Here is a 57,671-nt window from a genome sequence, read left to right on the forward strand (position 1 = left end):
CATAGCGCGTCACGAAATAGACGAGCACCGCACAGGCGGCGCCCAGAATGGTCGAACCGAACAGCATGGGCTTCAGGAGCGGCGTCCAAATCTCGTCGAAATGCATCGTTTCGAGTGCACGGCCAAGATGCACCGGCGGTGCCGCATCCATGCTACCATTCATGATGAAGCGACCGAGTTCGAAGGTACTTCCCCAGATAAGGGGCAAAGTAAGCGGATTGGCCAGCGTAGTGCCGATGGCGGCAGCCGCAATATTGCCCGCCAGAAAATAGGCCAGCACAATTGCAATGATCAAATGAAAGCCGAAGAATGGCGTAAACGCCGAAAAGACGCCGACAGCCAGACCCGCCGCCACCGCATGCGGGGAGGCAGTGATACGCAGAATCCTCTTACCCCCGTATTTGAATGAACGGGAAAAAGAACGGCGCGGCCAGATCATAAGTCTCAGGCGCTCGCCTCGGGTCAGCGGATTTCGGCGTTGGAACAACATGGGCTCTTAATACTGCTCTCCTTGAGCGGAAACAATTGCTATTATTAGATCATCCTGTCGATCATGCCTCTGGCGGCGCAAGCTCGGGTCTCGGCTGATAATGACGAGGCGATACGCCCAGCATACGGCGAAACATTGTCGTAAAGGCTGAAACGCTGTCATATCCGAGATCGAGCGCCACACTGGTTACGGCTTCTCCCTCGGAAAGCCGGGGAACGGCAGCGAAAAGGCAGGCCTGCTGCCGCCAGACCGACAGGCTCACGCCCGTCTCGCGTTGGAAATGCCGGGTAAAGGAGCGCCTGCTCATGGCAAGCTTGTCCGCCCAGTCATCGATGGTAACGCGCGACGACGGATTTTTTACAAAGTCGCGGCAAAGCTTCTGTAGGCGCGGATCGTTCGGGATAGGCAGCCCGAGCGATCTTTGCGGCAGCGTATGCAGATCCCGCAGGATCAGCTCGATAACCAGCGCATCGCGGCTGCCTGCCTCCGGTATGCTGTCGACCGTCGTCGCGTCAATGATGAGGCACCGCATCAGGTCGGTCAGGCCCACCACATGCAGATGGTCGGGTACGCCGGATACAGCATCGGTGCTGATATAGATCGAGCGCATATAGACGTCACCCACGATCTCGACTGAATGCTCGATGCCGGCAGGTATCCACATGGCGTGATCGCCAGGGATCATCCAGCGCCCGGCATTGGTCGTGACCAGAACCACGCCCTGCGAAGCACACAACAGCTGCGCACGCGAATGGCTGTGGAGAGGCACGAAATAACCATCGGGATATTTCGTTGGAAGCGCCACCACCGGTCCGGTCATGGTCTCCAGCATGGCAACGCGGTCTTCGTGGAAGCGTTGAAGCTCCTCGCTGTCGGGCAAGAAAAGACGGGGTGGCGATGGCGGTTTCATCTCAGACTTGTTCTCAAACGGCTCAGCTTGGCCCACTCAAACAAGTAATGGACCAAATCACGAAAGCGGGCGATGCGCAATATGCTTATGAGGAGAGAACTGGAGAGTACGCCGGGCGAAATCTCCATTTCAAAACATCCACACGCTATCTTTTCTTCCCCATAAACGGGAAGATTGAGGCAGCATACCGGGCTTTATTTTCGGAGTCGCATTATGAGCATGAGCGCTGCGCAGCAGCCGTCCAACAGCGGTGCGGACAATACGGTCCTCACCATTATATTGGCCACAAGCATGGGCCACTTCCTGAACGACATGATGCAGTCGCTCCTTCCGGCCATCTATCCGATGCTGAAGGAGAATTACAGCCTGTCATTCTGGCAGATCGGTCTTCTCACCTTCACCTTCCAGATGACGGCATCCATCTTGCAGCCGCTCGTCGGCATCTATACCGACCGCAAGCCGATGCCCTATTCGCTGTCGTTCGGCATGGGCTGCACACTTGTAGGCCTCGTGTTGCTGGCGACGGCGCATCATTATTCGGTGCTGCTGATGGGCGCTGCCTGCGTCGGCTTCGGCTCGTCCGTCTTCCATCCGGAAGCGTCACGCGTTGCGCGACTGGCATCGGGCGGCAAGCATGGTTTCGCACAATCGCTGTTTCAGGTCGGCGGCAACTTCGGCTCGTCCATCGGACCGCTGCTTGCAGCTTTTGTCGTGCTGCCCTTCGGCCAGATCAGCGTTTCGTGGTTTTCGGTCGCGGCTTTGGCGGGCATGTTACTGCTCTGGTATGTCGGCAATTGGTACAATCGCTACCGACTGGCCAATGCCCGCAGGGCGCAACCTGACAAGACGCTGCCGCTGCCGCGTAACCGGGTGATCGCCACCGTGGCCGTGCTCGCGCTGCTGATCTTCACCAAGTACATCTATATGGCGAGCCTCACGAGCTACTATACCTTCTACACGATTCACCATTTTGGCGTGTCGGTGCAGACCTCGCAGATCCTGCTGTTCCTCTTCCTCGGCGCTGTTGCTGCGGGAACGATCTTCGGCGGCCCGATTGGTGATCGTATCGGAACGCGCAAGGTGATCTGGGTATCCATCCTCGGTGTCCTGCCATTCACGCTGGCTTTGCCCTACGCAAATCTCGAGATGACGGCTGTGCTGACGGTGATCATCGGCTTTATCCTGGCCTCGGCCTTCCCTGCCATCGTTGTTTTTGCACAGGAATTGCTTCCGGGACGTGTCGGCATGGTGTCCGGCCTGTTCTTCGGCTTTGCCTTCGGCATGGCTGGCATTGCAGCCGCAGTTCTCGGCATCGTCGCCGACCGCAAGGGTATCGAGTTCGTCTACATGATCTGCTCGTATCTGCCATTGCTCGGCCTATTGACCGTCTTCCTGCCAAAGCTGGAAAAGAACCGCAAAGCAAAGGCCTGATCCTGAAAAGGCCCCCGAAGAGGGGGAGCGCCGCACGTCCCCCAACGGCGGCGCTCCCATGCCACTGACCTTGTGACGGCCCGGTGCAGCGGCATCCTGGAGCGGTTCTAATGGAACCGCTCTATCGAATGCAGGATCAAATGGCGAAGCTGAAGCCCTGCACAGTTTCCCTGCGAAATTCATCAAACGCCGCTGCCACGAGGCGTATCAGCGGCTTGCCGTCTTTGGTGGCACGGATGAGACTACCCTTCACCTCAACCACGCCATCAGCCACTAGCGGGCGCAGCAAGGCGAGTTCGTCGGAAAACTCCATGCCCGGCGCCACATCGTTGAGATCGACCTGAAAATTGCACATCAGCGCGGTGATGATTGCCGAACGCAACCGGTCGCTTTCGCGCATCATATAGCCGCGCATGGTGGCGAGTTCGCCCGCATCGACCGTTTTGCGATACTGCCCGATATCGGGAATGTTCTGCGCATAGCCACCGGGAAATTGCGAAATGGAGGACGGTCCAAACCCAATCAGCGTCTGGCTTCTGTCCGTCGTATAGCCCTGAAAATTGCGGTGCAGCAGACCTCTTCGGGCGGCAACGGCCAGAGCATCTAACGGCAGGGCATAATGATCGATACCCACCGGCTCGTAACCGAGAGCGGAAAAACAGTCCGCCACCACACGCGACTGCGCAAAACGGTCCTCGGCGTCGGGTAGCTGGCTCGGATCGATCAGGCGCTGATTGGCCCGCCGCTGCGGCAGATGCGCATAACCATAGCAGGCAACACGATCCGGACGGAGCAAGGCAACCGTTTCGCAGGTGCGACGCAGGCTTTCCACCGTCTGTAGCGGCAGACCATAGATGAGGTCGAAATTGACCTTTTCGATCCCCTCACCGCGCAAAAGCCATGTGGCTTCCGACACGGTTTCCATCATTTGCACCCGGCCAATGGCCGTCTGCACACGAATATCGATATCTTGAACGCCCAAGCTAGCGCGGTTGACGCCCATGAAAGCCAGCGTCCTGACAAGGTCCGGCGTGACCGACCGCGGATCAAGCTCAATCGCATGTTCCATTGTGTGCGAGAACTCGAACACCGAACGCAGAGCCGTAATGATTTCCAGAAACTGGGAGGAACTTAGGATCGATGGCGTTCCACCGCCCCAGTGCAAATGGGTGACGCGCGGACGAGCGGTCAGCACCTGCCCCACCGTCTCTATTTCGTTCAAAAGGGAATGATAAAAACTCTCGACGACATCGTCGCGTATCGCCACCTTGGCGTGACAGCCGCAATAATAGCAGAGCTGTTTGCAATAAGGCACATGGATGTAAAGCGAGATACCCTCGCCAGGACCAATCTGGCGAAGCCAGCGCTGCGTGGTTTCGGGTTGGAAGAGAGTGAAATCGGCAGCCGTCGGAAAGGACGTATAGCGCGGAACGGCAAGTGCTGCATAACGCTTTATCGCTTCTTCATGCATGGCGCACCCACCTCGCGCGGCACGCGGACTGGCGAGGCTCGGCCAGTGCGAATGGCGGAGCCAATGCTGGAACCGGAGTTGCAGCCTGCAGGACCGGACGGCATGATGCGGCAAGGTATACCGCATGAATGACAGCCAATGTTGCAGTGACCAGCCACAAGAGCACCCGTCTTTCTCCCCATTTGCCGCGCGGCCGTCCCTTTTGTAGCCGCATCAATCTTTATGGTAGAAATTACAGGGCACGACGGCATACCGCATTGATTTGAATCAACGGGTGACGATGAATGAGCAGAGGATTGGGAGTGAGACTAAAGTGCGTCCACATCCATGCCCGCAACAGCTGCGAGCGAACGGCGCGACAGAATTTCGACCGTATTGGCGTCAAGAAGCTGGATCAGGCCCTGGCTTTTGAGCTTGGTGAAGCTGCGGCTCACCGTTTCAATGGTGAGGCCCAGATAATCCGCAATATCCGTGCGGTTCATCGACAGATGCACCGGATTGGAGCGTTCACCGCGCTTTTCGGCGCGCGCGGATAGAACCAGCAGGAAGCTTGCAAGCTTTTCCACCGGCGCGAGACGCCCCAGAACGAGTTGGTTGTCACGCGCGGTGCGCAGCGCGGCCCGTGTCATCTGGTGCAGTCTTTCCTTGAGCTTTGGAAAACGCTCCATCAGATTTTCCATCTCCTTCGCGGAGAAAGCGCAAAGGATCGAAGGCACGACTGCTTCCGCCGACTGCGAATAGACATCATCATCGGCAAGTCCGAGATAATCTCCGGGAAACAGAAAGCCAGCGATCTGTCGGCGTCCATCCGGCAGGGAGGTGTAGATGCGCAACATGCCGGAGGTCAGACTATAGACCCGGGCCTTCGCCTCGCCTTCCTCCACGAGCATCTCGTTCGCATCCAGCTTTCTGGACGTCATGATCGTTTCCAGCGCACCAAGATCGCCATCGTCGAGCGCAGCGCAAACCGCCATGCGGCGCACATCGCAGTCTACGCAGATACCGCAAGGCGCGCGAAAAGGCGATTTCGGATCGAAAACTACAGACGTTACAGCCACGATGGATTTTCCTGTCGGAGGGAACTGATCGGACTCTTCTATTAACCATCTAGATTACGTAAACGAAAGGCCCCTCGTAAAGGGAAATTTCACCGCAGGGCTGTAATCGCTCTGCGGTATCAACTTTTACACTATACCCGGCCAGAAAGTCTTTTAATATACAACGTTTGTAAAGAACGCTCCGGCCAGAAATAACGGTTAAATGTTGCGACTGCCCGGCTTGATGGCCGGGATCGCAGCCAGTTCCGGCGGCAGATTGTCAGCGGGGTAAGCTGGCACTTCATATTCCGCGAGCGCGATCAGCTTCGTACCCACATCGGCCTTGCCGGCGGAGCGGTCGACGATGCAAGCCGCAGCCACGACTTCGATGCCGAGCTCCTTCATGCATTCGATGGTTTCACGGATCGACAAGCCGGTTGTCACGATGTCTTCCACGATCACGACCCGGGCGCCCTTGGGCACATCGAAACGGCGCAGGCGGAAAACGCCGTTCTCGCGCTCGACCCAAACCGAGGGCACGCCCAGATGGCGCGACGTTTCATAAGACGGGATCAGACCCCCGATGGCCGGACCGACCACATAGTCGATGGGGCCGAGATTGGCTGCTTTGATCTTTTCAGCCAGCGCTTTGCACAGCTTTTCCGTTTTATCGGCATGCATGAACACGCGCGCCTTCTGGAGGAAAATGGGGCTGCGAAGGCCTGAAGTGAGAATGAAATGGCCTTCGAGGATCGCTCCCGCTTCGCGGAAGACGGCAAGCACGCCTTGGGTGTTCATTTTGGTCCTATCCGTTCACGCGCGTTGCGCCGCTGACGCTCGCGCTTTCTTTCAGTTGGGAAATGATGCGGTTGAGGTGCTTCAGATCCCACACTTCAACGTCGATGATCATTTCGGTAAAGTCCGGCGCTGTGCGCACCATGGAGAGATTATGAATATTAGCGTCGTTGGCCGCGACAATCTGGGCAATCTCGGCCAATGACCCCGGCGAATTGATTGCCGAAACGCTGACGCGGGCCGGAAAACGCTCATGCATCGTCTCGTCGATATCCCAGCGCACATCGATCCAGCGCTCCGGCTGGTCGTCATAGGCGGTCAGCGCGGGTGACTGGATCGGATAAATGGTGATACCGGCGCCCGGCTGGAGAATCCCGACAATGCGGTCACCCGGGACCGCGCCTTCCGGCGCAAAACGAACCGGCAGATCGGAATTGGTGCCACGGATCGGCAGAGCACGCTTGCCGGGCTTCGGTGCAGTTTCCTGGTCCTTGCCCTTATCAGCCTCGGAGCCTTCGCTGCCCTCGGGAACCTTGAAGATCATCCCGGCGGCATTTTGAATGTTGAACCAGCCCTTTTCTCCGGTCTTGGCAGGGTTGTTCTGCGTTGTGACGCGCGTATCCTGATAGTCTGGATAAACGGCCTTCACCACATCGGTGGATGGCAGTTCGCCGCGTCCGACGGCGGCCAGCACGTCTTCTACATCCTTGCGCGCCAGACGCGGCAGGCCGGGCTTCAGAATATCCTTGCTGAATGGCTTTCCAGCGCGCTCGAAGGCGCGTTCGAGAATACGCATGCCCAAGCCGGAATATTGCTTGCGCACGGCGGAACGTGTCGCGCGCCGGATCGCAGCGCGCGCCTTGCCGGTTGCAACCAGAGATTCCCAGGCAGCAGGCGGCACCTGCGCTTTGGAGCGGATGATATCCACTTCATCACCGTTCTTCAGCTCGGTCATCAGCGGCATGATGCGCCCGTTGACCTTCGCACCGACGCAGCTGTCGCCGATATCGGTGTGAACCGCATAAGCAAAATCAATCGGCGTCGCACCGCGCGGCAGTGCGATCAGGCGGCCTTTCGGCGTGAAACAGAAAACCTGATCCTGAAACAGCTCCAGCTTGGTATGTTCCAGAAACTCTTCCGGATTATCGCCTTCGGAAAGCTGCTCGATGGTCTGGCGCAACCAGGCATAAGCGTTGGTTTCGGTCGAGATCGCATGCGGATTGTTGGCGCTACCGCGATCCTTGTAGATCGAATGCGCCGCTACACCGAACTCGGCGATTTCATCCATCGCACGGGTGCGGATTTGCAGTTCGATACGCTGGCGCGACGGACCGATAATGGTGGTGTGCAGCGAGCGATAATCATTCTGCTTCGGTGTAGAGATATAATCCTTGAACCGCCCGGGTACCATCGACCACGTCGTATGGATCAACCCCAACGCCCGATAGCAGTCCTGCACGGTATCGACCATGACGCGGAAGCCGAAAATGTCAGACAACTGCTCAAAGGACAGACCCTTGGTTTCCATCTTGCGGAAAACCGACCAGGCTTTCTTCTGGCGGCTTTTCACGCTGGCCTTGATGCCGTTTTTCTCGAAAATCTCGGACAGATCCTTTTCGATCTTCTGCAGAAGACCGCGGTTCTTTTCCAGAAGTTCGGCGAGACGGTCCGTGACCGCCCGCCATGCATCGGGATTGATGTAGCGGAAAGCCAGCTCTTCCAGCTCTTCGCGCATATCCTGCATACCCATGCGGCCAGCAAGCGGCGCATAGATATCCATCGTCTCTTCGGCGATGCGCAGGCGCTTGTCCTCGCGCATGACGCCAAGCGTGCGCATATTGTGCAGACGGTCGGCAAGCTTCACCAGAAGCACGCGCACATCTTCGGAAATAGCCAGAAGCAGCTTGCGCAGGTTTTCCGCCTGCACAGCCTTCTTGGAAACCAGATCGAGCTTCTTGAGCTTGGTCAGACCTTCAACGAGCTTGCCGATTTCCGGCCCGAACAGCTGGTCGATTTCCTGACGGGTCGCGGTCGTATCTTCAATCGTATCGTGCAGAAGCGCGATAGCAATCGTCGCCTCATCGAGATGCATGTCGGTGAGGATAGCCGCGACTTCGAGAGGATGGGAGAAATAAGGATCGCCGGAAGCACGTTTCTGGCTGCCATGTTTCTGCATGGCATAGACATATGCCTTGTTGAGAAGCGCCTCGTTTACATCCGGCTTGTATCGCTGCACACGCTCCACAAGCTCATACTGGCGCATCATCTACGACAACTCCTCAAACCAACGCCGGGCGATCAGCGGCTATACCGCAAGACAATCACACTTCATTCGAACCAACTTCGCAAATTATCGAATGTTTTACGAGCTTTAGCACCGATTTTCTGCCAACAGGATTAATTTCAGACAGAAATTCACATCCCGCAAGCCGCGGCGGCGATCATTTTATGTTCGCGCGCGTAAAAATACGCGCCGCAGCCTGATGAGCCGCAGCGCGTGTATAAAATGAAAGAGCCTGAAAGCGGATTAGAAGTCGTCGTTCTTTTCCGGGGCGACCAGACCTTCAATACCAGCCAGAAGCTCTTCTTCCGACATGCGATCGAAAGATACGACATCTTCCTCAGCCGCTTCGGCAATGCCTTCAACCAGCTCGTCAGACGACGACGTGATCTGGGCGGGAGCCGCAGCTTCCGGTTCGTCCACTTCCACATGCTTTTGCAGCGAGTGGATCAGATCTTCCTTCAGATCATCCGGCGAAAGCGTTTCATCGGCGATTTCGCGCAATGCAACGACCGGGTTCTTATCATTGTCGCGGTCGACAGTGATCGAGGCGCCCTGGGAAATCTGGCGGGCGCGATGACCGGCGAGCAGAACAAGCTCGAATCGGTTCTCGACTTTGTCTACGCAGTCCTCAACGGTGACGCGGGCCATACGCGGTCCCTTTCATTTTCGAACTTTAACGGATTTTTTCTGCACATAACGCCTGTTGGGCGAAATTACAAGCCAAAGCGGGATTAGGGGCGTTAAATAGCCTTAATCCGTTCATATACCCTCGATTTTTAACGATATACCGCATAATATCTCATCGCATTTCGAAATGGAACAATATTAAGCAGACCAAAATTCGCCCCCATTTCGGAATTGCTACATTAGTTAAATTAGCTCACCAAAATAACAACCTATGGTTGCTTGTTTTTCTATAATATGTCCTTAGAAACGCTATAAACGCTATTGGTAGAAATATTTCGCCAGCCGACGTTTGTGAAACAAATCTGAATACGCGGTCGACGGTCCACACTCCCGTTAGGCTGTAGAGTGGATATATTGCACGATGTTCGATTCTCGTGAAAAAATTGCGCTTTTTATTGATGGCGCCAATTTATACGCAGCATCCAAGACCCTGGGCTTTGACATCGATTACCGCAAGCTTCTGAAGGCGTTTCAGAAGCGCGGCTATCTGCTGCGCGCATATTACTATACTGCGCTTGTCGAAGATCAGGAATATTCGTCGATCCGTCCACTGATCGATTGGCTGGATTATAACGGTTACAAGGTGGTCACCAAGGCCGCCAAGGAATTCACCGATTCGACCGGTCGCCGCAAGGTCAAGGGCAATATGGACATCGAACTTACCGTCGATGCCATGCAGTTGACCGACACGGTTGACCATTTCGTGATTTTCTCCGGCGACGGCGATTTCCGTTCGCTCGCAGAAGCATTGCAGCGCAAGGGCCGCAAGGTTTCCGTCGTTTCTACCCTGACCACTCAGCCCGCGATGATCTCCGATGAACTGCGCCGTCAGGCTGATCATTTTATCGATCTCGTTTCGCTGAAGGCGGAAATCGGTCGTGATCCTTCGGAACGCGCCCCGCGCCGTCAGGACGACGATCTCGAAGATAATTATTGATATCGTTCAGGGTTTGATCCATGCACCAGCATGAATTTTGAGCCCTCCCGACGAGAGATCCACCCTTCTATTTGAATAAAAAAGAGCGCCTGACGGCGCTCTTTTTCTTTGGAATACGATCAGCCCCGGTCGCGGAGCAAGCGGGCCTTTTCGCGGCCCCAGTCGCGCTTCTTTTCCGTCTCACGCTTGTCGTGATTCTTTTTACCGCGCGCCACGGCCAGTTCCAGCTTCGCGCGTCCGCGATCATTAAAGTATAGTTTCAGCGGAACGACTGTCATGCCATCGCGCGAGACAGAGTTGAACAGCCGCGAGGCTTCGCGACGGCTGACCAGAAGCTTGCGCAAACGGCGTGGCTCGTGATTGAAGCGATTGCCCTGCGTATATTCCGGAATATAGGAATTAATCAGCCAGAACTCGCCATTCTCGAAGCTGGCATAGCTTTCGGCGATATTCGACTGATTGGCGCGCAGAGATTTCACCTCGGTGCCGGTCAAAACGAGACCGGCCTCGAGCGTGTCCAAAATCTCGAAATTGAAGCGCGCCTTGCGGTTTTCCGCGATAATCTTGCGTGCAGGGGAATTCTTCGGCTTGTTCATAACTGCACTATATAATGCGTTGCATTTAAAATGAAAACGCTCCCGCGACGGCGGGAGCGTAAAAATCACCAGCTTGCCATTTCTTCAACTGACAGCACGGCCATCGCCGGATCAGTTGATGAGGCCTGCATGCTTCATGGCCAGATCGATCTTCTCTGCGGTCGACTCCTCGACCTGCATCATCGGCGAGCGCAGGCTGTTTTCGACACGTCCAAGACGCGACAGCGCATATTTCGGGCCAGACGGGTTCGGCTCGATGAACAACGCCTTGTGCAGCGGCATCAAACGATCCTGCAATTCCAGCGCCTTGGCGAAATCGCCAGCCTGGCAGGCATCCTGAAACTCGGCGCAAAGGCGCGGCGCAATGTTCGACGTCACCGAAATGCACCCCACCCCGCCATGGGCGTTGAAGCCGAGCGCGGTCGCATCCTCGCCCGAAAGCTGGATGAAATCCTTGCCGCAGGTGCCACGCTGTTCGGAAACGCGCTCGATCTTGCCGGTCGCATCCTTCACACCGATGATGTTCTTATGATCGCGCACCAGAGCGCCCATCGTTTCCGGCGTCATGTCGATGACCGAACGACCCGGAATATTGTAGATGATGAGTGGGATCGAGATCGAACGCGCAACCTGCGAGAAATGTTCGTAAAGGCCACGTTGGGTCGGTTTATTGTAATAAGGGGTCACAACCAGCACGGCATCGGCACCAGCCTTTTCCGCATGCTGGGCGAGTTCAATCGCCTCAACGGTGTTGTTCGAACCAGCCCCGGCGATGACCGGCACGCGACCGGCGGCGACTTCAATGCAGACCTCGATGACGCGCTTGTGCTCATCGTGGGAAAGCGTCGGCGTTTCGCCAGTGGTGCCCACGGGCACGAGGCCTTTGGTGCCTTCTTTTATCTGCCAGTCAACGAATGCACGAAAAGCTTTTTCATCGAACGCTCCTTCACGATCGAATGGCGTGACAAGCGCGGTAATTGAGCCCTTCAGCATCAGTAACTCCTGAAAAAGATAGACAGAACCTCAAACCGCAGGGGCGCTCGACCTCATATGCGGTTTGCGGAGGCGTTGAACAATAGTCTCGCCGCAGGAATGGAGCAAGCACATTGCAAGCGGAAAACAGGGGTAATACGGCAGTTTTGCGACGAAATTTCCGGCTTTATTCTAATGTCTTCACCGCTCGCCCCGACAGACGCCAAACCCGGTATTTCGGGTGGCCGTTTCGCCGCCTTTTGCACTATCTTATAAAGCTTTTATTAATCATAGTTTCATTCCTTGGGGCCTATCCTTGACGACAAAATATGCGGGCGAAATGAAAGGCTAACAAAAGCCGGATTTTGCTAACATATTTTGCAGCAACCAAGTCCCGGCTGGCCGGATTTTTGTTTCAGAGTGCGGATGTTTAAAGAAGTCGTAGCGATCAGTATCAGACGAAAGGCCCTGCTTGCAGGCTGCCTTATTGCGGTTGCGGTGCAGCCGACGGCTTCGCTTGCGCAATCGTCACTGCCGACCGAAGTGCCGACGCCGCTCGCGCGTCCCTTTGCGCCCGCCGCAGCGCAGTCTCCTGCATCGCCGATGAATCTGGTGACCCCGACGCCGCGTCCCACACCGCCCGATCCGGTTATCACTTCGTCATTCAGGCGCGTGGAAAACCCAGCGGCCATTGGCGGAACGCTGAAGAGCGGGCTGGACGCGCTTTATTCGAAAGATGTGGCAAGTGCGGTTGCCTTTCGCAACGGCATGCCACGCGGATCGCTCGACCGTCAGATTCTGACCTGGGCGATTGCGACCTCGGGCATTGACGGCGTTACAAGCGGTGAAATCGCCGCCGCGACCGCCGAACTGTCCGGCTGGCCCGGCATTGCCACGCTTCAGCGCAATTCGGAACGCGCTCTGTTCAAGGAAAATCCGCCGGCCGGAACCGTCATGGCGGCATTTGGCAGCCGTCGCCCGGTGACCACCGAAGGCATGATCGTGCTCGCCCGCGCCTATGTAAGCATCGGCAATCCCGCAAAAGCGCGCGAACTCCTGTCTCCCTGGTGGGCAACACAGCGTCTTTCGCCCGATGACGAGCAGAAAGTGCTTAGGGAATTCAATGGCGTCCTGACACGGGAAGACCATCAGCGTCGGTTTCTTCGCGCGATCTATAATGACCGCACACAGTCGGCCAAGCTTCTTGCCGGGCCCGCGCAGGCCCAGTCGCTTTATAATGCCTTCACAGCCGTCGCCCAGAAGTCGCCCAATGCAGCCGCAACGATTGCCGCCGTCGATCGCTCCTGGCAGGCGAATGCGGCCTATCAGTTCTTGAAGATTCGCTATCTTCGTCGCGCGGAACGCTATGATGATGCCACCGATCTGATGTTGAAAGCGCCACGTCAGGCCGCCATGCTGGTCGATCCAGACGCATGGTGGACCGAGCGGCGTATCCTTTCGCGGGAACTGCTTGATCTTGGAAAACCGCAGCTCGCTTATAAGCTTGTCGCAGCCCATGCTGCAGAATCACCAACGGCTGCTGCCGATGCAGAATTTCATGCCGGTTGGTATGCTTTGCGCGCGCTCAAACAGCCCAAGACTGCCGCACCGCATTTCGCCAAAATTGCCGAAATCTCCGCCCGACCCATTTCCGCATCGCGCGCCTATTACTGGCTTGGGCGCGCAGCCGACGCGGGAAGTGGCGGCAATGCACGCGATTATTATCGCCGCTCCGCCCATTTCGGCACGACATTCTATGGCCAGCTCTCCGCCGCCAAACTGGATGAGAAAGCTCCTGAACTGATTTATCCGCGACCAACAGATGCGGATCGCGCTCGCTTTGCCAGCCGCAACGCGGTGCAGGCGATCAAGCGTCTGGAACAGATCGGCTATGCAGCCAAGGCGACATCCATCTATACGCAGCTTTCGCAAGAACTTGATAGCGTCGGTGAACTGGCTTTGCTGGCAGTCATGGCGGAGCGCAATGAGAATCACTATCTGGCGCTGCGGGTCGGTAAAACCGCCGCGATGCGCGGGCTTGATGTCGGTGCGCTGTCACATCCCCTCGGCGCAATCCCGGCCAGCGCCAATATCAGCGGCTCAGGCAAAGCGCTTGCCTATGCCATTGCGCGCCAGGAAAGCGAGTTCAATGTCAGTGCGGTTTCCAAGGCCGGCGCACGCGGACTGTTGCAGCTTATGCCTGCGACCGCCAAGAGCGTGGCCACGCGCAATGGCATGGCTTTCTCCGCGCCGCGCCTCACCAGCGACGCAGGCTATAACGCCACGCTCGGCGCGCATTTCCTTGGCGAACAGCTCGATCGTTTCAACGGTTCCTATGTGCTGACTTTTGCCGGATATAATGCCGGGCCGCGCCGTGCTTCCGAATGGGTCCAGAAATACGGCGATCCACGCGGCCAGTCGATTGATGAGGTCGTGGATTGGATCGAGCGTATCCCCTATCCCGAAACACGCCATTACGTGCAGCGCGTGATGGAAAATTACGAAGTCTATAAAGCGCGCCTGACCGGTTCTGCCGATATCGAAACAGATTTGGTTCACGGGCGCCGTTAGAGCGGTTCCTGTTTTGGCGGAATCGTCGGAACCGCTCTAAGTCTTTGTTTTTACGCATTTCCGAACGCAAAACCGCTTCGCACTTTTGCTGGAAATGCTCTCGCACGGACAGATTACACTTGGGATTTTTTCGCAGGCTTGGCCTTTGGTTTAGCTGGAGCCTTCTTTGCTCTGGCTGGTCGTTTGGCTGCTGGCTTGATCGTCGTCTCAACAAGCTTTTTCGCCTGCCCGATCCAGTTTTCACGCACGATTCGGCGCGGGAACCCGATATGACGTTCGATCCACGCAGATTCTGCATCCGACCAGCTTGCGATCTGATTATAATGATAAACGCCAAGCGCGTTCAGCATCGTCTGGATGGCTTTGCCGATACCGTTGATCGCGGTCAGATCATCGGCCTTGCCTTCACGCGGCGCGTCGAGCAGTTCCGGACGGCCCGGATCTTCCGGCTCGCTCTGGTCCTCCGGCTGGGCGGCTGGAACCGGCAGAGGTCCGCCAACAAATTCCGCGTCAGGCACAGGAGCTTTCTGCGGCGCACGGACTTTTTCCAGCTTCTTATCTTTCGGGAGTGATGCGGCTTCTGCCGGAGCGGCGACGGGCTGAACAGGTTCAGGCTTCTGGTCCACAGCAGGCGTCGAAAGCGCAGCCGCGACAATCGTGCGTTCCTCGTCAGTCATAGCCTTGTTCTTGCGGCTGAAAAATTTGCCCAGAACGCATCCGACGATAAACGCCACCGCAACAAGGATCGCCAGTTGAATAATCAGCAACGGCATGTCGGTTTCCCTCGCACTCTATACGCCACGCGCCATAACCTATTGATTGAGCGCATCTTATCTCCTGCAGGCCGAACCAGATCGGCAGCTGCTTTATTTACGATCGCCCAGCCATCCGACTACGATCCCGATCAATACCGCCGCGAGAAGAACGGGCCAGAATGTTTCAGCAAGATAAAGCATCAAAACCTGCACTGGGTTTCATGGGTCAGTTCCCATTCATCAGTCATAATAAGAAAGCAAAATTTGAAACAGCGAAACTGTCAATTTCGAACAGGAAAGTCTCTTGAACGCCTGCCGTTACGGAAGCTTAATTCGATAGAATCACGGCTGAGCCACCTGCGATGCCCCCAGCTTCAAATCGAACGGGAGCGGCTTGGCCAGAATATCGGCCAATATTTGGTATTCATCGGCGCTTGCCGCCTTCCCCTTGATCGAAAGCGATCCATCGGTAATCGTTATCTCGCCCTCAGAAAGACCTTTGGTCAAAGAGAGCGCGAAACGAACACCGTCGGAAAATTGCGGCCAGCTTCCGCGCGCCAGAGCCATTTCGTCATCGAGCGACAGGCCCGGCGCCACGCCTTCGGCAGCTTCCATGATCTCGTCGCGCAACGCGTTTTCAGGGATAGAGCCTGAAAAGACCAGGCCGTCAGTGGTCTTCTCGATCTTGAAAACATAAGGCGAGGTGGCAGGCAGAACCGATGTAAGGTCTGTGATATCGTTGATACCCCATACCGCGCGCAACGCAGCACGCGCTGCCTCCTGTGCCTCCGGGTCAGGCGCAATGCCCTTCACCGTAATATCGCGGCCTTCAATATCGAAGCCCGTCCAAACGAAAGGTGCCAGCGCTGCAGAGGTACGAGCGGAAATATCGGTCTGGACATGATCCACACCAAACCACAACGCCAGCGCCGTCAGTGTTGCGGTCCACGTTAGCCCCGGCCAGAACCAGCTTTTCATGTCGCCTCACCTTCCGTGTTTTTGATCCGCTTCTTCCGAGCGGCGCATTTCGATAGCTTGTTCGTACAAAGACAGGACATTCCACAAATGCAAGAGCCGTTCGAATCAGAGAACAACAAAAAACCCGGCAGCTGAGCTGCCGGGTTTCCTGTAACCAATCCGTAGAGGATTAGAACGAGCGCTGGAAGCGGACCATACCACCCCAAGCGTCCTTTTCGGTGATGCCACCGTCGAAGGAGCGCCAGTCGTCGCTGAAGCGGGTGTACGAAACTTCTGGCGTAATGGTGAAGCCAGGAACCAGTTCGTAAGCAACGTTAGCCGTAACTGCGGTCTTGCCCCAGTCGTCATGTGCGCCCTGAAGGTTGAAGACAGCCTTGTCGGTTGCCTTGAACTTCAGACCACCCCAGACAGCCCAGTCGCCGCCCCACTGGCCGTACATCTGGTCCGGAGATTCTTCCGAAGAATATGCACCCTGCAGCCAGAGCGAGAAGCGGTCGGTAATGTTGACGTCGCCGCGAACCTTGGCAGCCCACTCTTCGATGACCGAGTCGTAAGCCACGACGCCGGCGATCGAACCCCAGCCGCCTGCATATTTCAGGCCGCCAACAACGTGTGGCATGTAGCCGTCGATCGAATAGTCATGGAAACCATTCGAGAAACCGCCATCATCATCGCCACCCTGTTCGAGAGCGATCACAGCCGAGAAGCCATTGCCACCGGTGAAGGTGTACGAGATCTTGCCCGTGCGGTATGCGCCAGCCGAGACCACGTCATCGTTGATGACATCGCCGAGGTAGCCGGTGAAGGTGTGGAATTCCGACTCATCGATACCGACCTTCAGGCCGCCGAGTTCGATGTAAGCAAACTGCATTACAACGTCGGAGCTGGTGCCGCCGAATGCGTCGCCGTTTTCATCAACCTGACCGCCGTAGTAACCATCGCGACGCGAATTGCTCGACGAGTAGTTGAAGCGGGTTTCGGTGAACGTCTTCAGGGTACCGAGTTCGGTTTCCGAAGCGGTCGAGGTGCGGAGCGCGAAACGAGCCGACTTGTCCCAACCTTCACGGTCCTGACCGGAATAAACGTTGTCGCCGCCCTTTACGTCGTAACGGACGTAACCATGGATGCGCAGGCAGGTTTCGGTGCCCGGGATGTAGAAGTAGCCAGCGCCGTATGCGTCGCAAACGCGAACATATTCAACGGCTTCGGGCTCTGGCGCGACGATTGCGTCGGCAGCCTGAGCGCCGGAAGCTGCAACCAGAGCTGCAGCGGAGCCGAGAAGAAGGCTCTTGATGTTCATTTCTGACCTCCAGTCAAAGTTAAAAACGGGTCTGGGCATTTTGATTTGGCTGAAGGACAACCTGTCCCCATCCCCTTGTGAAAAAGTCGCCCCGAAGCGCTCCTTCTTCTGGATGTGAAGATACTCGCCCGCTCCCTCGTTTCAACTGCGAATACGACTTCCTCGCCTTAACGAGGCCTCTATGCAGAATGGTTGTTGCAGAAAAGACACGAAATTGTCAGCTTTGGCTGGTGTTCTTTAGACTTTATTAACATTAGTGAACCGAGATTAATCGATCTTAACGATTGAAAACGTACATTTTTTTAAGTTGGACGCCCATAATGCGTTGAGATCCCGTCATTCGCCGCCTGGGGCAAAAAGTGTTCTCCAGATGGCGTGAAGGGATGATTCCTCTTTTGCGAGACCGAATCTCTTGGGTTCTGAATCGCATTATTGTGCGACAAACCAATGAATAGCGAAGCCCTGAAACGCCGCAATTCCGGCCTGCACCATGGTTGCCTTATATATAAAGGGCGTAATTCGCAGGAAATTTTACCAGCTGTTGCGTAAATCGCTTGAAATGCCACGGCGTACCGGCTATCTCGCCCTTACCGGAGAGGTGGCCGAGTGGTCGAAGGCGCTCCCCTGCTAAGGGAGTAGACCTCATAAGGGTCTCGTGGGTTCGAATCCCATCCTCTCCGCCACGCGCTGTAGTCAGCGATCAATTCCTTCCCCAAATCACAGACGATATTGCCGCACTGAGCCGTTTCTCGGCGTTCATTTCAGTCCGCACACGACGAACAATTTTTGACGTTCTGAATCTCTAAAATCTCCAACGCATTGATATATAAAGATTTTCTGCGTTTCCTTCGATTCTTGACTGGAGGTCAGAAATGAACATCAAGAGCCTTCTTCTCGGCTCCGCTGCAGCTCTGGTTGCAGCTTCCGGCGCTCAGGCTGCCGACGCAATCGTCGCGCCAGAGCCCGAAGCCGTTGAATATGTTCGCGTTTGCGACGCATACGGCGCTGGCTACTTCTACATCCCAGGCACCGAAACCTGCCTGCGCATCCATGGTTACGTCCGTTACGACGTAAAGGGCGGCGACAATGTTTACACCGGCGAAGACCGTAAGGGCTGGGACAAGGGCGCTCGTTTCGCGCTCCGCACCTCGACCGCTTCGGAAACTGAATACGGTACGCTGAAGACCTATACGGAAACCCGCTTCAACTACGGCGCGGCCAATTCCCGTCACGACGGTTATTATGGCGGCTATCGGTTTGACGAAGATACCTTCTGGGGCGGTGTAGGCTCAGACGTTGCTCTTCAGTTCGCCTATATCGAGCTCGGCGGCCTGAAGGTCGGTATCGATGAGTCGGAATTCCAGACCTTCACCGGCTACCTCGGCGATGTCATCAACGATGACGTGGTCGCAGTTGGCGGCTATCGCACGGGCAAGATCTCGTACACCTTCACCGGTGGCAACGGCTTCTCGGCTGTGATCGCTCTCGAACAGGGTGACGACGGCTTCGTTATCGACGGCTACATGCCACACGTTGTCGGCGGCCTGAAATATGCAGGCGGCTGGGGTTCGATCGCCGGCGTCGTGGCTTACGACTCGGTCATCGAAGAGTGGGCCGCCAAGGTTCGCGGCGACGTCAACATTACCGACCGCTTCTCGCTCTGGCTGCAGGGTGCATATTCTTCGGAAGAATCTCCGTTGCAGATGTACGGCATGTGGGGCGGCGACTGGGCTGTCTGGGGTGGTCTGAAGTTCAAGGCAACCGACAAGGCCGTCTTCAACATTCAGGGCGCGCATGACGACTGGGGCAAGACCGCAGTTACGGCTAACGTTGCTTACCAACTGGTTCCTGGCTTCACCATTACGCCAGAAGTTTCCTACACCAAGTTCGGTGGCGAATACCGTGATCTCGTAGACAACGACAGCGCTTTCGGCGGCATGGTCCGTTTCCAGCGTTCGTTCTAATCAGTTCGAGCATGAAGCCAAAGACGCCAGCGGGAAACCGCTGGCGTCTGCAATCATAGAATCGTTGTTCACAGAGTTGTGAAACCACCCGCTTCGAAATGGGGATTTCGACCGGTGGCGATGAGGGAGTTACCGAGAAACAGAAAGATGGGGACAAACGGGGGGCCTGAAACAAGGATCGCACCATGTCTCTGCATAAAATTAGCCTACTTATCTTGTGCTTCTTTAATTATTCCATTAGTTGTGCAACCCGAGGAATGCCGGGGGGCGCAAAATGATAACTATTGGGGAAACGATAGTCGGATCAGGTGAGAAATATGCACCGGTTATCGACTACAATCTGAACTACGCATCCGACAGAAGCCAAAACCACAGGCTCGTAGAGAAATTTTCTATCGCCGAGCTGACGGGAAAATATATAAACATTCTGTGGGATGACGGCTCGCACAAGTATAATGTTAGGTCGTTTCTCGGTGAGATCGACGAAATTTTGAAGGGCGAACGCTTTTCAGGTTTCGATCAGGAAATGCTTGATTCCCTTATTGGCACGCTTCGTGAGCGCGGCAACAGCAATGCAACCATCAACAGAAAGATGGCTGCGCTGAGCAAGCTGCTGCGAAAGGCGCATAAAATGGGGGATATCTATAGTCTGCCGGAGTTCGTCCGACAGAAAGAACGGGTCGGGCGCATCCGTTTCCTCGAATATGAGGAAGAAAAGCGCTTGTTCGCGGCGATCAAATCGCGTTGCGAAGACAGTTTCCGTCTTGCAGTATTCCTTGTTGATTCTGGCTGCCGTCTCGGTGAGGCCATCGGTTTGACATGGAATGATTTGCAGGACCATCGCGTTACCTTCTGGCTCACCAAATCCAACAGAAGCCGTACCGTTCCACTCACCCGCCGCGCGGGAAAAGCGACGAAAATTGCGCATGAGCGCCTCAAAGGCCCGTTCTCAATGCTCAACCAAGTTCGGTTCCGCCATATCTGGAATGAAGCCAAGATGGAAGTCGGCCTGGGCACTGACGATCAGGTTGTACCGCATATTCTGCGCCACACCTGCGCTTCGCGTCTCGTTCGCGGTGGGATCGATATCCGCCGTGTGCAGATGTGGCTCGGCCATCAGACACTGCAAATGACCATGCGATATGCGCATCTGGCAACGCATGACCTCGATTCTTGTGTGAAAGTGCTGGAGATCCACTAGGGATTTCCGGCAGACGTCCGAAGCGGCGCTGCAAAGAAATCGGTATGCTGCCTGATTTCTGTTAAGCTTTGATGTGCTATTTGTTTAGCAAAAACAATTAGATAAATGATTGTTTACGCCGGCGCCCGTCGTTTGCGGATTTGTGAACTAACGCATTGTCTTTGGTCTTCAACGACTTCGCCTTTTCGCCACAGCGCTGGAAATGAAATCATTCACATCGAGTTCTATTCTCGTCTGCCGTTGCAGGTCGGGAAAGTAAGCGCACTTATTCAACTGAGCGGCACAAAAAAAATAGTCCTTACGGTCACACATTCTTCTTCATCCTTCGCTTCCGCCAGACACCCGTAGGACGAGTAGAACAACCGCGCCGGCTATCAATAAATTAGATTCTAAATGCTTTTGCTGGCTATTGTTTAAAACCCGCACCCGAAAGAGCTTCCCCCTCGCCTTCTGACTGCAGCAACGGCACCTGTTGAATAATCGGGATCGTTAGGGCTTGTCCGCCAACTGAAAGAGATGCGGTAGTCGCGTTGTGACTGTCGCTCATCCTGCACACCCTTCCATTTTCATAGCCAGCAAATGAGCCACCAAACGCGTTTTTCTCACCATTCTGGTGGAACAGGCGGACAGGTCTTGCTATGCCTGATCAACGGGAGGACGAACGGCCATGCGGTAGCAACGGCGGACTTTCGCCCGACCAAGCCGCCTTCAATGCCTGACGGAAAGCTGACTGGATATCGCCATGGGATCACCCCGCCTCACGCCGCTTGTGGAAAAGTTGCCTTCAACCGTGCCGTTTGTCGGCCCCGAAACGCTGGAATTGCAGCGCGGCAGACCTTTCAAGGCCCGCATTGGCGCTAATGAGAGCAGTTTCGGCCCAGCACCTTCGGTGATCGAAGCGATGCAGCGCGAGGCCGCAGAGGTCTGGAAATATGGCGACCCGGAGAATTACGAACTGCGCCATGCCATCGCCGCCCATCATGGCGTAAAAGCAGAGAATATCATGCCTGGTGCCGGTGTTGATGCTTTGCTTGGGCTGGTCGTTCGGCAATATGTTCGCGAAGGCGACAAGGTCATCAACTCGCTGGGCGGTTACCCGACCTTCAACTATCACGTGGCAGGTTATGGCGGCGCGTTGGTAACGGTTCCTTACCGCAATGACAAATCGGATCTGGACGGCCTGCTCGCCGCTGCAAAACGCGAAAATGCCGCCATCGTTTATGTCGCCAACCCCGACAACCCAATGGGAACCTGGCATGAAGGCGCCGATATTCAGTCATTCATCGATGGCGTTCCGGAAACAACGATGCTCATTCTGGATGAAGCCTATTGCGAAACGGGACCTGATTCGGCGTTTCCGCCTTTTGAAACGGACCGTCCGAATATTCTGCGCATGCGCACATTCTCCAAGGCCTATGGGCTGGCCGGGATTCGCTGCGGCTATGTCATCGGCAGCGCTGAAGCGATCCGTTCTTTCGATAAGATCCGTGACCATTTCGCCGTGAACCGTGTTGCACAGGCGGCAGCCATAGCGGCGCTGAAAGATCAGGCCTATCTCAAGGATGTTGTCGGCAAAATTCATGCCGGCCGTGATCGCATCGCAGCAATTGCCGCAGCCAACGGCCTGAGCGCCATTCCTTCGGCAACCAATTTTGTGGCCATTGATTGCGGTCACGACGCAGCGTTTGCCACCGCCATATTGAATGGCCTGATCGCGCGCGATGTTTTCGTGCGCAAACCGGGTGCGCCGGTTCTCGACCGCTGCATTCGTGTGAGTGTGGGGATCGAAGAACAGCTGGATGTTTTCGAAGCCGCCCTGCCCGGCGCACTGGAAGATGCCCGCCAGTCCATCAAAAGCACCGAAACCGTTTGAACAGCGAGCCAGCATGCTCAGTTTATTGAATAGCAGACCCCATAACGTTCTTTTCAGCACGCTTGGCGGACTGTGCGGCGCGCTAGCAATCGCAGCCTATGCCGGTGCGGCCCATGGCGGCGAAAATCATTTGGGCAGTATAGCACCCTTGCTTCTGGGGCACGCCCCGGCCCTGCTCGTGCTGGCCGTGACCGCGCCTGCAAGTCGCGCAGCCACAATCGGCGGCGCGCTTCTGATCGTCGGCCTCGCACTCTTCTGCGGCGATCTTTTTATGCGCGACATCACCGGCAATCGGCTCTTTCCCCTTGCCGCACCGGCAGGTGGAAGCCTTATGATCCTCGGATGGCTAAGCGTTGCGCTGACCGGCTGGTTTTCACGACAAAAATAAAGGGGCCTCACGGCCCCTTCTTCTTAAAGCGTGTCGCGTAAATATGACGGAACGCGACACGCTTTAAGTTTTTGTTTTTACGCATGTCTTTATCCCGAAACCGGTTCCCACTTTCGGGAGACATGCTTTAGATCAGGAATTGCCCTTGAGGCGTGCATTGCAAAGGCTGTAATAGCCGCCGCCCTTCTGCACCCACTTGAGGCCGCCAAGCGCATTGGCATCCTTCAATGCATGATATTGATCAAGGCAGGTGTGCATGCGCGCCTTGCCAGCCGATTCGCTCGAATATTTCGCGGAAACGGCGGTCGGGAACTTGACGCCCTTCGGTGCAGCAACCGTCGGTGCAGCAGGTTCGCTATTGCCATCCGTGCTAAGAGCAACCGGATCAGCACCGGCACCACACTCGGCCTTACGGAAATCATTCCACTTCACGCCATTATCCGTGCCTGCATCCTTCGCAGCCTGATACTTGGCGCTGCACTGCTTCATCGTCAGGCCCTTGGCGCTGTCGTCAGCCGCAGGAGCGGCAGTTTTTGCCGCCTTGGCGGCTGGCGCTGCGGCGGCGGGTGCCGCCGGGGCAGCAGCCGGTGCGGCGGCGGCATCGTCACCGCACTGTGCTTTGCGGAAGTCGTTCCACTTCAGATTGCCGAGCGTTCCGGCATCTTTGGCAGCCTGATACTTGGCGCTACATTCCTTCATCGTCAGCGCGCTTGCAGGCGACGAAAAGGTGAAAGCCGCTGCACCCATAATGATGGCGGTGCCTGCCAAAGCTGTGATGGTTCGAATGGACATTGCGTCACTCCCTATCGAATACGGCCCCTTGGATCGCGAGACACCGGATTGATGCTTCCCGACCAATCTCTTTTGCATATGCCAGAAATTTCATCTTTCTCCGCATATGCTGGAATTAAGAAGAAATCAGGCTCAACCTGTTGCTCCTGTTCATTCCTTTCCATGCCAACATTGCTCCCGGCGAAATTGACTGTCAATCGTTTGCTTAATATTACAGGTCCCGGCAATACAAATTTTCTAACGGTCATTTTCGGCCCGTTATGGTTGCCGCCTTCATAGTAACGACATAGTAACGTCATCAAATTGACCGTTTTCTATTTAAGCGGAAACTGCATTAAGGATGAGGAGAGATGATACAGCGGATCATGATCATCGGCGGCGCCGGTTCGGGAAAATCGACGCTGGCACGGGAGCTGGGTGAGCTTTTGCACCTTCCGGTCGTCCACATCGATACCATCTATTGGCAGCCCGGCTGGGTGATGCGTCCGCTCGATGAAATCGCCCGCCTGACGAACGAGGCGGCGGACGGCGATGCTTGGGTCTTTGAAGGCAATCACAGCCATACCATGCCCTATCGCGCGTCACGCGCCGATCTGCTCATCTTCCTCGACATCTCGACTGGTCGCCGTCTCTGGCGGGTTATCCGGCGCATCGCGAAATATCATGGCCGCACGCGACCGGATATGGGCGATGGCTGCCCGGAGCGTTTCGACTGGGATTTCATCAAATGGGTGGTCGATTATCGTAAAAATGGACGAATCCGTGCGCTCAAATTCGTGGAACAGGCCCCAAATCACCTGATAAAGCGTGTTTTACGCAGCCCCCGTGAAGTAGACACATTTCTCGACAGCATGCGCCGCGAAACAAAACAGAAGCAAACACTCGCCAAAATGTAGCGAGCCATTAAAGGAAGGCTTAAAATAGCAATATTGCAACTGATGCCAAGCGGCCTTCTCGCTGTTATATTCCGCAGGTCTCCCAAGACTTGACGCTCGTGTGCGATCATCGCAACAACGACCCCATCGGCACAGCGCAACCATCTGTTGAACGAGCGCCGGATTCCGTCCGGCTTTTGACCTTTTGAGCCGGTTTCCCGGCTCTTTCCGTTGGAGTCCGAACGTGGCCGATATCGCAGATAGCGCCGCTCCGCTTGCTGGCGCGCCCAGTGTCATGAACCTCGACCGTCATCGCCTTTATGAAGACGCCATGGCCATGCTCATCGGCACGTCATTCATCGCGCTCGGCATCAATCTTTACAGTCATGCAACATTGATGACCGGCAGCACAGCCGGTATTGCCCTTCTCATTCAATATGCGACGGGCACAAATTTCGGCCTGCTCTATTTCCTGATCAACCTGCCCTTTTATTATTTCGCCGTGCGGCGCATGGGGTGGCCATTCACACTCCGCACCTTCGTGGCAGTCGGTATGTTGTCGGGCTTTGCCTGGCTGATACCGCAAAGCGTCGATTTCAGTGCCGTCAATCCACTGTTTGCCGCGCTGATGGGCGGGACATTGATGGGAATGGGCGTGCTGGCGCTTTTCCGCCACCGCTCTGGCGTCGGCGGCGTCAACATTCTCGCGCTCTATCTTCAGGACGCATATGGAATTCGGGCGGGCTGGTTCCAGCTCGGCCTTGACCTTTTGATCATGCTGGCATCGCTGTTCTTCATCCCGTGGCAGAATATGGCGCTGTCACTGCTCGGCGCAGTGGCGATGAACCTCATCGTTGCAATCAATCACAAGCCGGGCCGCTATCTCGGCATGAGCTGACGCACAAAAGCCGCCTTCGAAGGCGGCTTTTTGTTTCCGGTTGTGACTTTCGCAGTATCAGTGCGTGGTCATCCATTCGCGCGCATCGCGAAGGGCTGCGGCCAGTTCAGACTTGCTCATGGTTGCGGCTACCTGATTGCGCATCCGTGCGGCCTTTTCATTGCCGCGAATGGCGGCGATGTTGAGCCACTTATGAGCTGCGACCACGTCGATCTCGCAATCACGACCGATTGCATATTTCATGCCCATTTCCAGAAGAATGCGGTCCTGCGATGCGATCTTTTGCTGCTGCGTAAAGCTCTGAAACTGTGCCATTTTTCTTTGTCCCTGTTAAATCCCGAGAACCGTCCGGTCTTTCTTTCGTGGCGGTTGTTACCGCTTTGAAACTGCCGTCTCTGTCGTTCCGTTCATGCTGTCGAGAATAGGGATCAGGGCTGAAATGCGCGTTAAACCAGATGCTTAACGTCTGACCAACAAAATCCCAACAAGGTGTAAACTTGGGATTCTGTTAAACATCCAAGTCTCGCGGATTGCTGGATTTTTTCGAAAAATCGATTCAAATCCGTTCGATGCATAGAAACCGGATGATAACCATAGGACAATCTCGGGTCAGGGGAATGGTGCATTCGGGTGTTTACACACGGCAAGAAATCCCCTCGCCTGACACTCTCACGAGTGCGAAAATTCCCCTTCCGCTCGCGCGAAATCTCGTTTACGTTTACGTTTGCGTAAAACATGACGATATGGGGAGAACACTGTCGTCATGGTGAGTGGCGTGAACTGAGGCCCGGTGATCAAACGGAGACCCAGGTTGCGGCGCCAGGGCAATGAATGAAGCGGCTTGCGCCACCGCCCGATGGAGGGACCGGCGCGCTTTGGGAGGAATGAATGATCCGCACTCTTATTCTTGGAATGACACTTGCAGCCAGCTTGGCCGCGCCCGCTTTGGCGGAGGAAGGCATTGTGGGCAGCTGGAAGCGCCCGAACGGCACCATCATCAGCTATGCGGCCTGCGGCGGCAACAAATTCTGCGGCACGGTGATGACCGGCGAATACAAGGGCAAGTCCATCGGCACCATGTCGGGCACGGATGGCAACTACAAGGGCGAGGTGAACAAGCTTGACGAAGGCAAGACCTATACGGGCAAAGCATCCGTCAAGGGCAACACGCTCTCACTGTCGGGCTGCGTGCTTGGCGGCCTGATCTGCAAGAGCGAAAGCCTGACGCGCCAATAATCGCCGACAACAGTTTCCAAACGAAAAGGGCGGCCTGAACAGCCGCCCTTTTTACAATCGCTTGTTTAACGTGCCTTCTGGCCGAAGAGAATTTTCTGCGCTTCCTTGTCGTTGGCGAGATTGGATTTTTCGCGCTCTTCCTTCCCGACAACCAGACCACGCGCGACAGCCGGACGCGCATTCATGGTTTCATGCCAGCGCTTCAGATTCGGGAAATCATCGAGGTTCTGCTCGTAATTCTTGAAAGCATTCACCCAGCCAATGCTGGCCATGTCGGCGATGGAATATTCGCCTGCGATATAATCCTTGCCTTCGAGCTGACGATTGAGCACGCCATAGAGTCGGTTGACCTCATTGGTGTAACGGTCAATGCCGTACTGCACCTTTTCCGGCGCATAGAGACGGAAGTGCCCCGCCTGACCCGACATCGGACCCAGTCCGCCCATCTGCCACATCAGCCATTCTTCCACGGCCACGCGCTTGCGTTCATCCGTGGGATAAAACTTGCCGAACTTGCGTCCGAGATACTGGAGAATGGCGCCGGATTCGAAAACCGAGATCGGCTCGCCGCCCGGCCCTTCGGGATCGATGATCGCCGGCATGCGATTGTTCGGGGCAATCTTCAAAAAGTCCGGTTTGAACTGATCACCCTTGCCGATATTGACATATTTGACCTCGTAGGGAACCCCAAGTTCCTCCAGCATGATGCTGATTTTGACGCCGTTCGGCGTTGGCCAATAGTACAGCTCGATGGGCTTTGTCTGTTCAACCATGGGCTTTCCTCCAACTCGTTCGAGAGTGCGCGGCAGATGCTTCCCGCATTCTCCGCTTTCCAATGATGGGAAACATAAGACCCATTTCGACAGGCACAAGACCAATGCGGCGCATTTAAGGGAACATCAATATTTTTGAACCGCGCATGAACGGCGGCCTCAGCAGCGGTTCAGGCACACGCGCTAAACTGGGCAGCAACAAGGACAGATTTCAACCTTCGGGGGCTTTCATGTTGTTGAGGCGCTTGACGATTACATGGCTGCTCATCGTCGGACTGGCGATTGTCGCTGGCCTGTTCGCTGACAGGAAACACGACACTTACCGCGACAAGACGGTCTTTGGCCCGCTGGCTTCCGTCCAGACCAAGCCGGGACAACGGCCATGATCGCCAACATCCGCTCCACGGCAGGGATAGCCCTGCGAGTATTCCTCTTCACCGCGATTTTCACCGGCCCGGCGGCGACCTTTGCCTATACACAAATTGGTCAGCACACCAAGATGAGCGGCATCGGGCTTGTGCTTTATGTCAGCCTGCAGCGAACCGTATAAACTGCTTCATTTTATGGTCATGGACTCTGCTATACTAGGCCATGACACAGCGAATCGAACAACCATTTCTCAATGAAATCAAAACACCGTCGCCGGTCGATCCGGAGGTGTTTACCGATGCCAGTGCGGCGGTTGCCGCCCTGCAAAAGCTTTACGAGCGCAATACGGGTTTTCTGCGCGATGCTTTCGAGAAAGTTGCGCGCGGTGAAATTCCGGCGCAGCGATACCGCGCCTTCTACCCCGAGATTTGCCTTTCCACATCGAGCTTCGCGCATGTGGATTCGCGTCTGGCCTATGGCCATGTTTCTACGCCGGGCGATTATTCCGCCACCATCACCCGACCCGATCTGTTCGATCATTATCTGAATGAACAGATCCGCCTGTTGATGCGCAATCACGGCGTGACGGTGACGGTGCGCGAATCATCCACACCGATTCCGATCCATTTTGCCTTCATGGAAGGCACCTATGTGGAGGCCTCGGTCGCCAGCGCCTTTCAGCATCCGCTGCGCGATCTGTTCGACGTGCCGGATCTGGCGGCCACCGACGACAAGATCGTCAATGCCGATTTCGAGCCAGCGCCCGGCGAACCGATGCCGCTTGCGCCCTTCACGGCACAGCGCATCGACTATTCGCTGCACCGGCTGGCACATTACACGGCGACCAGCCCGGCGCATTTCCAGAACTTCGTGCTCTTCACCAACTACCAGTTCTACATGGATGAGTTCTGCGCCTACGCCCGCGATTTGATGGCGCAAGGTGGCGGCGGTTATGAACAATTCGTGGAACCGGGCAACCTGATTACCCGTGCGGGCGAAACCGCGCCGAGCAGCGGCACCCCACTGGGACGCCTGCCGCAGATGCCCGCCTATCACCTGCAGCGCTCCGACCATTCCGGCATCACCATGGTCAATATCGGCGTCGGGCCTTCCAACGCCAAGACGATCACCGACCATATCGCCGTGCTGCGTCCGCATGCTTGGCTGATGCTTGGCCATTGCGCTGGCCTGCGCAACAGCCAGCAGCTCGGCGATTATGTGCTGGCCCACGCTTATATGCGTGAGGATCACGTTCTCGACGATGACCTGCCGGTCTGGGTTCCCCTGCCCGCGCTGGCGGAAATTCAGGTCGCGCTGGAAGAGGCGGTTGAAGAAATCACCGGCCTCGAAGGCTACGATCTCAAGCGCATCATGCGCACCGGCACCGTCGCCACCATCGACAATCGCAACTGGGAACTGCGCGACCAGCGCGGCCCGGTGCAGCGTCTTTCGCAGGCGCGCGCTGTTGCGCTCGACATGGAATCGGCCACCATCGCCGCCAACGGCTTTCGCTTCCGCGTGCCCTACGGCACCCTGCTCTGCGTCTCCGACAAGCCGCTGCATGGCGAGTTGAAGCTCCCGGGCATGGCCACCGAGTTCTACAAGCGGCAAGTGGCGCAGCACCTGCGCATCGGCATTCGTGCGGTGGAAAAAATCGCCGCCATGCCGGATGAAAGGCTGCATTCGCGCAAGCTCAGAAGCTTCTACGAGACGGCGTTCCAGTAGAAGGCAATAGGGCAGTAAGGCAGTAGGACAATATGTTGGTTGGCGACAACTGGCGCTCTTAACATACTGCCTTATTCCCCTACTCCCTTCCCTCCACCTTCCATCATCACGCCGTATTCCATCCCTAAAGGCATCTCATGTCGAAAAGCCGTGAGAATATCCCCTTCCTGTTGCTGCTTGCCGCCGTGGCGGTATCCGTCCCGCTCGTGCTGGGATTTCTCGGCGCGGTCCATCCGGCGCTCGATACATTTTCGCATTTTCGGGCGCATCTGGTGGTTCTGATGATCGTGCTGGCCCTGCCGCTGCTGTTCACCAAAATGCGGCGCGAAGGCGCGATGCTGCTGCTATTCGCCATCATGGCGCTCAGCACCACACTCGGCATGGCGCGTGATTTTCTGAGCGGCTCGGCGGGTGCGACGACGGCCCAAACAACGGGGCCGCGCTATAGCCTCGTTCAGATCAATCTGCGTGAGGATAATCCGGAGCCAAAGCGCATCTTGCAGATGATCGCCCGCGAAAAGCCGGACATCATCACCTATCAGGAAGCCAGCGAGCAGTGGACGCAATGGCTCGATATTCTTCAGGCGACCTATCCCTATCGCCTGCACTGCCGGAAAGACCCGCGAACCTGGGGCGTGGGTATTCTGTCCCGCCGTCCCTTCGTTGAAGGCGGTAAGCCTGTATGTATCGGTGACGGCGTGCTCGCCATCGCCCCCGTCGATCTCGGCGGCACGTATATCAACGTGGCGTCGCTGCATTTTTCATGGCCGTGGCCGCGCTGGCAGCCCTATCAGCTTGGCTTCATAGAACCGGGCCTGAAAGAATTGGCCGGGCCGACGATCATCACTGGCGATCTGAACGCCGTGGCGTGGAGCAACACCGTGCGCCGGGTCGAAGCTGCATCGAAAACGACACATATGACAGGCATCGGGGGTAGCTGGTTCCCCTCCTTCCTACCGGTGTCGCTGGCGCCTTATCTCGGCCTGCCCATCGACCAGGTTTTCACAAGCTCCGACATTGTTTCGCCCAAGGTTGCAGCCCGCGAAGACGCCGGTTCGGATCACCTGCCCGTTCGGCTGGACTTCTCCGTGCCAGCCCCCGTGCGCCCGGACGAAGACGAACCGGAAACGCAGTCCGTTATGCTTCAATAGAAAAAGGCGGTCTCGGACCGCCTTTTCGCATCACATGTTCACATAGACCGGTCCTTCGCCGCCTTGTGGCGGCACCCAGTTGATGTTCTGGTTCGGATCCTTGATGTCGCAAGTCTTGCAGTGCACGCAGTTCTGCGCGTTGATGACGAAACGAACATCCCTAGCGCTCGGGTCGGCAGCCGAATTACCGTCCTTGTCTACCCATTCATAGACGCCTGCCGGGCAATAGCGCGTCGATGGGCCAGCGAAAACATCGTGTTCCGACGTCGTCTGCAACTGCATGTCGCGGACTTGCAGATGGATCGGTTCGTTCTCGTCATGATTGGTGTTCGACAGGAACACCGACGACAGACGGTCGAAAGTCAAAACACCATCCGACTTCGGATAGTCGATCTTCTTGTGCTTTGCCGCCGGTTCGAGCGACTGCGCGTCGTTCTTGCCATGCTTGAGCGTGCCGAAGAACGAGAAACCGAACAGCTGGTTGGTCCACATGTCGAGACCGCCCAGAGCAACGCCGACTACCGTGCCGAACTTCGACCACAGCGGCTTGACGTTGCGGACCTTCTTCAGATCCTTGCCGATCAGGCTGGAACGCCAGCTGTTTTCGATCTCGACCGGCTCGTCATTGGCGCGACCGGCTGCGATGGCTTCCGCCAGCTTGTCGGCGGCAAGAATGCCGGACAGAACCGCATTGTGGCTGCCCTTGATGCGCGGCACGTTTACAAAACCTGCCGAGCAACCGATCAGCGCGCCGCCCGGGAAGGATAGTTTCGGCACCGACTGGAAGCCGCCTTCGGTGATGGCGCGTGCGCCATAGGACAGGCGCTTGCCGCCTTCGAAGACATCCCGGATCGCCGGATGCGTCTTGAAACGCTGGAATTCTTCAAACGGCGACAGATACGGGTTCTTGTAGTTGAGATGCAGCACAAAGCCGACCGCAACCATATTGTCTTCAAGATGATAGAGGAACGAACCGCCGCCGGTCTTCATGTCGAGCGGCCAGCCGAACGAGTGCTGCACCAGTCCCGGCTTGTGCTTGGACGGGTCAACCTGCCACAATTCCTTGAGGCCGATACCATATTTGCCCGGTTCCCGGCCTTCATCCAGCTTGAACTTCGAGATCAGCTGCTTGGCCAGCGAACCCCGCGCGCCCTCGCCGATCAGCGTGTATTTGCCGAGCAGCGCCATGCCGCGCGTATAGTTCGGCCCATGCGTGCCGTCGCGCTCGACGCCCATGTCGCCGGTGGCAACACCGATGACCGCGCCTTCGTCATTGTAGAGAACTTCGGTTGCGGCAAAGCCCGGATAGATTTCAACGCCCAGTTCTTCCGCCTTCGTGCCAAGCCAGCGGCAGACATTGCCGAGCGACACGATGTAATTGCCGTGATTGTTCATCAAAGGCGGCATGGCGAAGTTTGGCAAACGCACGGAACCCGCAGGCCCCAGCAACAGGAAATGATCGTCCGTCACCGGCGTCTTGAAAGGATGCCCCTCATCGTCGCGCCAATCCGGCAGAAGCTGGTCGATGCCCACCGGATCGACAACCGCGCCCGACAAGATATGCGCACCGACTTCCCCACCCTTTTCAAGGACCACGACGGAAAGCTCTGGATTGACCTGCTTCAGGCGGATCGCCGCTGCCAGACCCGCAGGGCCCGCGCCGACGATCACAACGTCAAATTCCATGCTCTCGCGTTCTGGAAGCTCCTGGTTCGCATGTTCTGGGGCTTCGGACATTCATCCCTCCGTTCGGTATGACATCGCCGTTTCACTACGATAGTGTCGATGATGCATCCAATTGTTTTTACGCATAAACCACTTGTGAATACCCATCAACCAGCGCATTGGCCAGTATTGGATGGCATTCGGTAGGATTTACCTGTTCCCGTCATTCGCCTTAACCTCTTACAGAGTTGGCCACCGTCGCAAATGCGTCCAATTGTCCAAAATCGGCGTCTGACCGCGTTTAATCATATTTACTTTGACGTAAACGTCAATTTCAATTGTTTGAAATCGGCGCGCCGGATTTTTTGTCGCGACCGGAGTGGTTTTCACCTCCCCGGCAAGCTTCCAGTGGTTAGCACTACAGTTGCAAATTCGTCACGCCGCGGTGAAACGAGGGATTTTCGAGCACCGGAGCACAGGAAATTGCTCGTTGCAGACCGGCATCACGAAGAATGCAACTGTAGTGTTAGTCGGCGGTTTGATCGTGAAAAGCGCGACGCGCTCTTGCATTCGCGGTCAAAATTCGCCACCTCATCTATTGAGGTACAAAATGACTGATGGCCGCGAGATACTGGATATGGAAGGCTTGCTCCGCTTCTATGCGGAAGCGGGCGTTGACATGCCGCTCTCGGAAACGCCGATTGACCGCTTTGCCGAGCCACTGCGTGCGCCCGCCGCACCACGACCGGACATGCAGGCTGCAGAGCGCCCTCGGCCGCCACAGCAGCAGCCCAACCAGCAAAGCCGTGCGCAAAACTGGCAACAACCCTCGCCCGCCGCAACCCCCTCGCCGGAAAGCAGACCTGTCCAAGCCGCGGCCGATGTGCCCGATACGGCCCAGATCGCTCTGGCCCGTGAGGCGGCGGCGCAAGCTGCGACATTGGACGAACTGCGCGAGAAGCTTGCGGCCTTTGACGGCTGCAATTTGAAATTCACCGCGAAGAACCTTTGCTTTGCCGATGGCGATCCTTTCTCCGACATTATGTTCATCGGCGAAGCGCCGGGACGGGATGAGGATATGGAAGGGCTGCCTTTCGTCGGCAAATCCGGCCAGCTTCTCAACCGGATGATCGAATCCATCGGTCTCAAGCGTGAAAGCGTTTATATCGCCAATACGATCCCCTGGCGTCCGCCGGGCAATCGCACGCCGACGCCGCTGGAAACCGAGCTTTGCCGCCCGTTCATCGAACGGCAGATCGAGCTTGCCGCGCCGAAAATACTTGTCGCGCTCGGCGGCCCGGCAGGCAAGGCGCTGACCGGCGCAACCGAGGGCATATTGCGGCTTCGCGGCAATTGGAAACTTCATCGCACGCCGTCGGGCATGGAAATTCCGGTTCTGCCGACATTGCATCCCGCCTATCTTCTGCGCACACCGGCACAGAAGCGTTTTGCCTGGCGTGACTTTCTGTCCGTAAAGTTGAAATTAGACGAATTACGCAATTGATATTCCGGCCTTTCGGTGTCATCGCCTCGCTTAGAGCGCGTTTCGATCTGATTGGATCAGATCGGCGCTCTAATTGTTTGTTTTAACGCGCATCTTTTCCGAAAACCGTTTCACACTTTTCGGGATGCGCTCATCAGAGCAATGCTTGTCACCAACATGCCGCAAACTTGTTCTATTTCGCCGCTTGCCAAAGCGCCAGACGGCGACAAGTAGCTTTAAAATCCAGACTTTTCCTTTCGGAGTACTTTATGGCTGGCCAGCTCCTGCCCATCGCCGCCCTGCTTGCAAGCACGTTCCTGATGCTGCTTGCCGGTGGGCTCGCGGGTATTCTTCTGCCGCTGCGCGGCGGAATGGAAGGCTGGTCCACCACGACGATCGGCTGGATGGGCACAAGCTATTCGCTGGCCTTCACCATCGGCTGCATCGTCGTGCCGCATCTGGTGCGGCGCGTCGGTCATGTGCGCGTGTTTTCCGCCCTACTGACATTGCTGTCGATGGCGCTGTTGTTTCATGCGCTCGTGGTCAGCCCGGTGGCCTGGATGATCTTTCGCGGCGTCGCGGGCTTTTCGCTCGCAGGCAGCTATATGATTATCGAAAGCTGGCTGAACGAGCGCGTGACCAATGAATCGCGCGGGCGCATTTTTTCGATCTATATGATCATCACCATGCTCGGCCTGATGTGCGGACAATATATTCTGCCCTTCGGCGATGCGATGACCCAGACGCTGTTCATCATCTGCGCGATCATCTATGCCAGCGCCCTGCTGCCGACTGCGCTGTCCAGCGCCCAGTCGCCAAACCCGCTCACACAGGTTTCGCTCGATATCAAGGGGCTTTACCGCCGTTCGCCCGCGGCTGCCGTCGGCTCGCTGATTGCCGGCATCGTCGCCGGTACGTGGAACTTTCTTGCCGCGATCTATGGCGAAATGAACGGTCTTTCGACCTTCGGCATTGCGACCATGCTGGCCTGCGCCATGATCGGCGGTGCAATCTTCCAGTATCCGCTCGGTCGCGCTTCCGACTTCGTGGACCGGCGTTATGTCATGGTGCTGGCCGGTATCGTCGGCTTCGCCTTGTCGATGGTCATGGTGCTGTTTCACCCGACCGCGCCCTATGCGATTTACGCGATGATGTTCCTGTTCGGCTCGGTGATCTATCCGATCTACAGCCTCAATGTCGCGCATGCCAATGACTATGCCGACGCCAGCGAATTCGTCAAAATCTCCGGCGGATTGCTGATCATCTACGGTGTGGGCAGCGTTGTGGGCCCCGCGCTTTCCGGTCCGCTGATGGATGCCATCGGCCCTTCCGGATTCTTCGTGACCATGGCCATCGCGTTTGGCGTTTACGGCCTGCATGCCTTCTGGCGCATTCGCAGGCTGCAACGCCCGGCGATCAGCGAACAGAAAACCGAGTACAAGTTCCACACGCCAGACGGCCAGTCCACGCCGGAAACCATGCAGCTTGATCCGCGCTCTGAAGGACCGCAGGAAACGACGAGCTGATCTTTACTGCCCCTGCGGCGCGTTGACCTTATGCGGTTCGAGCGCGAGCTTGTGTTCGCGATAGATGATGAAACCCCCAGCCGCCATAACGATGACGCTGCCAACGAGCATTTCCAGCGTCGGCACATCGCCAAACAGCAGAAAGCCGATAAACAGGCCAAGCAGCATCGACGTATATTCAAATGGCGCGATGGTGGACATCGGCGCATGCCGGTAGCATTCGGTCAGCAAAATCTGCGCGATACCGCCCGCAAAACCGGCACCGACAAGCAGAGCCAGTTGCGTCCAACTGGGCACGACCCAGCCAAAAGGCAGGCTGACCAGCGCAATGACGCTTGCCGAGAGCGAAAAATAGATCACGATTGTTGCCGTGCGTTCTGTCTGCACCAGACGCCGCACCAGCAGCATGGCGATGGCGGATGTAAAAGCCGCGCCCAATGCGGCCAACGCTCCAATCGCCTCATCCTGGCCGACATTGCCTTGCGAAAACAGTGTCATTCGCGGCCAGATAATCACCAGCACGCCGAACAGGCCGACCAGCACCGCGCTCCAGCGATAAAACCGCACGACTTCATGCAGAATGATCGCGCTGAGAATCACCGTGATCAGCGGCGAGGCATAATTGATGGCGATTGCTTCGGGCAGCGGCAGTTTCATCAGTGCAAAGAAGCTCATCGTCATGGAACAGACACCGACCAGCCCCCGCCAGAAATGGCTGAAACCGTGCTGCGTTCGAAACGCGCCGGAAAGCTGCCCGCGCCATTGCAGATAGAGCAGAACGGCAATCACCGCGAAAAAGGACCGGAAGAAAATCAACTGCCCGAGCGGCACGCCATCAGCGGCCTTGAGCATTGTGGACATGCCCACGAAGACGGCAACGGAAGCAATCTTGAGACCGATACCGAGCATCGGATTTGAATCAAGCCCTGCCGCCTCAACAGCTGCGCTCGCATGAGCGTTCACGATGCAATTCCCCGCATATACCGCGTAAAACTTGCGGCCAAAGAGTATGATCACATTGTTTTCTTATGCCTGTTTGCCATGAACTGCCAGTGATAGCGTTGGGTTCGGCAAATTTATTTGCCAAGCGCTCGTTTCTTGTCGTTTGGGCAAAAGCCGGGTACGAATCCAGCACAAGACTTCACAGAAAGAGTTCCGCGATGCGTACAGAAACCGGCCAGACATTCCGTCTCGAAGATTACCGCCCGACGCCTTACGCGATACCGGAAACAAAGCTCGACTTCACACTAGAGCCTGAGAAAACCATTGTCCGCGCCGCGCTGACCATCGAGCGCCGCCCAGACACCGCGCCCGGCACGCCGCTGGTCCTCAATGGGGACGAACTCAAGCTCGTCAGCCTCGCCATCAATGGCACGCCGCTTGCCGATAACAGCTACGCCGCGACGCCCGATCTCCTGACCATCAGCGACCTGCCGGAAGGTGAGCGCTTCACGCTGGAAATCGTCACCGCCGTCAACCCGACGACCAACCGCCAGCTGTCAGGGCTTTATCGCTCCAGCGGCGTCTATTGCACGCAATGCGAGGCGGAAGGTTTTCGCCGCATTACCTATTATTATGACCGGCCCGACGTGCTTTCCGTCTATACGGTGCGTGTCGAAGCCGACCGCGAAGCCGCGCCGATCCTACTTGCCAATGGCAATCCGATTGAAAGTGGAACGACGGAAGGCAATGCCGACCGGCATTTTGCCGTGTGGCACGATCCGCATCCGAAGCCGTCCTATCTCTTCGCTCTCGTCGCCGGTTCACTTGGTGTGGTGAAGGATCATTTTACAACCGCTTCCGGTCGCCCGGTCGATCTGGCCATCTATGTCGAACATGGCAAGGAGAAGCGCGCGCTTTACGCGATGGATGCGCTGAAGCGCTCCATGCAGTGGGACGAGGAAAGGTTCGGTCGCGAATATGATCTCGATGTTTTCAACATTGTCGCCGTGTCGGATTTCAACATGGGCGCGATGGAAAACAAGGGCCTCAATGTCTTCAACGACAAATATGTGCTGGCCGATCCGGAAACCGCGACCGATGTGGATTATGCCGGCATCGAGGCCGTCATCGCGCATGAATATTTCCACAACTGGACCGGCAATCGCATCACCTGCCGCGACTGGTTCCAGCTTTGTCTGAAGGAAGGGCTGACCGTCTATCGTGATCATGAATTCTCCGCCGATCAGCGCTCCCGTCCGGTAAAGCGCATCGCCGAAGTGAAGATCCTGAAGGCGCAGCAGTTTCCGGAAGATGGCGGCCCGCTTGCCCATCCGGTGCGCCCGCGCGAATATCGCGAAATCAACAATTTCTACACGGCGACGGTCTATGAAAAAGGCTCGGAAGTCGTCCGGATGATCCGCACGATCATCGGACCAGACCTGTTCCGCAAGGGAATGGACCTCTATTTCGAGCGCCATGACGGCGATGCAGCCACCATCGAAGATTTTATCCAGGTTTTTGCCGACGTCTCCGGGCAGGATTTCTCACAATTCGCGCTGTGGTACGATCAGGCCGGCACGCCGCGCGTGGAAGCGGATTTCGATTACGATGCGAAAGCCGAAACCTTCACCGTCCGCCTGCGCCAATCGCTGGCACCGACACCCGGCCAGCCGGTAAAAAAGCCGATGCATATTCCAATCGCATTCGGCCTTGTGGGGCCGGATGGCGAGGATATGACATACACATCCGTTGAAGGCGGCGATGTGCATGACAATGTCATTCACCTGCGCCGCTCATCGGAGGCTATTGTTTTCTACGGCATCCAGGCGCGCCCGGTTCCTTCACTGCTGCGCGGCTTTTCCGCGCCGGTCAATCTCACCTCCCCGCTTTCCGAACAGGACCTGACATTCCTCGCGCTGAACGACAGCGATCCGGTTGCGCGCTGGCAGGCCATGAACAGCATTCTCACCCGCGCCCTGCTTGATGGCGCCAAGCGCATTCGCGGCGGCCATGAGCCGGAGCTGAATGCCAAAATTGTTGAGCTGGTCGGTCGCGTCGCATCCGACGAGACCCTCGACCCGGCATTCCGCGCGCTCTGCCTGACCTTGCCCAGCGAAAGCGACGTGGCCCGTGAAATGGGTGATAATGTCGATCCCGACGCTATTCTCGCCAGCCGCGACCATCTGATCGCTGCGATTGGATCGGCCTATGCGGCTGATTTCGCCGGGCTTTACGACAGCCTCAAGCAGGCCGGCGCTTTCACACCCGATGCGGAAGCAGCAGGCAAGCGCGCCTTGCGCAATGCGCTGCTCGATTATCTGAGCCGCCACGAAGGCAACCAGCATCGCGCCGCCCTGCAATATGCAGATGCCGACAACATGACCGACCGCTTTGCCGCGCTGACCGTTCTGGTTCACCGCTTCGGCGATACGGATGAAGCGCGGGAGGCCTTGTCCAGCTTCGAACAGCGCTTCGGCAGCGATGGCCTTGTCATGGACAAGTGGTTCAATGTTCAGGCGACCCGCCCCGGCGAACATGCGCTGAAAACCGTGTGCCAGCTTGGTGCCCATCGCCTGTTCTCGCTCGACAATCCAAACCGCGTGCGCTCGCTGATCGGCTCCTTTTCGGCTTCGAACCCAACCGGTTTCAATCGCAAGGACGGCGCGGCCTATATGTTCTTCGCCGAGACTATCCTCGCTATCGATCCGGAAAACCCGCAGCTTTCTGCGCGACTTTTGACCTCAATGCGGTCCTGGCGGTCGCTCGAAGAAACGCGGCGCGAACATGCCCGCGCCGCTCTCGCCCGTATATCGGGTACGTCAAATCTTTCTACCGACCTGCGAGACATCGTGGATCGCACTCTCGCCTGATTCGCGAGCGACGATCCGACTAACCTGATTCGCTCCTGCCGGCAGCTGTTCCGCGGCTGGCAGGGTGAACAGCTATGTCCTCCCGCTCCGCTCTGGCAGGCTGCGGAAGCGGCCCTGTTTTTCGCGAGTCTTTTCATGGATTTAGAACAGCCGGCTGACGAACTGATTCCGGATAAAGGATTGAGATTCATAAGAAAATTAATGGCGAGGCGCGGTCTTTTTTACGTCTCGTTAACGAAATCGCTGGACAGCGCGAATCACTTTTGATTCATTGAATGCATTCGGAGGTGGCGTATTCCGAATCACTTCACTCGCAGGCATTTCACGAGGGACCATCAGATGGCGAGCACCGACGCGTATGGCGCGCCGGCGGGGACGCATTGCGAATCCGGTCGGAAGAGAAGGAAAGGCAAGGTCTCTGGCCATGTCCGCCTTCTCGCTGGCCCAGCCTATGGCAAATTCATCTCGATGGAACCGATTTTACGCCGCCTTGTTCCCGCGCTGATCATCATCTTCCTCGTTATTCTGGGCGTTGCCCGCGTGTTTTCCATGCTGGCCTGGCATGAGGATATCGAACAGCAGCACAAGGCTTCGCTGTCGGCTGCGACCGCCAATCTGGCGCAGATGATCGAGCGCGTCGCGAACGGCACCAATGCAGGCGCGCAGCTTTCCGCCAAGGACATTCAGGACACCATTGCCGAGTTTCGCTCGCGCGGTCTCTCCTCCCCGGGAATGACCGTTGCCGTGATCGACGGTCAATCGTCAGTCGTGGCCGCCTCCGGCCCCCTGGACGATCTCACCGGCAAGCCGATTGATACCATATTGTCAGAAGCGCAGCCGCTGTTTCTCTTTGCCGAACGCGCAGGCGTGCTGAAAATTCTTTTGCAGGGTGAAGCCGCCTATGGCGCCTTGTCCAAGCCGCTGACCGCGCCCTATTCCATCATCGCGACGGAAGCGGAGAATACGATTTTTGCCGAATGGCGGCGCGCCGTGTCGCTCAATGTCACGCTCTATGCGGGCACCACCGGCGTCATGTTCGCCATTCTCTACGCCTATTTCAGTCAGGCGGCGCGCGCACGCGAAGCCGACGACCTTTCCAATCAGATCCAGCGCCGGATCGATCTGGCCATGGCGCGCGGACGCTGTGGCCTGTGGGACTGGGACATGGCGCGCGGGCGTATCTACTGGTCGCGCTCCATGTACGAGATGCTGGGCTATGAAGCGCAGGATGCGGTGCTGCCGTTCAGCGATGTCGCTGCAATCATCAATCCTGAAGACGGCGACCTCTATTCTCTCGCCGAGCAGGCGGCGGCTGGCGACTTCTCCCATGTGGACCGCGTGTTCCGTATGCGTCATGCTGACGGGTCTTGGGTCTGGATGCGGGTGCGCGCCGATATTGCCGCTGAAGGCGACCTGCATCTGGTCGGGATTGCTTTTGACGTCAGCGAGCAGCACCGCTTTGCGGAAGCGACAGCAGAAGCCGACATGCGCATTCGCGAAGCCATCGAGAACATCTCGGAAGCCTTCATCCTCTGGGATTCCAATAACCGTCTGGTGATGGCGAATTCGAAGTTCAGCGAATATGCGGGCCTGCCGGTCTGGACGCTGAAGCCGGGCGTACCGCGCAATGAAGTCGACGCCCACACGCGTCCGTTCACATTCGAACGCCGCATGGCCAACGAACACAACCGCGCAGGCGGGCAGACTTTCGAGCGCCAGCTCAGCGACGGTCGCTGGCTGCAAGTCAACGAACGCCGCACGCAGGATGGCGGTCTCGTTTCCATCGGCACCGACATTACCCAGCTCAAGCTGCATCAGGAACGTCTGGTGGATAGCGAACGCCGTCTGATGGCGACCATTCACGATCTGTCGATTGCCCGTAAGGGCGAGCGCGACCGCGTGCGCGAACTGTCCGAACTTGCCCGCAAATACGGTCAAGAAAAGGAACGCGCCGAAGCGGCGAACCGCGCCAAGTCGGAATTCCTCGCCAATATGTCCCATGAGCTGCGCACGCCGCTCAATGCGATCATCGGCTTTTCGGAAATGATCCAGGCGGGCACGTTCGGGCCGCTCGGCTCCGACCGCTACGAGGAATATATCAACGACATTCACACCAGCGGTAACTTCCTGCTGAACGTCATAAATGACATTCTCGACATGTCGAAAATCGAGGCCGGTCATTTCTCGCTCGACCGCGAGCAGATTGATCTCTGCCCGCTCATCAATGAGACGGTGCGCATGATTTCACTGCAGGCCGACGAGAAGAACATCACGGTCGAGACACGGATCGAAGACGCCATGCAGCTCTATGCCGACCGCCGCGCGGTCAAGCAGGTGCTGATCAATCTCCTGTCCAATGCGGTCAAATTCACGTCGCATAACGGGCATATCACAGTGCGCGCCCGCAAGACCGGATCGGCCCTGTTCATGACCATTCAGGACACGGGCGTCGGTATTCCGAAGTCCGCATTGAAAAAAATCGGCCAGCCGTTTGAACAGGTCGAAAACCAGTTCACCAAAACCCATAGCGGGTCGGGGCTTGGTCTCGCCATCACCCGCTCGCTGGCGGAACTGCATGGCGGCTGGCTGCGCATCCGCTCAACCGAAGGTGTCGGCACGGTGGTTGCGGTCAGCATACCCGACCGCAAGGCGGTGCAGATCAGCGGGCACAGCAGCGCCGCAATCCACGCGGCGTAAATTTAGACGCTAACGAACTTCTCAAAGCTCGCGCGGACTTCCTTCGCCAGTTCGGTCAGATGATGTTCAACGCGCTTGATATCCGGCATATCGGCAGCGCGACAGAGAAGATCGATCATACCCGGAATGAACTCGTCTCGCGGGGCATCGCTTCCAAGGCATAAGCGAATGGTCTGGCTCAAATTCGTGTAAAGCCGATGCGCCTCGACCAGACTGTCGGCAAGGGCCGGTTCCGCATAGGCCGGATCGAGCGAAGCCAGAACCTCTTCCGTTCCCAGCGGACGCGGCTTCTTCGTCACTTTTCCGGTCAGCACCGCGAATTGCGCGATGAATTCCAGATCGACAATGCCGCCGGGCTTCAGCTTGAAGTCCCAGTCATCACGCGGAGGCTTTTCCTGATAGATCAGGTCGCGCATTTCGCGCACGTCCTTGGCGATCTTCTTCACATCGCGCGGCGCTGACAGCACTTCGTCGATTTCCGCCGTGATATGCGCAATAAAATTTTCGTCGCCATGGATCGGGCGCGCCCGCGTCAGCGCCATATGCTCCCAGGTCCAGGCTTCGGTGCGCTGATATTTGCCGAAGGATTCGATATGGGTAGCGACGGGCCCCTTGTTGCCCGAAGGGCGCAGCCGCATGTCGACTTCATAAAGCACGCCCTCCGCCGTCGGGGCGGACAGTGCGGCGATCAGGCGCTGCGTCAGGCGAATATAATATTGCGAGGGGGCGAGCGGCTTTTCCCCGTCCGATTCATCGGCATCCGTGTCGTGATCGTAAAGCAGGATCAGATCGACATCGGAGCCTGCGGTCAGTTCACGACTGCCGAGCTTACCCATGGCAAGCAGCGCCACCTTCGCACCTTTGACCTTGCCATGGCGGCGCTGCAACTCGGCTTCCACAGCCTCGAATGCCTTGCCGATCATCAACTCCGCCAGATCGGAAAAAGCGCGCCCGGCGCGCACGCCGTCTATCGCGCTCGTCAGCAGGCGAATGCCGATCAGGAAACGATGCTCTGCCGCGAAGATGCGCAGCCGATCCAGCACTTCCTCGTAGTCGGTCGCGGCCCCGAGAAAGACGCGCAACCTTTCTTCCAAATAGGAGCGGGTCGGCATTTCTGAAAAGATTGCCGGATCGAGCAGGCCATCGAACACATGCGGATTGCGCGTGATGATTTCGGCCAGCCGTGGCGCGGCGCTCATGATCATCACAAGCAGATTGAGCAGGCGCGGGTTGGATTGCAGCAGGCTGAAAAGCTGGATGCCCGCCGGCAATCCTTGCAGGAAACTGTCAAAACGCAACAGCGATTCGTCGGCGCGTTTGGTCTCGGCAAAGGCGTTGAGGAGCGCGGGCGTCAGCTCGGTCAGGCGCTCGCGCGCTTCCGCCGACTGGGTGGCGCGATAGCGCCCAAAATGCCAGGTGCGGATGACGCGGCAGATGTCGCTCGGGCGTTCATAGCCCATGGCGGCAAGCGTCTCCAGCGTACCCGGATCGTCCACATCGCCGGTGAAGACGAGATTGCCCGTCGAGGTGCCAAGCTCCGGCGCCTGCTCGAACAGGGCTGCATAGTGCTTTTCTACGATCTTGAGCGCGTCGAGGAAAACATCGGAAAACTGCGCCGGATCGGCATAGCCCATCATATAAGCGACACGGGCAAAGCCTTCATCGTCTTCAGGAAGGATATGGGTCTGCTCGTCGGCAATCATCTGGATGCGGTGTTCCACATCGCGCAGGAAGTAATATTCCTTGGACAGCGCATCGCGCGCCTTCTCCGTGATCCAGCCGCGCTCCGCCAGCTGGCCGAGCATCGGCACAGTCTGGTTGCCGCGCAGTTCCGGAAAGCGTCCGCCAGCGATCAGCTGCTGCGTCTGGACGAAAAACTCGATCTCGCGGATACCGCCGCGACCGAGCTTCACATTGTGCCCGCGAACGGCAATGTCACCGTGGCCCTTATGGGCGTGGATTTGGCGCTTGATCGAATGAACATCGGCAATCGCCGCATAATCGAGATATTTGCGCCAGACATAAGGGGAAAGCTCCGCCAGCACCTGACGGCCAGACGCACGGTCCCCAGCGACGGGCCGCGCCTTGATCATGGCAGCGCGCTCCCAGTTCTGGCCGCGCCCTTCGTAATAATGCAGCGCCGCGCCGACGGGAATCGCAAGCGGTGTCGAGCCCGGGTCGGGTCGCAAGCGAAGATCGACGCGGAAGACGTAGCCGTCCGCCGTGCGATCCTGAAGGATGCGGACTAGACGCCGCGTCAGGCGCGAAAACGTGTCCACGCATTCATAAGGATCGCCGATGGCTGGTTTGGTTTCGTCGATGAAGACGATCAGGTCGATATCGGAGGAATAGTTCAGCTCTCGCGCGCCGAATTTGCCCATGCCCAGCACGATCCAGCCGCAATCCTTGTCGGGCTTGTTCCTGTCGGGCAGCTTGATTTTGCCAGCCGCATCCGCATCGCGCAGCAAAAAGTGTACGGCAGCACCGGTGCAGGCCTCGGCCAGATCGGTCAGCCAGCCGGTGGTGGCTTCCGTATTGAAAATTTGGGCCAGATCACACAGCGCGATCAGCACATGCGCTTCGCGTTTGAAGCGGCGCAGATCGGTCATCAGCGAAGCTTCGCTTGCGCCCTCCTCCATGCCGCATAGCGAAACCGCCGTGAGAATATCGTGCAGCGCGCTTTCGGGCGAAGCAGACACGATACGGCTCAGAATTGAGGGATGCCGGGTCAGCGCCTCGCGAATGAACGGCGACAGATCGAGTACCGCCGACAGGAAGGCCGAAGCTTTCTGCGTTTCCAGCAGCGCCGCAACTTCTGAAAGTTCGTCTTCACGAGCCCGCTCTATCAGGTCAACAAGGAAGGATCGCGCCCGATCAGCATCGAGCGGCGTCAGCGCACAAAGGTCTCTCTCGAAAAACAGTGCCTTTGTATCGTCAGCCGCCATGATCCCCTCATTGAACTATGCTTATTTCACATCGCCCTGCGGCAGCGGAAATTCCAGAACAGCACGCAGTCCCGGTTCGTTGCTTTCAAGACGAAGCGCGCCACCGTGCAACTTCATGACCGCCTTGGCAAGACTCAAACCGAGACCGGAACCCGGCTGTGTGCGGCTTTCCTCCAGACGCACGAAACGTTCGGTCGCCTGTTCGCGCTTGTCCTCGGGGATACCCGGCCCATTATCGGCCACGGTGATCCGCACCCAATTGGCGTCGCGCTCCATGGCAAGCGACACATTGGCCTCGCGCTCCTCGCCACCGGCATATTTGATCGCATTGTCCACGAGATTGGAAACCGTCTGGCCGACCAGTTCGCGGTTGATATGCAGCACCACCTCGTCCAAAGCGCCAAGTGTCAGCTTGACATTCGCATCTTCCGCGACAGGCTCGTACATTTCCGCCACATCCCGCACGATGGGCGCGACGGGCAAGTCTTCAAGGTTTTCCGTCGAATAACCGGCTTCCAGACGCGAAATCATCAGGATGGCGTTGAAGGTGCGGATCAGCTGATCCGACTCACCGATAATATCTTCAAGCGCCCCGCGATATTCGCGCCCGGCCTTCTTGCCCGCCAATGCTTCCTCGGCGCGATTGCGCAGCCGGGTCAGCGGTGTCTTGAGGTCGTGAGCGATATTGTCGGAAACCTGCTTCAGCCCTTCGTTCAGCTCCAATATGCGGCCGAGCATAACGTTCAGATTGCCCGAAAGCCGGTCGAATTCATCACCGGAACCGTTGACCGGCAGACGCCCTGTCAGGTCGCCATCCATGATACGTTGCGAAGCCTTGGACACGTCATCGATACGCTTCAAGGCGCGGCGTCCGACCACGAGCCAGATCAAAAGCGCGCCTGCGCCCATGATGCCAAGCGCCAGCATCAGCGAACTACGGATAATATCGCGGAAGCGTTCCGGCTCGCCAAGATCTCGCCCGACCAGCAGGCGCATGCCGTTCGGCAGCGCGATCACCACGGCGACGGCGCGATGTTCGCTCTCTGTCCCCTGCTCGCCATAGCGCTTATAGACGAAAGCGCGCTCGACAATTCCGTCCGTATCCAGCACGCCGGGTTCCACGCTTTCGACATTTCCGGCCAAAATACGTCCCGTCGGATCGGCGACAAGATAGAGGTAAGCGCCGGGCTGGCGCGACCGATAATCGATGGTGCGCACGAGCTGCGGAATGCCGCCCCGCGCATAGCTCTTGCCGATGCTCGCCACTTCTTCGCCCAACGCTTCCTGGGTCTGGGCGGTGAGGATCGAAGCCGACAGATTGGTCATATAGAAGACCAGAGCGACAGCGCCGACAACGAAGAGAAGCAGATAGAGAGCCGAAAGGCGCACCGCCGTGGTGCGCATAAGCGCAGAAAACCGGCCCATCAGTCCACCTTGGCGGCGGTCTGTTTGGTACGCCCGGCCTTCAGCATATAACCCGCCCCGCGCACCGTATGAAGCAGCGGGCCGTCAAAGCCCTTTTCAATCTTCGAGCGCAGGCGCGAAATATGCACGTCGATCACATTGGTTTGTGGGTCGAAGTGATAATCCCAGACATTTTCGAGCAGCATGGTACGGGTCACAACCTGACCGGCATGGCGCATCAGATATTCGAGAAGACGGAATTCACGCGGTTGCAGCGTGATATCGACATCCTGACGGCGCGCGGTGTGCGCAAGCCGGTCGAGTTCGAGATCGCCGACGCGATAGATCGTATCAGCCTCACGCGGGCTGGAACGGCGTTGCAACACTTCCACGCGCGCCAGCAGTTCGGAAAATGCATAAGGCTTGGTCAGGTAATCGTCGCCGCCGGCGCGAAGGCCCGTCACGCGGTCATCGACTTCACCGAGCGCAGACAGAATCAGCACCGGCGTTTCCATGCCCTTGGCGCGCAGGCCCGCCACAACGGAAAGTCCGTCGCGCTTCGGCAGCATACGATCCACAACCAGCACGTCATAATTGCCGTTTTCCGCCAGGGCGTAGCCGGTCTCGCCGTCACCGGCGATATCTGCCGAATGTCCGGCTTCACTGAAAGCTTTCTCCAGATAACGAGCAGCTTCGCGGTCATCTTCAATAACGAGAATTTTCATGGCGCCACTTATAAATTACATTCGGTGATATAGCACATCCCGAAAAGTGTAAGACGGTTGTCGGATAAGATGTGCGTAAACAAAACTTAGAGCGCAGATCTGAAGCTATCAGATCGAAACGCGCTCTAAGGGGATGCCAGGCAGTTACCCGCCTGGCATCCGGTAGTTTCAGAGGTTCTCGCGGAAGCCGTTCATCATCCCTGATCGATCGGCAGGGCCACGAAGCGGCTCTGATCGTTGCTCTGCAATTGCAGAAGCACAGCCTTGCGACCCGACTTGGAGGCTTCGCTGATGGCGTTGTTGATGTCCTTGGCAGTCTTCACAACCTGATTGTTGACGCTGACGATGACATCGCCGGAGCGAACACCGCGATCAGCAGCGTCGCTGTCGGGATCGACATCGGTGACGACCACCCCGTCACCATCTTCCGATGGCGTGACTGTCAGACCATAGCTGTCGAGCGTTTCGCTCTGCTGGCCGCCCTTGTCTTCATCCGTCGTGCCACCGGCCTGCTTCAGATCCTGCGGCATGGCTTCGATGGTCACGCTGATTTCTTCAGCCTTGTTCTTGCGCCAGACACTGAGAGCCGCCTTTTCGCCCGGATTGATACCGGCAACCTTGCGGGCCAGATCACGGGGGTCCTGAACCGGCTCACCATTCACCGCGGTGATCACGTCACCGGACTGAATGCCAGCCTTGGCCGCCGGACCATCCTTCTGCGGCGAAGCGACGATTGCACCCTTTTCCTCGGCCAGACCAAGCGAAGCGGCGATATCCTTGGTCACCGGCTGTATCTGTACGCCGATCCAGCCGCGTTCAACCGAGCCCTTCTTGATGAGCTGATCGACGACCTGCTTTGCAGTGCCCGACGGGATTGCGAAGGCGATACCGACGCTGCCGCCCGAAGGCGAGAAGATGGCGGTGTTGATACCGACAACCTGACCGGACAGGTTGAAAGCCGGGCCACCCGAGTTGCCCTTGTTCACGGCCGCATCGATCTGGATGAAATCGTCGTAAGGACCGGCGCCGATGTCACGGCCACGGGCCGAAACGATACCCGAAGTCACCGTACCGCCGAGACCGAACGGATTTCCGACTGCGACAACCCAGTCGCCAACGCGAACCTGATTGTCATCGCCAAAAGCGACATAGGTGAACTTGCGCTTGGCGTCATCGACCTTCAGAACAGCGAGGTCGGTGCGCGGATCGGTACCGATCAGCTTGGCGTCCAGTTCAGTGCCGTCATCCATGACGACGCTATAAGCATCCCCGTCTGAAACGACGTGGTTGTTGGTGACGACATAACCATCTTCAGAGATGAAGAAACCGGAGCCCTGTGCATAGGGGCGCTCATGGCCTGGTCGGCCCGGGCGTTTGCCGGGGCCACGGCGGCTATCTGGACGCGCATCGCCACGCGGCGGCTCCATGCCGAAATCACGGAAGAAGCGCTTCAACGGATGATCGTCTGGAAGCTGGTCGAAGCCGCGCGCGCCGAAATTCTGACCGCCACGGCTGTCGGCTTCCTGCACATTCTTCTTCACGGTCACGCTGACAACCGCCGGACGCACCTTTGCCACCAGATCCGCGAAGCCGACAGACTGCTGCGGCGGCGTCACCTGCACAGCTTCCGCGCGGGCATCATTGAGTGCGCCAAGCGGGCCAGTCGCGACGAACGCGCCGGCAAGTGCAGCGCAAACTGCGACGGCTGCAACGCTTTTGCGGTAATGGGAATTGCTAGCTCTGGACATCTATTTCTCCTTACGAGCGGTAATCCGGCCTTCGCTCTCGTCTCGGGAAACGAGGCCTGTAAATCCTTTATAGAGCGCAAGATAGTTAGAGCTACCTTACCGCTCAATTTCCGCAAGATGAAAGTTTCGTAAGGTTCGGCGCAAGCGGGGGAGAAAATCGCTCATAAATATATAAAATTATTTATTATTCAGAAGACGGGCGAGTTCGGCTTTTTCGCTTTCAGAAAGAGGCTGCGCCGCTTGCCCAAGCCTGCGCCGCTGACGAAACGCAAAGGCGAGCGCCACAGCGCCGATCAAAAGCACGATAACCGGGAACCCCCAAAGCAGAACGGTACGGGCCGACAGGCGCGGCTTCAACAGCACGAACTCACCATAACGGGCGACGACAAAGTCCAGCACCTCATCGTCCGTATCGCCTGCTTTCAGTCGATCACGAACCAAAAGGCGCAGATCGCGGGCAAGCTCCGCATTCGAATCATCAATGGATTCGTTCTGACACACCATGCAGCGCAACTCGCCGGAAATGGTGCGGGCGCGCTTTTCAAGCGCCGGGTCGGGCAGAACCTCATCCGGATTGACAGCAAACGCCGCCGTGCCCTGAAACGCCAGAACAATGGCGAGTGCACATATCGCGAAGAGTTTGCGCATCTTCATGCTGCGGCCTCCGCTTCCTGCGGCGAGGCCTTGCGCTTGGACGCAGGCGCGCCAACGCGCAGGCGGCGGTCGGCGAGCGAAAACAGGCCACCCAGCATCATGACCAATGCGCCATACCAGATCAGCGTCACCTGCGGCTTCCACCAGATGCGAACCACCACTGAACCGTCACCCGGCTCATCGCCCAGCGCCACATAGACCTGACTGAACCAGAGCGTGCGAATGCCCGATTCTGTCGTCGGCATCTGGCGTGCCGGGAAAAAGCGCTTGGATGGCTCTATCCGGCCAAGATCGCGCGCGCTGGAATCGAGTAACGTGAACGTGCCGCGATTTTCCGTGAAGTTCGGACCGGTCAAAGGCCGAAGCCCCTCGAACCGCAATGTGTAGTCCTGAACCTTCACCGTATCGCCCGCACGCATGATGAGCACGTTTTCCGTACCGAAGGTCGTAACGCTGACGATGCCGAGCAGCGTCACGCCAAGACCGATATGCGCCAGCGCCGTTCCGAAAACGGAGCGCGGCAGGCTCTTGAACCGCGCCCAGGCCTTTGTTGCCGATACCTTGCCGATACCGGCTTTCTGCACCAGATCGGTGAGGCTGCCGAAAATGAGCCAGGCGGCGAGACCGATGCCGCAAGCGGCCAGCAGCGATTTGGCCGATGTGGTCCAAAGCACGATACCGGCAACTGCCAGCGCCAAAGCGAAAGCCGTCATCAAGCGCTGGGCAACGCCGTAAAGGTCGCCGCGTTTCCAGGCCAGAAGCGGACCGAACGGCACCGCTAACAGAAGCGGAATCATCAGCGGGCCGAAGGTCATGTTGAAGAACGGCGCACCGACGGAAATCTTTTCGCCGGTCATGACTTCCAGCAGCAGCGGATAAAGCGTGCCGATCAGAACGGTCGCAGCGGCGGTGGTCAGGAACAGGTTGTTGAAGACCAGCGCCCCTTCCCGCGAAATAGGATGAAAAATGCCGCCAGCCGTCAGGCTCTGGACGCGAAGCGCGAAGAGCGACAAAGAACCACCGATGAAAATGGCGAGAATGGCCAGAATGAAAAGCCCGCGCCCTGGATCCGTCGCGAAACTATGCACGGAGGTCAGCACACCGGAACGCACGAGGAAGGTTCCGAGTAGCGATAGCGAGAAAGTCAGGATCGCCAGCAGCACGGTCCAGATTTTCAGCGCCGAGCGCTTTTCCATGACCAGCGCGGAATGCAGCAAGGCGGTGCCAACCAGCCATGGCATGAAGGATGCGTTTTCGACCGGGTCCCAGAACCACCAGCCGCCCCAGCCGAGTTCGTAATAGGCCCAGTAGGAACCCATTGCGATACCGCCGGTCAGGAACATCCAGGCCACCAGCGTCCATGGGCGCACCCAGCGCGCCCAGGCCGCATCGAGACGGCCTTCCAGAAGTGCCGCAACCGCAAAAGAGAAGCAGACCGAAAAGCCGACATAGCCGAGATAAAGCAGCGGCGGATGAATGGCGAGGCCGATATCCTGCAAGATCGGATTGAGATCGCCGCCTTCCATCGGAGCCGGAAGGATGCGCGTGAAAGGGTTCGACGTGAAGATGATGAAGGCCAGAAAGGCCACCGCGATCCAGCCCTGCACCGCCAGAACATTGGCGCGCAAAGTTTCAGGCAGGTTGCCGGAAAATGCTGCGACCAACGCGCTGAAAAGCGTCAGGATGAACACCCACAACAGCATAGAGCCTTCGTGGTTTCCCCAGACACCGGTGATCTTATAGAGAAGCGGCTTTTGCGAATGCGAGTTTTCGACGACGTTCAGAACCGAAAAGTCGGACACGACATAGGCATGGACCAGCACCGCTGAGGACAGGACGACCAGCGCGAAGACCGCAAGCGCCGTGGGCACCGCCACCGACATGAGTTGCGTGTCGCGTCGGCGGGCACCGATCACCGGCACGACCGACTGAACAATCGACAGAGCCAGCGCCAGCACCAGAGCAAAATGGCCGATCTCGACAATCATAGGCAGTCTCCCGGCATAATTATTTGCCTTCCCACACGCCTTTGGCCTTCAGGCTGTCGGCAAGGTCTTTGGGAACATAGTTCTCGTCATGCTTGGCAAGCACATTGTCAGCGCGGAAAACGCCGTCTTGTCCGAAATGGCCTTCAGCCACCACGCCCTGCCCTTCACGGAACAGATCTGGCGGAATGCCTTCGAACACCACTTTCACGGTCTTGATCGTATCGGTGACGGTGAAGCGCAGCTCGCTGCCTTCCCGGCTGACCGAGCCTTCCTCGACCAGACCACCCAGACGAAAACGAGAACCGGACGTCAATTCCTGTTCAGTCAGGTCGGCGGGCGTGCGGAAGAACCGGATGTCCTGATTGAAGGCCATCAACATCAGCCCCACCGCCACCGCCAGAACCGCCAGCGCGCCGCCGATCAGCATCAGGCGCTTGCGTTTTCTCTGGCCGATTGTCCGGGCAAGACTGCCAGCGGGTTTCGGCTTGCGTGCGTTTTCTTCTGCAGTCGCGCTCATTTCTGTGCCTCTAGGCCCAAGCCGGATGCGAAGCTGCGAAGCTCGGTCCGCTGTTCTTCCGCAAGGGCGGTCATGCCCCGGTTCAGGGCATCAAGCGCCGCATCGCGGCGATGCAGGATCATATAGGAGCGCACGAGACGCTTCCAGCCTTCGACATCCCCACTATTCTGGCGAAGACTTTCATCCAGACGTTGAACCATGCCCTCGATCATCGCTTGACGGTCTTCCGCCGACAGGGAAGAAGCCGCTTCGATATCGTCGGATGACGGGCCTTTTTGCTCTGTCGGCTGATTGGTCGAAGGATTGCTCAGCCGCGCAATGGCCTGCTCGACCTGCCCCCGCCAGAGAGCATCGGTTGGGGCCTTGTCCAGAAGTGTCTTGAGACGGGCAATCGCTGCATCCGGGCGACCATCCTGCATCTCGCCTTGCGCAAGATAGAATTGCGGACGCGGATCGTTCGGATCAAGTTCAACTGCCTTGTTCAGGAACGACTCTGCCTCGGCAGTGATCGTGCCGCTTGAAACGGCGGCAAGCCCTTCCGCCAGGCCCAGCAGGCGTGGGAAATTTTCGCCGTCAATGCGGATGGAAGAACGATAGGCATTTACCGCATCCGCCGGACGGCCAAGGCGCATATAGATCGGCGCCAGCACATCCCAGCCGCGCGCATCGTCAGGATTTTTCGCCAGATGCGCTTCGGCCCGCGCGACCAGTTCATCAACCGAGCCGCGGTCAGGATTATCGGATAAGCGCCCCGCAAGCGGCATGGACGGCACGTCCGGCTTGCCGAAAAGCGGATAGACGCCCCAGGCGATCAACGGCACGGCCAGCACGGCGATCAGCGCCAGAACGCGGCCCGACCTCGTAGATTGCGCTGCTGCGCTTGCAGCGTCCTGACTTTCCTTTTCGGCACTCAGAATACGGCGGGAAATTTCAATTCGCGCCTGTTCGGCGCTTTGCGCATCGATCATGCCGCGCGCGGCATCGGATTCGACTTCGCGCAGCTGGTCGCGGTAGACTTCAAGGTCGTTCTTTTCAGCAGGCAAAAAAGCCTGCTTGCGCCGCGTGAGAGGCAACAAGACAGCCAAAGTGGCTGCTAACGTCAATAATGCTGCAATCAACCAAAATCCCATGGCTACGACTTAAGCGCAGGCATGAGAAAAACCAACCACTACCTGTCGCAACTGGCCGCCTAGGGCAATTCGCCGCAAAGGCGGCCAGTGAGCGATCAGGTCAGCGGCGTCCAGCTGCCGTCAGTGTTGCGGCAGGGGGTGCCCCGCACCGTCTGCTGCGAACCGCCAATATCGAAGGTGTGCGAATATTGGCGACAATTCTGCGAGCCGACCTGATAGGGCTGCGCCGCTGTGACATCGCCGGAATTCGAACCGGCACTCCAGGAAACGGCTTTCCCCGCCGGCGAATATTCGAGCGCGCGATACTCGGCTTCGAGCGCCTTTTTCCGGTCGCCCGCGCTTAGCTGGTTTGCTGCGTTGCCGAGCAGACCATTGCCCAGTGACGAGAGCAGGCTTGATTCCGGCTTCGCTGATGACGACGAGCCGCCAAGCGACGTCAGCCCCCTGCCACCGCCTGATGTCCCGCATGCCGACAAGGCCAGCGACAGCGCAACCATGGTCGGAACGACCAGAGCCGGAGAAGAAAACCTGAATTCCATCATCATAACAAACCGGCCCTCATGAACCAATGAGCTTGCATATTATCGCATCATGCGATCTTGTAATTTCAACTTCTTAGAGCATTTCCCGCAAAAATGTGAGCCTGTTTGCATGACGAAATGCTAAAAAGCAAAGACGCCGTTTCAGGTTAAAAGACAACCTTAATCTTCCGCAAGCGGTAACACACTGCGAACGCGCAAGCCTCCCATCGGACTTTTGTCCAAATGCAGCTGGCCACCATATTCGCGAACCGTATCCTGGACGATGGCAAGGCCCAGACCTGTGCCCGGCTTGGTTTCGTCCACGCGGCTGCCGCGTTTCAAAGCCGCCTCGATCTTGTCGTCCTCAAGTCCCGGCCCGTCATCCTCAATCACGATTTGGAACTGCCGTTGCGCATCTAACGCTGATCCCACGGTGATTTTCACGCGGCGGTTTGCCCATTTCCCGGCATTTTCGAGAAGGTTGCCGATGATTTCCTCAAGGTCTTCCTTTTCGCCAGCGAAGATCGCGTGCGGAAGATCATTGCGCAAGCTGACATGCAGTGCAGGGTTAAGCTTGGCGGTAACCCGTTGCATCCGCTCCATCACCGGCGCGACGGAGGTGCGAAAAACCACACTGTCCCGCTGCGCGGCAATGCGTGCGCGTTGCAGATAATGCTGGATTTGCACCTGCATGGCCTCGCTCTGCTCCTGCACAACGCGGCCCTGATCGCCGCCGATGGCGCGACCCTCATTGACCAGTACCGAGAGCGGCGTCTTGAGCGAATGAGCGAGATTGCCGACCTGCGTTCTCGACCGCTCGACGATTCGGCGGTTGTTTTCAATCAGCGCGTTCATTTCGCGGGCAAGCGGCGCAATTTCCATCGGCAGCGAGGCGTTGAGCTTCGATGAACGCCCCTCGCGAATGTCGGTCAGCGACTGACGCACCTTATCCAGCGGGCGTAAGCCGAACAGGATGATGGCCGCATTGATCAGGATACTGCCGATGCCGAACACCGCAAGATAGGCGGCAAGCTTGGTCCTGAAATCGGAAATCTCATTCATGACCTCGCTGAGATTGCCCATCACGCGGAAGCGGGCCACCCGGCCCGCATTGTCCAGCACGACTTCCGTTTCGACGATGAAAAGCTCTTCGCCATTGAGGCCCGGCAAGGAATAGCTGCGCATGAAGGAACTGTCGAAAGGCGCCTGTGTGATCGGCATTTCCGGGACAATGCGCCCAATCAGCGAGGGCGATTCCAGCTTGCCGCTCACATTGGACGCGAGCGGGTCCACCGACCAGTACCAGCCCGAAAGTGGGCTCGAATAGCGCAATTCGCCCAGTTCCGGGCGCCCCTGCAGCACCCCATCCGTCGAAACGCTGACAGCGCCGACGAGGCTGAACAGATGCGCGGTGAGAAGCCGTTCGAAATTGCTACGGGCGGCATCGCTATAAAGCGAGCCGATAAGGGTCGCGACCACCACCAGCGCCGCAATCACCCACAGCGTCGACAATGTGACGACGCGAACGGCGAGAGAGCGGAGCGATGGGATGACGCGAAAACGCTTCAGTTGTCGTTCCCCTTTGGATCAGCGCCTGCATCGGAGCGCATGCGGTAGCCCATGCCGCGCACGGTCTCGATGAGGTCAACGCCCATCTTCTTGCGCAGGCGTCCGACGAAAACTTCAATCGTATTGGAATCGCGATCGAAATCCTGATCGTAGAGATGCTCCACCAGTTCCGTTCGGGAAACCACCTCGTCCATATGATGCATGAGATAGGACAAAAGCCGGTATTCATGCGAGGTCAGCTTCAGCGACACGCCGTCGACGCTGGCTTTGGAGGTCTTGGTATCAAGATGCAGCGGGCCGCAGACAATCTCCGACGAGGCATGTCCGGCAGCACGGCGGATAAGCGCGCGAAGCCGGGCCAGGACTTCCTCGATATGAAAAGGCTTGGCGACATAATCATCCGCACCGGCGTCGATACCGGCAACCTTATCGCTCCAGCGATCGCGGGCCGTTAGCATGAGGACAGGCATGGCGCGCCCGTTGCGACGCCAGCGTTCCACAACGCTGATACCGTCGATACGCGGCAGGCCGATATCGAGAATCACCGCATCATAGGGTTCCGTATCACCCAGAAAATGACCCTCTTCGCCATCATAGGCGCTATCGACCACATAACCTGCGGCAACCATCGCATCGGAAAGCTGCCGGTTCAGGTCCTTGTCGTCCTCAACAATCAGGATACGCAAGCGGGCTGTCTCCCTTCAACGGATCATATGCAAAGGAAAAGCCGGCCTGCTCATGGAATGCAAACCCGCTTCTAGAGCGGTTCCTTTTAAAACAGAATCGTGGAACCGCTCTATCTATTTGTTTTTACGCATTATCCTGCGCATCGAAGCGGGATAAGAAATCAGTCCAGCGAATTGATTTCCCCGCGTAGACGCTTCGCACTTTTGCTGGAAATGCTCTAAACCCCTGCCGGGAATTTTATCGATTGGGCACAGCCACTTCGACGCGACGCGGACGCTCACCGTCGCGACCGGGGACCAGCACGACGACAACACAGACCGGTGCGCCGTTCTGGGTGGAAGGCGTCGCCTTGGCGAGCTGCCCGCCCTGTTTGGCCGCAACCTGTTCGCCCACGGCTGCACAGTCACCCGCAGCGGCGATCACAAGATTGGAGGTCTGCGGCGCAGCAATCGGCATAGCGCCAGCATCGACAATGCCGCCGATAGGCAACAAGCCAAAACTCACCGCGAGAAGCGCGAAAACTTTGAGAGCAGAGTTCTTTTTCATCATGCCGCCTTGTATAGCGCACGACAGCTGAACGATGCATGAACAGGCTGTTCTCGCTATAGACTATAAAGGATAACTTCCCTTTGCTATCACGCTTTGTGAAATTATGAAATGCGTGAAGTTGCCTTGATGCGACCGAATATCGTAACAATTCCAGCGATTGCCGCGGCCAGTTGCAGTAAAACATCCGTTAGCGCGCCTTGATCAACGGCGTTGTTTGCGATCCCAAAAGCGCCCGCCAGCCCCAGAATGATCGACACCAGCCCCGCCCAGACAGTGCGGGAAAGATACCAGGCTTTGTCGTCCGTCATGTCTTTTCTCCGTAAATTATAGGGCAGCCGCCAGATTGAGTATGGCCGTATCCCCGGCCCCGATTTTTGTGCTGACCATCGCAATGCGCAGCTGAAATGCAGTCGTACCGAAGTCGGCGGTGCGAATCGCCTTGGCATAAGTCCATGCCGGCGATGTGACCTGTTCGCGCCGCACAAAGGCGCCATTTTGCCAGACCTCGACGCTATACAGCTCGCGCTCCTCGCCCAGCGGGATGTCTTCGCCAAGCCAGCTGTCGGCGTCGATCCGCCCGCGCCGTTTCCAGGTAAAAGCGAGGTCGCCATTGGCTGCACCATCATATTTCAGATGAACCGGGCTTAGCGGCGTCAGCCCGCGCAAACCGCCGCTCTGTTAGACCGTATCGAAATAAGCATCCGAGAAGGTCTTGCCCGCAGTTCCAACGCGCCAGTAGAGTTGGAGCCCCAGTTCGGACGCCGACAGGCCCACCCCACTCACCGCCACATCCAGAAGGATGAACGGCGTTTCGACCCGCTTGTCGGCAAGTGCGGCGGCTTCCGTGCCAAGCTGCCCGCGCAACAGCCGCGACAAACGCCAGCGATTAGCGCCGACCTGTTCCGCATCGAGAAACTGGAATATTTCCCAATCCCCATTGGGCGCTTGCAACAGCCCGGTATTGGCACCGTTCAAAATCTGCGCCAGTGGACGCGATTGCAGTTCGCCCGCATAGAGCGCGACTTCGACTGAATGCCCTTCCTGCAAACGTCCGCTCGGGGCCCCGGCAAGCGGCGCAGCCAGCTCGCCCATGACCGCCCGTTCGGTAATCCTCGCCCGCTCGGCAAAACCTTCGTCGGTCGGGGAGGCATAGACCGCGACACCCCGCCATGGCTTGGCGTGGGCCGCGATACGAAACTGACCCGCAGGTTCCTCCGCCCCCGGCCAAAGCGGCAGGTCGATGAGATGGAACAATTGTTTCATATCGATCGCCGGTCCGCCGGGCACGGCCTGCGGCGTCTCGCCCCGATCCGCAAAGACGATATTCGGGGGCCAGCGCCGTGGTCTTGACGGAGCGCACGGAGCCGTCATCAAGGCTGGTTATGACATAATCACGCGCACCACCCAGCCTATCGAGGCGCAGCCGGTCTCCGACATGAAGCGACGCCGCAGACCATGGCAGCGCAAAGGACGCGGTTCGCCGCTCGGCATAACGACGCGCCATCCAGCTTTCGGCAAGTGCCGCCGCCTGCCCCTGCTCCATGGAACCGGACAGGCTGATGCTCTCGCTGCCCTGCCCTTCGTCGCGGCGC

General features: G+C 57.5%; 50 protein-coding genes, 1 tRNA gene and 1 pseudogene (2 of these 52 cut by a window edge). 19 read left to right on the forward strand and 33 right to left on the reverse strand.

What is annotated here, in order from left to right; genetic code table 11:
• Both bspA and JAU75_RS03900 read right to left on the reverse strand, forming a co-directional pair.
• Positions 1 to 490, reverse strand: partial view of a type IV secretion system effector BspA gene (gene bspA / locus JAU75_RS03895; RefSeq protein WP_199054716.1) — the 5' portion only. 86 nt of this gene lie to the left of the window's left edge; 490 of the gene's 576 nt are visible here — the first part of the coding sequence; the start codon lies at positions 488 to 490; the stop codon falls past the left edge of the window.
• Between the two features lie 61 nt (positions 491 to 551).
• Positions 552 to 1,370 carry a helix-turn-helix domain-containing protein gene (locus JAU75_RS03900; RefSeq protein ID WP_199054934.1) on the reverse strand — a complete coding sequence of 273 codons (819 nt, stop codon included), beginning with the start codon at positions 1,368 to 1,370 and terminating at the stop codon, positions 552 to 554.
• Positions 1,371 to 1,613: 243 nt separating this feature from the next.
• Here JAU75_RS03900 and JAU75_RS03905 point away from each other — a divergent pair, with 243 nt between their 5' ends.
• Positions 1,614 to 2,831, forward strand: a complete 1,218-nt coding sequence (locus JAU75_RS03905) for an MFS transporter (protein ID WP_199054717.1) — start codon at positions 1,614 to 1,616, stop codon at positions 2,829 to 2,831.
• A 136-nt stretch (positions 2,832 to 2,967) separates the two neighbouring features.
• On the opposite strand, the gene hemN is transcribed toward JAU75_RS03905, so the two are convergent.
• The 5 genes from hemN to rpoZ all read right to left on the reverse strand — a co-directional run bounded on the left by hemN (position 2,968) and on the right by rpoZ (position 9,066).
• Positions 2,968 to 4,302 (reverse strand): oxygen-independent coproporphyrinogen III oxidase, encoded by a 1,335-nt coding sequence (hemN, locus tag JAU75_RS03910; protein WP_199054718.1) that lies wholly within the window; start codon positions 4,300 to 4,302, stop codon positions 2,968 to 2,970.
• Positions 4,303 to 4,610: 308 nt separating this feature from the next.
• Positions 4,611 to 5,276, reverse strand: coding sequence for a helix-turn-helix domain-containing protein (locus JAU75_RS03915; protein WP_210339196.1), 666 nt, complete (start codon positions 5,274 to 5,276; stop codon positions 4,611 to 4,613).
• 282 nt (positions 5,277 to 5,558) lie between these two features.
• Positions 5,559 to 6,137 (reverse strand): orotate phosphoribosyltransferase, encoded by a 579-nt coding sequence (pyrE, locus tag JAU75_RS03920; protein WP_199054720.1) that lies wholly within the window; start codon positions 6,135 to 6,137, stop codon positions 5,559 to 5,561.
• A gap of 7 nt (positions 6,138 to 6,144) precedes the next feature.
• A complete protein-coding gene (locus JAU75_RS03925; RefSeq protein WP_199054722.1) occupies positions 6,145 to 8,400 on the reverse strand; it encodes a bifunctional (p)ppGpp synthetase/guanosine-3',5'-bis(diphosphate) 3'-pyrophosphohydrolase in 2,256 nt (751 codons plus the stop codon).
• A 261-nt stretch (positions 8,401 to 8,661) separates the two neighbouring features.
• On the reverse strand, positions 8,662 to 9,066 hold the full coding sequence (gene rpoZ / locus JAU75_RS03930) for a DNA-directed RNA polymerase subunit omega (RefSeq protein ID WP_078340702.1): 405 nt from the start codon (positions 9,064 to 9,066) through the stop codon (positions 8,662 to 8,664).
• A 400-nt stretch (positions 9,067 to 9,466) separates the two neighbouring features.
• Between rpoZ and JAU75_RS03935 the strand changes: the two genes are divergently transcribed.
• Positions 9,467 to 10,042, forward strand: coding sequence for an NYN domain-containing protein (locus JAU75_RS03935; RefSeq protein ID WP_199054724.1), 576 nt, complete (start codon positions 9,467 to 9,469; stop codon positions 10,040 to 10,042).
• Positions 10,043 to 10,161: 119 nt separating this feature from the next.
• Here the strand turns inward: JAU75_RS03935 and smpB are convergent, their stop codons facing one another.
• Positions 10,162 to 10,638, reverse strand: a complete 477-nt coding sequence (gene smpB, locus JAU75_RS03940) for an SsrA-binding protein SmpB (protein WP_078340700.1) — start codon at positions 10,636 to 10,638, stop codon at positions 10,162 to 10,164.
• A gap of 111 nt (positions 10,639 to 10,749) precedes the next feature.
• Complete coding sequence (gene dapA / locus JAU75_RS03945) at positions 10,750 to 11,631, reverse strand: 4-hydroxy-tetrahydrodipicolinate synthase (RefSeq protein WP_199054726.1); 882 nt, start codon at positions 11,629 to 11,631, stop codon at positions 10,750 to 10,752.
• Positions 11,632 to 12,036: 405 nt separating this feature from the next.
• Here dapA and JAU75_RS03950 point away from each other — a divergent pair, with 405 nt between their 5' ends.
• A complete protein-coding gene (locus JAU75_RS03950; protein ID WP_199054727.1) occupies positions 12,037 to 14,181 on the forward strand; it encodes a lytic transglycosylase domain-containing protein in 2,145 nt (714 codons plus the stop codon).
• Between the two features lie 113 nt (positions 14,182 to 14,294).
• Here JAU75_RS03950 and JAU75_RS03955 read toward each other — a convergent pair whose 3' ends face one another.
• The 3 genes from JAU75_RS03955 to JAU75_RS03965 form a co-directional block, all read right to left on the reverse strand.
• A complete protein-coding gene (locus JAU75_RS03955; RefSeq protein WP_199054729.1) occupies positions 14,295 to 14,954 on the reverse strand; it encodes a 50S ribosomal protein L21 in 660 nt (219 codons plus the stop codon).
• Between the two features lie 324 nt (positions 14,955 to 15,278).
• Positions 15,279 to 15,914, reverse strand: a complete 636-nt coding sequence (locus JAU75_RS03960; protein ID WP_199054730.1) for a hypothetical protein — start codon at positions 15,912 to 15,914, stop codon at positions 15,279 to 15,281.
• Between the two features lie 169 nt (positions 15,915 to 16,083).
• On the reverse strand, positions 16,084 to 17,214 hold the full coding sequence (locus JAU75_RS03965) for a porin (RefSeq protein WP_199054731.1): 1,131 nt from the start codon (positions 17,212 to 17,214) through the stop codon (positions 16,084 to 16,086).
• A 592-nt stretch (positions 17,215 to 17,806) separates the two neighbouring features.
• On the opposite strand from JAU75_RS03965, the gene JAU75_RS03970 reads away from it, so the two are divergent.
• The 5 genes from JAU75_RS03970 to JAU75_RS03990 all read left to right on the forward strand — a co-directional run bounded on the left by JAU75_RS03970 (position 17,807) and on the right by JAU75_RS03990 (position 22,640).
• Positions 17,807 to 17,897: transfer RNA gene (locus JAU75_RS03970), tRNA-Ser, on the forward strand.
• 189 nt (positions 17,898 to 18,086) lie between these two features.
• Positions 18,087 to 19,178 (forward strand): porin, encoded by a 1,092-nt coding sequence (locus JAU75_RS03975; RefSeq protein ID WP_199054732.1) that lies wholly within the window; start codon positions 18,087 to 18,089, stop codon positions 19,176 to 19,178.
• 274 nt (positions 19,179 to 19,452) lie between these two features.
• Positions 19,453 to 20,379, forward strand: a complete 927-nt coding sequence (locus JAU75_RS03980; RefSeq protein ID WP_199054733.1) for a site-specific integrase — start codon at positions 19,453 to 19,455, stop codon at positions 20,377 to 20,379.
• A gap of 742 nt (positions 20,380 to 21,121) precedes the next feature.
• On the forward strand, positions 21,122 to 22,252 hold the full coding sequence (locus JAU75_RS03985; RefSeq protein ID WP_199054734.1) for a pyridoxal phosphate-dependent aminotransferase: 1,131 nt from the start codon (positions 21,122 to 21,124) through the stop codon (positions 22,250 to 22,252).
• Between the two features lie 13 nt (positions 22,253 to 22,265).
• Entirely contained in the window at positions 22,266 to 22,640 is a 375-nt protein-coding gene (locus tag JAU75_RS03990) for a DUF423 domain-containing protein (RefSeq protein ID WP_199054735.1), read from the forward strand.
• 132 nt (positions 22,641 to 22,772) lie between these two features.
• Here the strand turns inward: JAU75_RS03990 and JAU75_RS03995 are convergent, their stop codons facing one another.
• Complete coding sequence (locus JAU75_RS03995) at positions 22,773 to 23,432, reverse strand: antifreeze protein (protein WP_199054737.1); 660 nt, start codon at positions 23,430 to 23,432, stop codon at positions 22,773 to 22,775.
• Positions 23,433 to 23,782: 350 nt separating this feature from the next.
• Between JAU75_RS03995 and JAU75_RS04000 the strand changes: the two genes are divergently transcribed.
• Both JAU75_RS04000 and JAU75_RS04005 read left to right on the forward strand, forming a co-directional pair.
• Positions 23,783 to 24,328 carry a DNA topology modulation protein FlaR gene (locus JAU75_RS04000; protein ID WP_199054739.1) on the forward strand — a complete coding sequence of 182 codons (546 nt, stop codon included), beginning with the start codon at positions 23,783 to 23,785 and terminating at the stop codon, positions 24,326 to 24,328.
• Between the two features lie 223 nt (positions 24,329 to 24,551).
• Positions 24,552 to 25,205 (forward strand): YitT family protein, encoded by a 654-nt coding sequence (locus tag JAU75_RS04005; RefSeq protein ID WP_199054741.1) that lies wholly within the window; start codon positions 24,552 to 24,554, stop codon positions 25,203 to 25,205.
• A gap of 57 nt (positions 25,206 to 25,262) precedes the next feature.
• On the opposite strand, the gene JAU75_RS04010 is transcribed toward JAU75_RS04005, so the two are convergent.
• Positions 25,263 to 25,520, reverse strand: a complete 258-nt coding sequence (locus JAU75_RS04010) for a sel1 repeat family protein (RefSeq protein ID WP_199054742.1) — start codon at positions 25,518 to 25,520, stop codon at positions 25,263 to 25,265.
• A 573-nt stretch (positions 25,521 to 26,093) separates the two neighbouring features.
• On the opposite strand from JAU75_RS04010, the gene JAU75_RS04015 reads away from it, so the two are divergent.
• On the forward strand, positions 26,094 to 26,441 hold the full coding sequence (locus tag JAU75_RS04015) for a DUF2147 domain-containing protein (protein WP_199054744.1): 348 nt from the start codon (positions 26,094 to 26,096) through the stop codon (positions 26,439 to 26,441).
• 65 nt (positions 26,442 to 26,506) lie between these two features.
• On the opposite strand, the gene JAU75_RS04020 is transcribed toward JAU75_RS04015, so the two are convergent.
• Complete coding sequence (locus JAU75_RS04020) at positions 26,507 to 27,214, reverse strand: glutathione binding-like protein (RefSeq protein ID WP_199054746.1); 708 nt, start codon at positions 27,212 to 27,214, stop codon at positions 26,507 to 26,509.
• A gap of 230 nt (positions 27,215 to 27,444) precedes the next feature.
• On the opposite strand from JAU75_RS04020, the gene JAU75_RS04025 reads away from it, so the two are divergent.
• The 4 genes from JAU75_RS04025 (at position 27,445) to JAU75_RS04040 (ending at position 30,459) form a co-directional block, all read left to right on the forward strand.
• Positions 27,445 to 27,600: a hypothetical protein gene (locus JAU75_RS04025; protein ID WP_199054748.1), complete on the forward strand. Its 156-nt coding sequence runs from the start codon at positions 27,445 to 27,447 to the stop codon at positions 27,598 to 27,600.
• Entirely contained in the window at positions 27,597 to 27,764 is a 168-nt protein-coding gene (locus JAU75_RS04030; RefSeq protein ID WP_199054750.1) for a hypothetical protein, read from the forward strand. Before JAU75_RS04025 ends, JAU75_RS04030 begins: the two co-directional genes overlap by 4 nt.
• Before the next feature lie 41 nt (positions 27,765 to 27,805).
• Positions 27,806 to 29,308, forward strand: a complete 1,503-nt coding sequence (locus tag JAU75_RS04035) for an AMP nucleosidase (protein WP_199054759.1) — start codon at positions 27,806 to 27,808, stop codon at positions 29,306 to 29,308.
• A 137-nt stretch (positions 29,309 to 29,445) separates the two neighbouring features.
• Entirely contained in the window at positions 29,446 to 30,459 is a 1,014-nt protein-coding gene (locus JAU75_RS04040; RefSeq protein WP_199054766.1) for an endonuclease/exonuclease/phosphatase family protein, read from the forward strand.
• Positions 30,460 to 30,489: 30 nt separating this feature from the next.
• Here JAU75_RS04040 and JAU75_RS04045 read toward each other — a convergent pair whose 3' ends face one another.
• A complete protein-coding gene (locus JAU75_RS04045; protein WP_199054768.1) occupies positions 30,490 to 32,196 on the reverse strand; it encodes an electron transfer flavoprotein-ubiquinone oxidoreductase in 1,707 nt (568 codons plus the stop codon).
• A 538-nt stretch (positions 32,197 to 32,734) separates the two neighbouring features.
• Between JAU75_RS04045 and JAU75_RS04050 the strand changes: the two genes are divergently transcribed.
• Together JAU75_RS04050 and JAU75_RS04055 are read left to right on the forward strand one after the other, a co-directional pair.
• A complete protein-coding gene (locus JAU75_RS04050) occupies positions 32,735 to 33,628 on the forward strand; it encodes a uracil-DNA glycosylase (RefSeq protein ID WP_199054770.1) in 894 nt (297 codons plus the stop codon).
• 248 nt (positions 33,629 to 33,876) lie between these two features.
• Positions 33,877 to 35,133: an MFS transporter gene (locus JAU75_RS04055; RefSeq protein ID WP_199054771.1), complete on the forward strand. Its 1,257-nt coding sequence runs from the start codon at positions 33,877 to 33,879 to the stop codon at positions 35,131 to 35,133.
• Between the two features lie 3 nt (positions 35,134 to 35,136).
• On the opposite strand, the gene JAU75_RS04060 is transcribed toward JAU75_RS04055, so the two are convergent.
• A complete protein-coding gene (locus JAU75_RS04060; RefSeq protein ID WP_199054772.1) occupies positions 35,137 to 36,096 on the reverse strand; it encodes a DMT family transporter in 960 nt (319 codons plus the stop codon).
• Positions 36,097 to 36,293: 197 nt separating this feature from the next.
• Between JAU75_RS04060 and pepN the strand changes: the two genes are divergently transcribed.
• Complete coding sequence (gene pepN, locus JAU75_RS04065; protein ID WP_199054773.1) at positions 36,294 to 38,945, forward strand: aminopeptidase N; 2,652 nt, start codon at positions 36,294 to 36,296, stop codon at positions 38,943 to 38,945.
• A gap of 339 nt (positions 38,946 to 39,284) precedes the next feature.
• Positions 39,285 to 41,642: an ATP-binding protein gene (locus tag JAU75_RS04070; protein ID WP_199054777.1), complete on the forward strand. Its 2,358-nt coding sequence runs from the start codon at positions 39,285 to 39,287 to the stop codon at positions 41,640 to 41,642.
• 2 nt (positions 41,643 to 41,644) lie between these two features.
• On the opposite strand, the gene JAU75_RS04075 is transcribed toward JAU75_RS04070, so the two are convergent.
• From JAU75_RS04075 to JAU75_RS24010, 16 genes and pseudogenes are all read right to left on the reverse strand, one after another.
• Positions 41,645 to 44,587, reverse strand: coding sequence for a bifunctional [glutamine synthetase] adenylyltransferase/[glutamine synthetase]-adenylyl-L-tyrosine phosphorylase (locus JAU75_RS04075; RefSeq protein WP_199054779.1), 2,943 nt, complete (start codon positions 44,585 to 44,587; stop codon positions 41,645 to 41,647).
• Positions 44,588 to 44,608: 21 nt separating this feature from the next.
• Complete coding sequence (locus tag JAU75_RS04080) at positions 44,609 to 46,015, reverse strand: HAMP domain-containing sensor histidine kinase (protein WP_199054936.1); 1,407 nt, start codon at positions 46,013 to 46,015, stop codon at positions 44,609 to 44,611.
• Positions 46,012 to 46,716, reverse strand: coding sequence for a response regulator transcription factor (locus tag JAU75_RS04085; protein WP_199054781.1), 705 nt, complete (start codon positions 46,714 to 46,716; stop codon positions 46,012 to 46,014). The genes JAU75_RS04080 and JAU75_RS04085 overlap by 4 nt, the downstream gene beginning before the upstream one ends.
• A gap of 194 nt (positions 46,717 to 46,910) precedes the next feature.
• Positions 46,911 to 48,464 (reverse strand): Do family serine endopeptidase, encoded by a 1,554-nt coding sequence (locus JAU75_RS04090; protein ID WP_199054789.1) that lies wholly within the window; start codon positions 48,462 to 48,464, stop codon positions 46,911 to 46,913.
• 177 nt (positions 48,465 to 48,641) lie between these two features.
• The gene (locus JAU75_RS04095) at positions 48,642 to 49,118 is read right to left on the reverse strand and encodes a cytochrome c-type biogenesis protein (protein WP_199054791.1); all 477 of its coding nucleotides are present in this window, start codon (positions 49,116 to 49,118) and stop codon (positions 48,642 to 48,644) included.
• Positions 49,115 to 51,106, reverse strand: coding sequence for a heme lyase CcmF/NrfE family subunit (locus tag JAU75_RS04100; RefSeq protein ID WP_199054793.1), 1,992 nt, complete (start codon positions 51,104 to 51,106; stop codon positions 49,115 to 49,117). Before JAU75_RS04100 ends, JAU75_RS04095 begins: the two co-directional genes overlap by 4 nt.
• Before the next feature lie 19 nt (positions 51,107 to 51,125).
• The gene (gene ccmE, locus JAU75_RS04105) at positions 51,126 to 51,623 is read right to left on the reverse strand and encodes a cytochrome c maturation protein CcmE (RefSeq protein ID WP_199054795.1); all 498 of its coding nucleotides are present in this window, start codon (positions 51,621 to 51,623) and stop codon (positions 51,126 to 51,128) included.
• Positions 51,620 to 52,753, reverse strand: coding sequence for a c-type cytochrome biogenesis protein CcmI (gene ccmI / locus JAU75_RS04110; RefSeq protein ID WP_199054800.1), 1,134 nt, complete (start codon positions 52,751 to 52,753; stop codon positions 51,620 to 51,622). Before ccmI ends, ccmE begins: the two co-directional genes overlap by 4 nt.
• A 95-nt stretch (positions 52,754 to 52,848) precedes the next feature.
• Complete coding sequence (locus tag JAU75_RS04115; RefSeq protein WP_199054801.1) at positions 52,849 to 53,298, reverse strand: hypothetical protein; 450 nt, start codon at positions 53,296 to 53,298, stop codon at positions 52,849 to 52,851.
• Between the two features lie 156 nt (positions 53,299 to 53,454).
• Positions 53,455 to 54,786, reverse strand: coding sequence for an ATP-binding protein (locus JAU75_RS04120; protein ID WP_247880364.1), 1,332 nt, complete (start codon positions 54,784 to 54,786; stop codon positions 53,455 to 53,457).
• 53 nt (positions 54,787 to 54,839) lie between these two features.
• Positions 54,840 to 55,529 (reverse strand): response regulator transcription factor, encoded by a 690-nt coding sequence (locus tag JAU75_RS04125; protein ID WP_199054802.1) that lies wholly within the window; start codon positions 55,527 to 55,529, stop codon positions 54,840 to 54,842.
• Positions 55,530 to 55,767: 238 nt separating this feature from the next.
• Positions 55,768 to 56,076, reverse strand: a complete 309-nt coding sequence (locus JAU75_RS04130; RefSeq protein WP_199054804.1) for a hypothetical protein — start codon at positions 56,074 to 56,076, stop codon at positions 55,768 to 55,770.
• Between the two features lie 104 nt (positions 56,077 to 56,180).
• Complete coding sequence (locus JAU75_RS04135) at positions 56,181 to 56,387, reverse strand: hypothetical protein (RefSeq protein ID WP_199054806.1); 207 nt, start codon at positions 56,385 to 56,387, stop codon at positions 56,181 to 56,183.
• Positions 56,388 to 56,403: 16 nt separating this feature from the next.
• Positions 56,404 to 56,745 carry a hypothetical protein gene (locus JAU75_RS24000; protein WP_247880365.1) on the reverse strand — a complete coding sequence of 114 codons (342 nt, stop codon included), beginning with the start codon at positions 56,743 to 56,745 and terminating at the stop codon, positions 56,404 to 56,406.
• A 12-nt stretch (positions 56,746 to 56,757) separates the two neighbouring features.
• Complete coding sequence (locus tag JAU75_RS24005; protein ID WP_247880391.1) at positions 56,758 to 57,342, reverse strand: hypothetical protein; 585 nt, start codon at positions 57,340 to 57,342, stop codon at positions 56,758 to 56,760.
• 169 nt (positions 57,343 to 57,511) lie between these two features.
• A pseudogene (locus JAU75_RS24010) lies at positions 57,512 to 57,671 on the reverse strand (phage tail protein) (its annotated part continues 113 nt past the right edge of the window); the annotation flags it as partial.

It is taken from the genome of Ochrobactrum sp. Q0168 (genome assembly GCF_016427605.1).
Classification (GTDB): Bacteria; Pseudomonadota; Alphaproteobacteria; order Rhizobiales; family Rhizobiaceae; genus Brucella.

Excerpts from the sequence above, each read along its gene's own strand:
- JAU75_RS04085 (WP_199054781.1), bottom strand. The coding sequence starts at position 46,716 with ATGAAAATTCTCGTTATTGAAGATGACCGCGAAGCTGCTCGTTATCTG.
- smpB (WP_078340700.1), bottom strand. The coding sequence starts at position 10,638 with ATGAACAAGCCGAAGAATTCCCCTGCACGCAAGATTATCGCGGAAAAC.
- JAU75_RS04030 (WP_199054750.1), top strand. The coding sequence starts at position 27,597 with ATGATCGCCAACATCCGCTCCACGGCAGGGATAGCCCTGCGAGTATTC.
- JAU75_RS04040 (WP_199054766.1), top strand. The coding sequence starts at position 29,446 with ATGTCGAAAAGCCGTGAGAATATCCCCTTCCTGTTGCTGCTTGCCGCC.
- JAU75_RS03985 (WP_199054734.1), top strand. The coding sequence starts at position 21,122 with ATGGGATCACCCCGCCTCACGCCGCTTGTGGAAAAGTTGCCTTCAACC.
- JAU75_RS04010 (WP_199054742.1), bottom strand. The coding sequence starts at position 25,520 with ATGGCACAGTTTCAGAGCTTTACGCAGCAGCAAAAGATCGCATCGCAG.
- JAU75_RS03965 (WP_199054731.1), bottom strand. The coding sequence starts at position 17,214 with ATGAACATCAAGAGCCTTCTTCTCGGCTCCGCTGCAGCTCTGGTTGCA.
- JAU75_RS03980 (WP_199054733.1), top strand. The coding sequence starts at position 19,453 with ATGATAACTATTGGGGAAACGATAGTCGGATCAGGTGAGAAATATGCA.
- JAU75_RS03975 (WP_199054732.1), top strand. The coding sequence starts at position 18,087 with ATGAACATCAAGAGCCTTCTTCTCGGCTCCGCTGCAGCTCTGGTTGCA.
- JAU75_RS04130 (WP_199054804.1), bottom strand. The coding sequence starts at position 56,076 with ATGAAAAAGAACTCTGCTCTCAAAGTTTTCGCGCTTCTCGCGGTGAGT.
- rpoZ (WP_078340702.1), bottom strand. The coding sequence starts at position 9,066 with ATGGCCCGCGTCACCGTTGAGGACTGCGTAGACAAAGTCGAGAACCGA.
- JAU75_RS03960 (WP_199054730.1), bottom strand. The coding sequence starts at position 15,914 with ATGAAAAGCTGGTTCTGGCCGGGGCTAACGTGGACCGCAACACTGACG.
- JAU75_RS04095 (WP_199054791.1), bottom strand. The coding sequence starts at position 49,118 with ATGAAGATGCGCAAACTCTTCGCGATATGTGCACTCGCCATTGTTCTG.
- ccmE (WP_199054795.1), bottom strand. The coding sequence starts at position 51,623 with ATGAGCGCGACTGCAGAAGAAAACGCACGCAAGCCGAAACCCGCTGGC.
- JAU75_RS04100 (WP_199054793.1), bottom strand. The coding sequence starts at position 51,106 with ATGATTGTCGAGATCGGCCATTTTGCTCTGGTGCTGGCGCTGGCTCTG.
- JAU75_RS03950 (WP_199054727.1), top strand. The coding sequence starts at position 12,037 with ATGTTTAAAGAAGTCGTAGCGATCAGTATCAGACGAAAGGCCCTGCTT.
- JAU75_RS04025 (WP_199054748.1), top strand. The coding sequence starts at position 27,445 with ATGTTGTTGAGGCGCTTGACGATTACATGGCTGCTCATCGTCGGACTG.
- JAU75_RS03925 (WP_199054722.1), bottom strand. The coding sequence starts at position 8,400 with ATGATGCGCCAGTATGAGCTTGTGGAGCGTGTGCAGCGATACAAGCCG.
- JAU75_RS24005 (WP_247880391.1), bottom strand. The coding sequence starts at position 57,342 with ATGAAACAATTGTTCCATCTCATCGACCTGCCGCTTTGGCCGGGGGCG.
- pyrE (WP_199054720.1), bottom strand. The coding sequence starts at position 6,137 with ATGAACACCCAAGGCGTGCTTGCCGTCTTCCGCGAAGCGGGAGCGATC.
- JAU75_RS03905 (WP_199054717.1), top strand. The coding sequence starts at position 1,614 with ATGAGCATGAGCGCTGCGCAGCAGCCGTCCAACAGCGGTGCGGACAAT.
- JAU75_RS04055 (WP_199054771.1), top strand. The coding sequence starts at position 33,877 with ATGGCTGGCCAGCTCCTGCCCATCGCCGCCCTGCTTGCAAGCACGTTC.
- hemN (WP_199054718.1), bottom strand. The coding sequence starts at position 4,302 with ATGCATGAAGAAGCGATAAAGCGTTATGCAGCACTTGCCGTTCCGCGC.
- JAU75_RS04045 (WP_199054768.1), bottom strand. The coding sequence starts at position 32,196 with ATGTCCGAAGCCCCAGAACATGCGAACCAGGAGCTTCCAGAACGCGAG.
- JAU75_RS04115 (WP_199054801.1), bottom strand. The coding sequence starts at position 53,298 with ATGATGATGGAATTCAGGTTTTCTTCTCCGGCTCTGGTCGTTCCGACC.
- JAU75_RS03990 (WP_199054735.1), top strand. The coding sequence starts at position 22,266 with ATGCTCAGTTTATTGAATAGCAGACCCCATAACGTTCTTTTCAGCACG.
- JAU75_RS04135 (WP_199054806.1), bottom strand. The coding sequence starts at position 56,387 with ATGACGGACGACAAAGCCTGGTATCTTTCCCGCACTGTCTGGGCGGGG.
- dapA (WP_199054726.1), bottom strand. The coding sequence starts at position 11,631 with ATGCTGAAGGGCTCAATTACCGCGCTTGTCACGCCATTCGATCGTGAA.
- JAU75_RS04035 (WP_199054759.1), top strand. The coding sequence starts at position 27,806 with ATGACACAGCGAATCGAACAACCATTTCTCAATGAAATCAAAACACCG.
- JAU75_RS03995 (WP_199054737.1), bottom strand. The coding sequence starts at position 23,432 with ATGTCCATTCGAACCATCACAGCTTTGGCAGGCACCGCCATCATTATG.
- JAU75_RS04020 (WP_199054746.1), bottom strand. The coding sequence starts at position 27,214 with ATGGTTGAACAGACAAAGCCCATCGAGCTGTACTATTGGCCAACGCCG.
- JAU75_RS04090 (WP_199054789.1), bottom strand. The coding sequence starts at position 48,464 with ATGTCCAGAGCTAGCAATTCCCATTACCGCAAAAGCGTTGCAGCCGTC.
- JAU75_RS03955 (WP_199054729.1), bottom strand. The coding sequence starts at position 14,954 with ATGCCGTTGCTGATTATTCAACTGGCGATCCTTGTTGCGGTGGCGTTT.
- JAU75_RS04070 (WP_199054777.1), top strand. The coding sequence starts at position 39,285 with ATGGCGAGCACCGACGCGTATGGCGCGCCGGCGGGGACGCATTGCGAA.
- JAU75_RS03935 (WP_199054724.1), top strand. The coding sequence starts at position 9,467 with ATGTTCGATTCTCGTGAAAAAATTGCGCTTTTTATTGATGGCGCCAAT.
- JAU75_RS04015 (WP_199054744.1), top strand. The coding sequence starts at position 26,094 with ATGATCCGCACTCTTATTCTTGGAATGACACTTGCAGCCAGCTTGGCC.
- JAU75_RS04000 (WP_199054739.1), top strand. The coding sequence starts at position 23,783 with ATGATACAGCGGATCATGATCATCGGCGGCGCCGGTTCGGGAAAATCG.
- ccmI (WP_199054800.1), bottom strand. The coding sequence starts at position 52,753 with ATGGGATTTTGGTTGATTGCAGCATTATTGACGTTAGCAGCCACTTTG.
- JAU75_RS04075 (WP_199054779.1), bottom strand. The coding sequence starts at position 44,587 with ATGGCGGCTGACGATACAAAGGCACTGTTTTTCGAGAGAGACCTTTGT.
- JAU75_RS03915 (WP_210339196.1), bottom strand. The coding sequence starts at position 5,276 with ATGGCGGTTTGCGCTGCGCTCGACGATGGCGATCTTGGTGCGCTGGAA.
- JAU75_RS04050 (WP_199054770.1), top strand. The coding sequence starts at position 32,735 with ATGACTGATGGCCGCGAGATACTGGATATGGAAGGCTTGCTCCGCTTC.
- pepN (WP_199054773.1), top strand. The coding sequence starts at position 36,294 with ATGCGTACAGAAACCGGCCAGACATTCCGTCTCGAAGATTACCGCCCG.